This window comes from Aureimonas ureilytica (assembly GCF_001475935.1).
In the GTDB taxonomy this organism is placed as follows: domain Bacteria; phylum Pseudomonadota; class Alphaproteobacteria; order Rhizobiales; family Rhizobiaceae; genus Aureimonas; species Aureimonas ureilytica_A.
This window is the reverse complement of sequence record NZ_LDQA01000008.1, coordinates 57398-114115: the sequence shown is the minus strand read 5'-3', so window position 1 is coordinate 114115 and position 56718 is coordinate 57398. Positions and strand designations below refer to the sequence as shown.

Annotated in this window: 53 protein-coding genes (2 of these 53 only partly in view); 31 read left to right on the top strand and 22 right to left on the bottom strand. The window is 67.0% G+C overall.

Annotated elements, in window-relative coordinates; genetic code table 11:
* The 7 genes from NS365_RS02805 to NS365_RS02775 all read left to right on the top strand — a co-directional run.
* A protein-coding gene (locus NS365_RS02805; protein WP_244498337.1) for a type II secretion system F family protein crosses the window boundary here: on the top strand, positions 1-920 show its 3' portion. Its footprint begins 295 nt before the window's first position; the window shows 920 of its 1215 coding nt (coding positions 296-1215); the start codon falls outside the window, past its left edge; it ends in the stop codon at positions 918-920.
* On the top strand, positions 917-1369 hold the full coding sequence (locus NS365_RS02800) for a GspH/FimT family pseudopilin (RefSeq protein WP_058598757.1): 453 nt from the start codon (positions 917-919) through the stop codon (positions 1367-1369). The genes NS365_RS02805 and NS365_RS02800 overlap by 4 nt, the downstream gene beginning before the upstream one ends.
* Complete coding sequence (locus NS365_RS02795; RefSeq protein ID WP_058598756.1) at positions 1366-1791, top strand: PulJ/GspJ family protein; 426 nt, start codon at positions 1366-1368, stop codon at positions 1789-1791. Before NS365_RS02800 ends, NS365_RS02795 begins: the two co-directional genes overlap by 4 nt.
* Complete coding sequence (locus tag NS365_RS02790) at positions 1781-2443, top strand: hypothetical protein (RefSeq protein WP_058598755.1); 663 nt, start codon at positions 1781-1783, stop codon at positions 2441-2443. Before NS365_RS02795 ends, NS365_RS02790 begins: the two co-directional genes overlap by 11 nt.
* Before the next feature lie 120 nt (positions 2444-2563).
* Positions 2564-3337: a secretin N-terminal domain-containing protein gene (locus NS365_RS02785; protein WP_193753367.1), complete on the top strand. Its 774-nt coding sequence runs from the start codon at positions 2564-2566 to the stop codon at positions 3335-3337.
* Positions 3338-4705, top strand: coding sequence for a type II secretion system protein GspD (locus NS365_RS02780; protein WP_058598753.1), 1368 nt, complete (start codon positions 3338-3340; stop codon positions 4703-4705). It abuts the gene before it with no gap.
* A 14-nt stretch (positions 4706-4719) separates the two neighbouring features.
* Positions 4720-5832: a type II secretion system protein GspK gene (locus NS365_RS02775; protein WP_153003626.1), complete on the top strand. Its 1113-nt coding sequence runs from the start codon at positions 4720-4722 to the stop codon at positions 5830-5832.
* On the opposite strand, the gene NS365_RS02770 is transcribed toward NS365_RS02775, so the two are convergent.
* The 4 genes from NS365_RS02770 to NS365_RS02755 all read right to left on the bottom strand — a co-directional run bounded on the left by NS365_RS02770 (position 5822) and on the right by NS365_RS02755 (position 8102).
* Positions 5822-6283 carry a prepilin peptidase gene (locus NS365_RS02770; RefSeq protein ID WP_058598751.1) on the bottom strand — a complete coding sequence of 154 codons (462 nt, stop codon included), beginning with the start codon at positions 6281-6283 and terminating at the stop codon, positions 5822-5824. The genes NS365_RS02775 and NS365_RS02770 overlap by 11 nt on opposite strands.
* A gap of 90 nt (positions 6284-6373) precedes the next feature.
* Positions 6374-6775 (bottom strand): type II toxin-antitoxin system VapC family toxin, encoded by a 402-nt coding sequence (locus NS365_RS02765; RefSeq protein ID WP_058598750.1) that lies wholly within the window; start codon positions 6773-6775, stop codon positions 6374-6376.
* Positions 6772-7005, bottom strand: a complete 234-nt coding sequence (locus NS365_RS02760) for a type II toxin-antitoxin system Phd/YefM family antitoxin (RefSeq protein ID WP_058598749.1) — start codon at positions 7003-7005, stop codon at positions 6772-6774. The genes NS365_RS02765 and NS365_RS02760 overlap by 4 nt, the downstream gene beginning before the upstream one ends.
* 68 nt (positions 7006-7073) lie before the next feature.
* Positions 7074-8102, bottom strand: a complete 1029-nt coding sequence (locus NS365_RS02755) for a LacI family DNA-binding transcriptional regulator (protein ID WP_058598748.1) — start codon at positions 8100-8102, stop codon at positions 7074-7076.
* A 198-nt stretch (positions 8103-8300) separates the two neighbouring features.
* Between NS365_RS02755 and NS365_RS02750 the strand changes: the two genes are divergently transcribed.
* The 5 genes from NS365_RS02750 to NS365_RS02730 all read left to right on the top strand — a co-directional run bounded on the left by NS365_RS02750 (position 8301) and on the right by NS365_RS02730 (position 14170).
* Positions 8301-9203 (top strand): carbohydrate ABC transporter permease, encoded by a 903-nt coding sequence (locus tag NS365_RS02750; protein ID WP_244498336.1) that lies wholly within the window; start codon positions 8301-8303, stop codon positions 9201-9203.
* A 10-nt stretch (positions 9204-9213) separates the two neighbouring features.
* Positions 9214-10086 (top strand): carbohydrate ABC transporter permease, encoded by an 873-nt coding sequence (locus tag NS365_RS02745; protein ID WP_058598746.1) that lies wholly within the window; start codon positions 9214-9216, stop codon positions 10084-10086.
* Positions 10087-10136: 50 nt separating this feature from the next.
* On the top strand, positions 10137-11453 hold the full coding sequence (locus NS365_RS02740) for an ABC transporter substrate-binding protein (RefSeq protein WP_058598745.1): 1317 nt from the start codon (positions 10137-10139) through the stop codon (positions 11451-11453).
* 185 nt (positions 11454-11638) lie between these two features.
* Positions 11639-12988 carry an alpha-glucosidase/alpha-galactosidase gene (locus NS365_RS02735; RefSeq protein ID WP_058598744.1) on the top strand — a complete coding sequence of 450 codons (1350 nt, stop codon included), beginning with the start codon at positions 11639-11641 and terminating at the stop codon, positions 12986-12988.
* Positions 12989-13075: 87 nt separating this feature from the next.
* A complete protein-coding gene (locus NS365_RS02730; RefSeq protein WP_058598743.1) occupies positions 13076-14170 on the top strand; it encodes an ABC transporter ATP-binding protein in 1095 nt (364 codons plus the stop codon).
* Between the two features lie 24 nt (positions 14171-14194).
* Here NS365_RS02730 and NS365_RS02725 read toward each other — a convergent pair whose 3' ends face one another.
* Positions 14195-15148: an AraC family transcriptional regulator gene (locus tag NS365_RS02725; protein ID WP_058598742.1), complete on the bottom strand. Its 954-nt coding sequence runs from the start codon at positions 15146-15148 to the stop codon at positions 14195-14197.
* A gap of 258 nt (positions 15149-15406) precedes the next feature.
* Here NS365_RS02725 and NS365_RS02720 point away from each other — a divergent pair, with 258 nt between their 5' ends.
* Complete coding sequence (locus NS365_RS02720) at positions 15407-16225, top strand: alpha/beta fold hydrolase (protein WP_058598741.1); 819 nt, start codon at positions 15407-15409, stop codon at positions 16223-16225.
* 219 nt (positions 16226-16444) lie between these two features.
* Here the strand turns inward: NS365_RS02720 and NS365_RS24000 are convergent, their stop codons facing one another.
* The 5 genes from NS365_RS24000 to NS365_RS02700 all read right to left on the bottom strand — a co-directional run bounded on the left by NS365_RS24000 (position 16445) and on the right by NS365_RS02700 (position 21437).
* Positions 16445-16588 (bottom strand): DUF1127 domain-containing protein, encoded by a 144-nt coding sequence (locus NS365_RS24000; RefSeq protein ID WP_153003625.1) that lies wholly within the window; start codon positions 16586-16588, stop codon positions 16445-16447.
* A 230-nt stretch (positions 16589-16818) separates the two neighbouring features.
* Complete coding sequence (locus tag NS365_RS02715; protein ID WP_058598740.1) at positions 16819-18276, bottom strand: aldehyde dehydrogenase family protein; 1458 nt, start codon at positions 18274-18276, stop codon at positions 16819-16821.
* Entirely contained in the window at positions 18273-19547 is a 1275-nt protein-coding gene (locus tag NS365_RS02710) for an NAD(P)/FAD-dependent oxidoreductase (RefSeq protein ID WP_058598739.1), read from the bottom strand. The genes NS365_RS02715 and NS365_RS02710 overlap by 4 nt, the downstream gene beginning before the upstream one ends.
* Positions 19548-19616: 69 nt before the next feature.
* A complete protein-coding gene (locus tag NS365_RS02705; protein WP_058598738.1) occupies positions 19617-20486 on the bottom strand; it encodes a GNAT family N-acetyltransferase in 870 nt (289 codons plus the stop codon).
* 60 nt (positions 20487-20546) lie between these two features.
* The gene (locus NS365_RS02700; protein WP_058598737.1) at positions 20547-21437 is read right to left on the bottom strand and encodes a GNAT family N-acetyltransferase; all 891 of its coding nucleotides are present in this window, start codon (positions 21435-21437) and stop codon (positions 20547-20549) included.
* Between the two features lie 243 nt (positions 21438-21680).
* On the opposite strand from NS365_RS02700, the gene argE reads away from it, so the two are divergent.
* The 5 genes from argE to NS365_RS02675 all read left to right on the top strand — a co-directional run bounded on the left by argE (position 21681) and on the right by NS365_RS02675 (position 26712).
* Entirely contained in the window at positions 21681-22802 is a 1122-nt protein-coding gene (argE, locus tag NS365_RS02695; RefSeq protein ID WP_058598736.1) for an acetylornithine deacetylase, read from the top strand.
* Entirely contained in the window at positions 22799-23734 is a 936-nt protein-coding gene (locus NS365_RS02690) for a 2-hydroxyacid dehydrogenase (RefSeq protein WP_058598735.1), read from the top strand. Before argE ends, NS365_RS02690 begins: the two co-directional genes overlap by 4 nt.
* Before the next feature lie 37 nt (positions 23735-23771).
* A complete protein-coding gene (locus tag NS365_RS02685) occupies positions 23772-24128 on the top strand; it encodes a cupin domain-containing protein (RefSeq protein ID WP_058598734.1) in 357 nt (118 codons plus the stop codon).
* Between the two features lie 70 nt (positions 24129-24198).
* A complete protein-coding gene (locus NS365_RS02680; RefSeq protein WP_058598733.1) occupies positions 24199-25245 on the top strand; it encodes a tartrate dehydrogenase in 1047 nt (348 codons plus the stop codon).
* 12 nt (positions 25246-25257) lie between these two features.
* The gene (locus NS365_RS02675) at positions 25258-26712 is read left to right on the top strand and encodes an NAD-dependent succinate-semialdehyde dehydrogenase (RefSeq protein ID WP_058598810.1); all 1455 of its coding nucleotides are present in this window, start codon (positions 25258-25260) and stop codon (positions 26710-26712) included.
* 177 nt (positions 26713-26889) lie between these two features.
* Here the strand turns inward: NS365_RS02675 and NS365_RS02670 are convergent, their stop codons facing one another.
* Entirely contained in the window at positions 26890-27558 is a 669-nt protein-coding gene (locus NS365_RS02670) for a haloacid dehalogenase type II (protein WP_058598732.1), read from the bottom strand.
* 369 nt (positions 27559-27927) lie between these two features.
* Here NS365_RS02670 and NS365_RS02665 point away from each other — a divergent pair, with 369 nt between their 5' ends.
* The 5 genes from NS365_RS02665 (at position 27928) to NS365_RS02645 (ending at position 34834) form a co-directional block, all read left to right on the top strand.
* Entirely contained in the window at positions 27928-29304 is a 1377-nt protein-coding gene (locus NS365_RS02665) for an aspartate aminotransferase family protein (RefSeq protein ID WP_058598731.1), read from the top strand.
* Positions 29305-29672: 368 nt separating this feature from the next.
* The gene (locus tag NS365_RS02660) at positions 29673-31283 is read left to right on the top strand and encodes an ABC transporter substrate-binding protein (RefSeq protein ID WP_058598730.1); all 1611 of its coding nucleotides are present in this window, start codon (positions 29673-29675) and stop codon (positions 31281-31283) included.
* A 76-nt stretch (positions 31284-31359) separates the two neighbouring features.
* The gene (locus tag NS365_RS02655; RefSeq protein ID WP_058598729.1) at positions 31360-32316 is read left to right on the top strand and encodes an ABC transporter permease; all 957 of its coding nucleotides are present in this window, start codon (positions 31360-31362) and stop codon (positions 32314-32316) included.
* Entirely contained in the window at positions 32313-33176 is an 864-nt protein-coding gene (locus tag NS365_RS02650) for an ABC transporter permease (protein ID WP_058598728.1), read from the top strand. Before NS365_RS02655 ends, NS365_RS02650 begins: the two co-directional genes overlap by 4 nt.
* Positions 33173-34834 carry an ABC transporter ATP-binding protein gene (locus NS365_RS02645; RefSeq protein ID WP_058598727.1) on the top strand — a complete coding sequence of 554 codons (1662 nt, stop codon included), beginning with the start codon at positions 33173-33175 and terminating at the stop codon, positions 34832-34834. Before NS365_RS02650 ends, NS365_RS02645 begins: the two co-directional genes overlap by 4 nt.
* A gap of 25 nt (positions 34835-34859) precedes the next feature.
* On the opposite strand, the gene NS365_RS02640 is transcribed toward NS365_RS02645, so the two are convergent.
* Complete coding sequence (locus NS365_RS02640) at positions 34860-35336, bottom strand: Lrp/AsnC family transcriptional regulator (RefSeq protein ID WP_058598726.1); 477 nt, start codon at positions 35334-35336, stop codon at positions 34860-34862.
* Positions 35337-35537: 201 nt separating this feature from the next.
* Between NS365_RS02640 and NS365_RS02635 the strand changes: the two genes are divergently transcribed.
* Together NS365_RS02635 and NS365_RS02630 are read left to right on the top strand one after the other, a co-directional pair.
* On the top strand, positions 35538-36863 hold the full coding sequence (locus NS365_RS02635) for an NAD(P)/FAD-dependent oxidoreductase (RefSeq protein WP_058598725.1): 1326 nt from the start codon (positions 35538-35540) through the stop codon (positions 36861-36863).
* Between the two features lie 123 nt (positions 36864-36986).
* Positions 36987-37394, top strand: coding sequence for a (R)-mandelonitrile lyase (locus NS365_RS02630; RefSeq protein WP_058598724.1), 408 nt, complete (start codon positions 36987-36989; stop codon positions 37392-37394).
* 193 nt (positions 37395-37587) lie between these two features.
* Here the strand turns inward: NS365_RS02630 and NS365_RS02625 are convergent, their stop codons facing one another.
* Both NS365_RS02625 and NS365_RS02620 read right to left on the bottom strand, forming a co-directional pair.
* A complete protein-coding gene (locus tag NS365_RS02625; protein ID WP_058598723.1) occupies positions 37588-37944 on the bottom strand; it encodes a VOC family protein in 357 nt (118 codons plus the stop codon).
* A gap of 42 nt (positions 37945-37986) precedes the next feature.
* Complete coding sequence (locus tag NS365_RS02620) at positions 37987-38976, bottom strand: GAF domain-containing protein (RefSeq protein ID WP_244498335.1); 990 nt, start codon at positions 38974-38976, stop codon at positions 37987-37989.
* Positions 38977-39251: 275 nt separating this feature from the next.
* Between NS365_RS02620 and adh the strand changes: the two genes are divergently transcribed.
* Together adh and adhP are read left to right on the top strand one after the other, a co-directional pair.
* Positions 39252-40763 (top strand): aldehyde dehydrogenase, encoded by a 1512-nt coding sequence (gene adh, locus NS365_RS02615; protein ID WP_058598721.1) that lies wholly within the window; start codon positions 39252-39254, stop codon positions 40761-40763.
* Positions 40764-40854: 91 nt separating this feature from the next.
* Complete coding sequence (gene adhP, locus NS365_RS02610; RefSeq protein ID WP_058598720.1) at positions 40855-41886, top strand: alcohol dehydrogenase AdhP; 1032 nt, start codon at positions 40855-40857, stop codon at positions 41884-41886.
* Positions 41887-41919: 33 nt separating this feature from the next.
* Here the strand turns inward: adhP and NS365_RS02605 are convergent, their stop codons facing one another.
* From NS365_RS02605 to NS365_RS02570, 8 genes are all read right to left on the bottom strand, one after another.
* The gene (locus NS365_RS02605; protein WP_058598719.1) at positions 41920-42945 is read right to left on the bottom strand and encodes a hydroxyacid dehydrogenase; all 1026 of its coding nucleotides are present in this window, start codon (positions 42943-42945) and stop codon (positions 41920-41922) included.
* A 122-nt stretch (positions 42946-43067) separates the two neighbouring features.
* On the bottom strand, positions 43068-44861 hold the full coding sequence (locus NS365_RS02600) for an ABC transporter ATP-binding protein (protein WP_058598718.1): 1794 nt from the start codon (positions 44859-44861) through the stop codon (positions 43068-43070).
* Positions 44862-44865: 4 nt separating this feature from the next.
* Positions 44866-45726 (bottom strand): ABC transporter permease, encoded by an 861-nt coding sequence (locus NS365_RS02595; RefSeq protein ID WP_058598717.1) that lies wholly within the window; start codon positions 45724-45726, stop codon positions 44866-44868.
* Positions 45723-46664: an ABC transporter permease gene (locus NS365_RS02590; RefSeq protein ID WP_058598809.1), complete on the bottom strand. Its 942-nt coding sequence runs from the start codon at positions 46662-46664 to the stop codon at positions 45723-45725. Before NS365_RS02590 ends, NS365_RS02595 begins: the two co-directional genes overlap by 4 nt.
* Before the next feature lie 36 nt (positions 46665-46700).
* Positions 46701-48221: an ABC transporter substrate-binding protein gene (locus NS365_RS02585; RefSeq protein WP_058598716.1), complete on the bottom strand. Its 1521-nt coding sequence runs from the start codon at positions 48219-48221 to the stop codon at positions 46701-46703.
* 44 nt (positions 48222-48265) lie between these two features.
* Complete coding sequence (locus tag NS365_RS02580; protein WP_058598715.1) at positions 48266-49747, bottom strand: M81 family metallopeptidase; 1482 nt, start codon at positions 49745-49747, stop codon at positions 48266-48268.
* Between the two features lie 3 nt (positions 49748-49750).
* A complete protein-coding gene (locus tag NS365_RS02575) occupies positions 49751-50533 on the bottom strand; it encodes an IclR family transcriptional regulator (RefSeq protein WP_058598714.1) in 783 nt (260 codons plus the stop codon).
* A 10-nt stretch (positions 50534-50543) separates the two neighbouring features.
* Positions 50544-50927 (bottom strand): RidA family protein, encoded by a 384-nt coding sequence (locus NS365_RS02570; protein WP_058598713.1) that lies wholly within the window; start codon positions 50925-50927, stop codon positions 50544-50546.
* A gap of 115 nt (positions 50928-51042) precedes the next feature.
* Between NS365_RS02570 and NS365_RS02565 the strand changes: the two genes are divergently transcribed.
* The 4 genes from NS365_RS02565 to NS365_RS02550 form a co-directional block, all read left to right on the top strand.
* A complete protein-coding gene (locus NS365_RS02565; protein WP_058598712.1) occupies positions 51043-52113 on the top strand; it encodes an alanine racemase in 1071 nt (356 codons plus the stop codon).
* A gap of 100 nt (positions 52114-52213) precedes the next feature.
* Positions 52214-52990: a phosphodiester glycosidase family protein gene (locus tag NS365_RS02560; protein ID WP_058598711.1), complete on the top strand. Its 777-nt coding sequence runs from the start codon at positions 52214-52216 to the stop codon at positions 52988-52990.
* A gap of 138 nt (positions 52991-53128) precedes the next feature.
* The gene (locus tag NS365_RS02555) at positions 53129-54733 is read left to right on the top strand and encodes an efflux RND transporter periplasmic adaptor subunit (protein WP_082684369.1); all 1605 of its coding nucleotides are present in this window, start codon (positions 53129-53131) and stop codon (positions 54731-54733) included.
* A protein-coding gene (locus tag NS365_RS02550) for an efflux RND transporter permease subunit (RefSeq protein ID WP_058598710.1) crosses the window boundary here: on the top strand, positions 54730-56718 show its 5' portion. The gene runs 1107 nt beyond the window's last position; 1989 of the gene's 3096 nt are visible here — the first part of the coding sequence; it begins with the start codon at positions 54730-54732; its stop codon lies off the right edge, out of view. The genes NS365_RS02555 and NS365_RS02550 overlap by 4 nt, the downstream gene beginning before the upstream one ends.

Genomic DNA, 56718 nt, shown 5'->3' with positions numbered 1-56718 from the left:
TGCGCCCGACGCTGGACAAGGTGCTCGCCGACGTTCTGTCCGGCATCTCGCTGTCGCGCGTCTTTGCCCGCCATCCCAAGATCTTCCCGCGCGAGGTCGTGGAGGTGACGGCGGCGGGCGAGCTGACCGGCACGCTGGGCAAGGTGCTGGCCGATCTCGCCGTATCGCTGACCCGCGCCGAGGATATCCGGCGGACCGTGGTTTCGGCGCTGATCTACCCTTCGCTGCTCTTCGTGATGGCGCTCGGCATCGTCGGCCTTGTGGTCGGGGTGCTCGTGCCCTCGCTGGAGCCCTTGTTCGATCAGCCCGGCGTCGAGACGCCCGGCGTCATCGCGCTGACGCGCAATCTGGAAGCGCTCGTGACCGAACATGGGCTGGCGCTGGCGCTGGGGCTCGGCGGGGCTCTGGCCGGCCTCGTCGCGCTGTGGCGTCGGCCGGGCTTTGCGGACTGGCGCGAGGGCGCGCTCCTGCGCGCGCCGCTGATCGGCCCCGTCCTCATCGGCATCGAGGCGGGGCGTCTGTGCCGCACGCTCGGCACGCTTCTGGGGGCCGAAGTGGGCCTGCCGGCGGCCATTGCCGCAACGCGCCCGGTGGCGCGCCGACTCGTCTTCCGCCGCGCGCTGGAGGACGCCGCACGGCGCATCCCGGAGGGCGCGCGCCTCGCCGCCGCCCTCTCGAAGCTTGAGCCCGTCTCCCCTCTGACGCTCCAGATGATCGCGGTCGGCGAAGAGGTGAACCGCGTGCCCGACATGCTGATCCGCGCCGCGGAACTGCACGAGGAAGCCGTCGAAACCCGCATCGGCCGGCTCTTCGCCGTGATGACGCCCGTCATCACCGGGTGTCTCGGCCTGTTCGTCGGCGGCCTGATCCTGTCGATCATGAGCGCGATCTTTTCCGTCAACGATCTCGCGATCCGATGAACGCGCGCGGCAGCGATGCGGGCTTCACGCTGGTCGAGATGCTGGTGGTGCTCGCCATCATGGCGCTTGTCGCCGCCGGCTCGTCCTACGCTTTGGCCGGCAACCGCCCGGCGCGCATGGTGGCGGCGACGGAGGATCGGCTGGTGGCCGATCTCCAGAGCACGCGGCTCGACGCCATGCGCTCGGGCCGGATGCGCAGCCTAGCCTTCGATGGCGCGGCGCGGCTCTGGCGGCGCGAGGGCGCTCAGCCTTTTCCGCTGCCGGACGGGATCACGCTGCAACTCACCACCGCGCGCGAGGCCGGGCGCGCCGGCACGGGCGAGGCGACCATCGCCTTCCTGCCGGACGGACGCTCGACGGGGGGCAAGGTCGAGATCGCCGGGGCGGGCCTGCGGCGCATGGTGGAGGTGAACTGGCTGACGGGCGCTGTGCAAAGGGCCGCGCGGTGAGCGACGCGCCTTCGCAGACAAAGGACGAAACCGCCGGAGACGCCGGCTTCGCACTGGCGGAAGCGCTGGTCGCCTTCGCGATCCTGTCGCTGATCACGCTTGCGATGATGCGCGCCTTTTCCGGCACGACCCTCGCCTGGGGCGCCAGTGCGGCGCACGAGGCGCAGCTCGACATCGCCGCTCGGCTGATGGAGGAAGCCCGTGCCGCCGACCCCGCAACGCCCGGTCGACGCGAGGGCACGGAAGGACGCTGGGTCTGGTGGACGGAGCTTACGCCCGTCCGGAGCGCCGGCCTGCCCCCGCCGCCCGGTGCGCCGCGGCTGTTCCGCTTCTCGGTCGGCGTCGGGCCGAAGGGCGAGCGCCACGCTCCACCTTCCCTCCTCTCGACCCTGATCCTCACGCGAGATGGCGATGGCCGCTGACGAGGGCATGGAGCGCGGCGACGCCGGCACGAGTGTGGTCGAGCTTCTGGTCGGGCTCGCGCTCCTGTCGCTGATCGCCCTCTTCATCGGGCAGGGTGTCGGGACGATCACGCGCATGGCCCCGCTCGCCACGCGTATCGACCGGAGCGCGGAACTGACGGCCGTACGTGAGCATCTTCGGCGCACGCTCAGCGAAACGGTGGCCGATCTCAGGCTCGTCGGCGGCGCGCCTTTTCGCGGCCAAGCCGAGACGCTGGCGTTCCTGGCGCCCGCCGATCCGCTTCTGGAAGTGGGCGGGCTGAACGAGATCACACTGGCGCTGGAGCCCGGCGCGCAGGGCGGGCTGGATCTCGTGGAGCGCCGAGCCATCGCCTCGGGAGACTTGTCGCGCGCGGCCAGCCGCACGGTCCTGATCCCCGATGTCGCCTCTCTCCGCTTCGCCTATGGCGAGCCGGGCCCGGATGGGGTCCCGCTCTGGCGCGCGGCGTGGCAGCGGGACGGCGCGCCGCCGGCTTTGGTGCGCATCGACATCGGGCTGAAAGCCGGCGATCGCCGCAGCGTCCCGACGCTCGTCGTTCGCCCGATGGCGACGGCGCTGCCGCCGGACAAGCGCGCCAATCGTCAGCCGCTCGACGCCGCACCGCGCCCGTGACGCAGCGGCAGGACCCCGACAGGTTCGATCCATTTTGAATGGTTAATGGTCGGCTAACCTATCGCTTAGCGCGTCCGCCGGCTTCTCCAAGGGCCGGTCGGCGCTCCTGGAATGATCGACATGGCACTATGGGCGCGGATCGGAACTGGGGGACGGGGCAGCACTCTGCGGCGTTCCGGCCTGACGCTTCTCGCCCTGACGCAGCTCCTCTCCGCATGCACCACCGCCACCGCGCCCGGCACGCGCACCACCGAGGTGCGCAGTGGGCTGGAGGCAACGCGCTCGCTCGGCAAGCCGCGCGCCAGCCGGCGCGAAGGCATTTTCGGCTCGTCCTTCCGCCGCGCGCCCTCCGAGGTGGTTCTCTCGGGCGGCACGGCAGGCGGCCCGGCCTCGCCGCGCCTTTATACCCAGTCCGGCGACAAGGTGACGTTGAACCTCGTGGACGTGCCGATCCGCACGGCCGCCAATGCCATCTTCGTGGAAATCCTGGGCGGGACCTTCGCCATGGGCGACAATGTGTCGGGCACGGTGACGCTGCAAACCGCGCGGCCCGTTTCGAAACAGGCGCTTGTGGATAGTTTCCAGTCCGTGCTCGCCGCCAAGGGCCTCGCGATCGCCAAGCAGGGCGACACCTATTCCATCACGTCGGACACCGACGCCATTCACACCGGCAGCGTCGGCATGTCCCGGCCGGGCGATCTTCAGGTCGGCACGGGCGCGCGCATCGTGCCGCTCAAATTCGTCTCCGCGCTCGAAATGGAGCGCATCCTGAAGCCCATTTCGCCCAATGGCGTGATGCGCGCGGATGCGACCCGCAACATTCTGATCCTGAACGGCACCAACGACCAGATCCGCTCCATGCAGGACGCGATCGAACTGTTCGACGTGGACTGAATGCGCAATCAATCCGCCGCGATCTTCCCGCTGTCCGGCGGCGGCGATCCGAACGCCATCGCCAAGCAACTCGACGCCGTCTACGGCGGCGCGGAAGGACCGGCCCAGGGCACCGTTCGCTTCGTGCCGAGCCGCGAGTTGAACTCGATCCTGGTGATCGCGGCCAACCGGCGGCTTCTCGACCGGGCGCGCGATTACGTCGCCAAGTTCGACTACGTGGCCTCGGCCAACGGCCAGCAGACCTTCGTCTACAAGGTCGAGAACCGACCGGCCAAGGAACTCGCGACCATCGTTCAAGGCATGTTGTCGGGCATCGAGTCCTCCGGCGTCGCCAGCGGCATGACGGCGCTGCGCTCCAGCGTCGGGCTTCGCGATTCCGACACCGGCAGCGACGGGGCGGCGGCCGGCGCCATCAGCGGAATCGCGGCAGCCGACACGCCCGCCTTCGGCGCGGCCAAGATGGCGGTGGTGGCCGACGAGCCCAACAACGCGCTGATCGTGGTGGCCACCAAGGCGCAATACGACCGGCTCCTGCCGATCCTGACCTCGTCCGACCGCATGGCCAATCAGGTGCTGATCGAAGCCGTGATCGCGGAAGTGACGCTGAACGATCAGCTGAAATTCGGCCTGCGCTGGTTCTTCGAGCATGGGGGCGGCGGCAAGGTGAAGCTGTCGGACGCCGCCAGCGGCGCGGTCGCGGCCATCGCGCCGGGCTTCTCCTACATGCTGGCTCAGGCGAATTTCCAGGTCGTGATCAACGCGCTCGCCGCCGTCACGAACGTCAAGGTCATATCCTCGCCGACGCTGACCGTTCTCGACAACCGCACCGCGCGCCTTCAGATCGGCGATCAGGTGCCGATCGTCACGCAGACGGCGACGGCGACCTCCGCTTCCATCGACGCGCCGATCGTCAACCGCGTCGAGATGAAGGACACGGGCGTGATCCTGTCGGTGACGCCGCGCATCAATTCCAACGGCCATGTCCTCCTCAATATCGAGCAGGAGGTGAGCGATGTCGTGCGCACGACCTCCTCGGGCATCGACTCGCCCACGATCCGCCAGCGCAAGGTCTCGACCACGGTGGCGGTGGACGATGGGCAGAGCATCGCGCTCGGCGGCCTCGTGCAGGACTCGCGCGAAAAGGGCGACGACAAGGTGCCCGTGCTCGGCGACGTGCCGGTGATCGGCGCGGCCTTCCGCAACCGAAGCGACGTGAAGAAGCGCACTGAACTCGTGATCTTCATCCGCCCCCGCGTCATGCGCAATGGCAGCGAGGCCGAGGCTGTGACCCGCGAGTTCCGCGACAATCTCGCCCGGCTCGGGCTGGACGAAGGCCGCCCCAGCACGGTCCAGCGCATCACGCGCTAGAGGCGGCCGTGATCTTGCGGCGTTCCCCACGCTCCCCCGATACGCCGGGTCGCTCGGTGGCGGGGCGCTCGAGGTTTGTCGGTCTCCTCATGGCCTGCCTTTCGCCGCGGCCCGGAACCCGGACGGACGACGCCGAGGCCAGTGATGGTGAAGCCGGATTCGTTCTTCTGTCGGTGCTTCTCGCCGCGCTCCTGTTCGTCGCGGTTGCGGCGAGCTTCGCCTTGCGCGCCCGCATCCTGACCCTGCAAACCGGGAATCTCAGCGAAATGGCGCGCGCACAGGCCGAGATCGATGGCGTCGCGCTCTATGCGGCCGATGCCTTGCGCCCGCCCAAGGTGGCAGCGCCAAGCGAGGCCGATCTCGTCGCTGCCGCGCTCTCGGGCGGGAAGGTGCAAGCCGCGCCCCTCCCCCCGCTGCCGCTGCCCGTCGATGGCATTCCCCTCATCTGCCATCGTCCGCAGGGCGGCACGCTTACCGTGCGGGCGGTGGATCAGGGCGCGCTGATCGATCTCAACGGCGCGTCCGTGCCCATGCTGCGCGAGTTTCTTCAGGCCGCCGGACTGGATAGCGAAACGGCCCGCCGGCTGGCCGACGAGATCGGCGACTTTCGCGACCCCGACGACGCGCCGCAGGAGAACGGGATCGGCGAGCGCGCGCAATATCGACAGGCGGGCCTCGCCTGGGGGCCGGCCAACCGGCCTTTCGTGGATGTGGAGGAGATCGCGCGCCTTCCCTCCGCAATGCCGGCCTTGGTCGCGCGCCTGCGCCCCCTCTTCACCGTCGCCAATCCGCGCGCCGGGCTGGATCTGTCGCAGACACCGGGCGCAACCGCCGGGCTGCTGACGGCGGACGTGCTGAAACAGCCGGCGCTCGCGCGCTGGCAGTTGGCAAGCCCGCGCACCGACTTCATGGTGGAGGCGGCGCTGCAACGCGCCGATGGCAGCGTGGCGGCCGCGCGCCACGCCTTCCTGCGCTTCGAAGGGCCGGATGGCGGCGCGTTGCGGATCGTCAGATGGCTGCGCCCGCCCTATGAGGTCGGCGCGCCGGGGCGGGCTGAGCCATCGGACGATGCCTTCTGCGCCGGGCTGGCAACGGCCCTTCCGGCCGCGGTCGCCGTCAAGCGATAAGCCGGTCGATCAGAAGCACGAGGCCGAGCGCTCCGGCGAGATGCGGGCCGAAGCGAAGGCGCATTCCGCCAGAGACCTGATGTCCCACGAGCTTCAGCACCGCCACCATGCCCAGCGCCGAAAGGCAGGCGAGAAGGAGCACGAGCGGCAGGGCGCCGAGCCCCGTCCAGAGCGTCGCGGCCGCCAGAAACTTGACGTCACCCAGCCCCAGCCCGACGCGCCCGCGCCAAAGCCGGTAGGCGGCGCGCAGAAGGAGAAGAACGAGGCCCACCACAAGGGCGTCGATCAGCCGTTCGGTGGCCAGGCTCGTTCCGATCTCCAGCGCGGCGAAGAGGCCGAGCGCGGAGATCGCGGCGTTGCAGGCGTTCGGAATGCGGCCCGTACGCGCGTCCACCCAGGCGACGGTGCCGAGCAGCGGCACAAGAAGCAGCCAGAACCAACCATCCGCCACGTGTCATCCCCCGATCCCCGCTTCGAAGGCGATGCGGCGCGACTGGCTTCTGGCCGCTCGCGCGCACCGATGCAAGGCGATCAGCGCGCTTCACCAGACGCGGCCGGGCCAGCGCGGCTCGCGTGCCAAGGCGTCGAAGACCGTGTCGGCCGATACGAGCGCCAAACCGGATTGAAGCGCGCTCGCGCCGATCAGCCGATCGAACGGATCGCGATGATCCCACGCGAGGGTGGAGGCGAGGAGCGAGGCCTCGGCCGAGAGCGCCAGAAGCTGCGCGCCCTGCTCGCCGGCCAGATCGATCAGCCGGGGCAAGAAGGGGGCCATCTCCGGCCATTTCCCGAGGCGCACCTTCTGGCCGATCTCGTAAAGGCTGATCGCGCTGACGAAGACGGCCTCAGCCTCCGTCAGGGCCTGCGTGGCCGTATCGCTCAAGCGCGCGTCGCCCGTCAACGACCAGGCCCAGGCGTGGGTGTCCAGGAGGACCGATCTCATGCCTCCCCTTCCCAGAGCGCCAGTTCCTCCGGCGTCATGGGTTCGAAGAAATCCGGCCCCGAGCCCGCCACCTGCCCGCGAAGCAAGCCGATCGTGAAGGGGCGCTGCGGGATCGGCACGATGCGCGCCACCGGCCGCCGCCCACGCGCGATCACCACGTCCTCGCCGTTCAGCGCGGCTTCGATCAGCTTGGACAAATGGGTCTTGGCCGCATGAACGGTCACTTGCATGGCGCGCTCCTTAGTTAACTTAGCTAAGTATAGCGAGGACGCCGTGTGATTTCCATGGCGGACGCGCGTCAGCGCACGGGTCGGGTAGAGCCGCGGATCACGAATTCCGGCTCCAGCCTGACGCGCGGCTCGTCCAGCGCGCGGCGGTTGAGACGGGCGAAGAGCATCTCGGTCGCAATCATGCCCTGGCGCACGCCGTCCGTGCGGATCGTGGTGAGCGAGGGCGTCAGCCAGCGCGCGAAGGGCAGATCGTCGAAGCCGACGATGGACAGATCGCCGGGCACATCGCGGTTCAGCTCGCGCGCGGCGCTGAGCAGGCCGATGGCGATCGTGTCGTTGCCCGCAAAGATCGCGGTGAGGTCGGGGCGGCGGCGCAAGAGCGCCAGCCCGGCCAGATAGCCGCTCTCGGGGCTGAACGCGCCATCCTCGATCGCGTCCTCCTCCAGTGTCAGCCCGTGCTTTCGCAAGCCGGCATCCAGCGCCCGCAGCCGCGCGTCGGCCGCCACGAAGCCGCGCGGGGCGAAGGTGATGGCGCCGATGCGGCGGTGGCCGAGGCCCACCACGTGATCCACCGCCTCGCTCAACACGCCGCGCGTCCCGAAGGTCACGGAGACTTCGGCGGGGTGGCGCACCGAGCCGATGAGGACGAGAGGAAAATCGGTTTCGATCAGCGCGATCAAGGCTTCGTCGCCAGCGCGGGGATTGACCACGATCAGCCCGTCGATGCGCCGCGACTCCACGAGATTGTCATAGGTTCCGCCTCGGCCGCCGCTTTCCAGCCCTTCCACCAGAACATGGAAGCCGAGTTCGCGATTGGCCTTCTCGATCCCGTAGAGAACGCGAGTGACGAACTGGTCCACCAGAAGGATCGACGGATCGGAAACGACGAGGCCGATCGTCTCGCTCTGGCCGCTGACCAGCATCCGCGCCGCCGAATTGGGCTTGTAGCCAAGCTCGGCCGCCGCCCTCAAGACGCGCTCGCGCGTCTCGGCGGCGATGGTGACGCTGTCCGAGCGGTTCAGCACGAGCGAAACGGTGGCGCGCGAGACCCCGGCACGGCGAGCGACATCATGGCTGGTCAGGCGTTTCGAAGCCATGCGGCGCTCCCTTTCGGCGATGCGGGGTGGTGTGACGGGAGCGCGCCAAGCAGCTTTCCCCCGCCCGAGTTATAGAGGGTCTTCAAGCGGCTTGACAAGGAAACCGCAGCGCAGCTATCCATTGCTAACACGTGTTAGCGTTGATGTATCGTTGAGCTAACACGTGTGACAGTCAGGCTGTGCTGGGAGGCGAGCGTGGTGGACGCGTTGGGAGGCATGTCGCGGGCGCGGCGTCGACGCAAGGAAACCCTGACGGGCGTCCTGTTCGTCGCTCCCGCCTTTCTGGGCTTTCTTCTGTTCTATCTCCTGCCGACCATCCGCGCCGTTCAGATCAGCCTGACCGACTGGAACATGATGCGGGCGCCGAAATTCATCGGCCTCGGCAATTACGCCAAGCTTATGAGCGACGCGAATTTCTGGCATTCGGCGGGCGTCACGCTGGCCTATGTCCTCACCAACATCCCGATCCAGACCGCGCTCGGGCTGCTTCTGGCCGTCCTGTCGGATCGTCTGGCGCGCGCCGTCTGGCTGCGCGCCGTGATCATCGCGCCCTATCTCATCTCCAATGTCGTCGCCGCGCTGATCTGGCTCCTGATGCTGGACCCGATCCTCGGCCTCGTGAACGCTTTCCTGGATGTGGTCGGCATCGGACGGCAGGGCTTTCTCGCCTCGCCCGATCAGGCGATGGTCTCGATCGCGGGCATCTCGACCTGGCGGCACACGGGCCTCACCGCGCTTCTCTTCTATGCCGGGCTTCAGGCGATCCCGCGCCATCTCTACGAAGCGGCCAAGCTCGAAGGGGCGGGCGAGTGGACCATGTTCCGGCGCATCACCCTGCCGCTGCTGCGGCCCGTGCTCGCCTTCGTTTTGGTGACGAGCCTCATCGGATCGTTTCAGGTCTTCGACGTGGTGGCCGTCACCACGGCGGGCGGCCCGTCCAATTCGACCCGCGTCCTCCTCTGGTACATCTACGAGAACGCCTTCCGCTTCAACAGGATGGGCTACGCCTCGGCGATCTCGGTCGTGCTCTTCGCGGTGCTGATCCTCGTCACGCTTCTTCAGATGCGCGTTCTGCGCGCCGACCGCTCGGATCTGGACTGAGGGGGCGGTCATGAGGAAGCTCACACCCCAGGCCGCGCTCGGCTATTTCGTTCTCGCGCTCTTCGTCTTCATCTCTCTGCTGCCGCTCTGGATGGCGCTGAAACTGGCGCTGACCAACCCGGCCGATGTCTATACCAGCGCCGACAGTCTCCTGCCGGGCCGGTTCACCTTCGGCAACTTCCTGCGCGTGATGGGCCTGCCCTCGGATATCGAGTTGGCCGCCTTCCGCGCCTCGCCGATCGACTTCACGCTCGCGCTGCGCAACAGCCTGATCTACACGGCGCTCACCGTGTCGGGGCAGATCTTCTTTTCGGCCATGGCGGGCTATGCCTTCGCGCGGATGAGGTTTCCCGGCCGCGACGCGCTGTTCTTCGCCTTTCTGGCCGCGACCATGATCCCGAGCATGGTGCTCTTCATCCCGAATTTCATTCTGGTGAAGCAGCTCGGCCTATTGAATACATTCGCCGGGCTCGCAGCGCCGACCATCCTGATGACGCCCTTCGCGGTCTTCTTCCTGCGCCAGTTCTTCCTGTCGGCGCCCAAGGAACTGGACGAGGCGGCGCGGCTGGAAGGGGCCTCGCAGTTCCAGATCTTCTGGCGCATCGCCCTGCCGATCCAGAAAGGGCCGATCGCGACGCTCGCGATCCTGCTCTCGGTCAATTCCTGGAACGAGTTCTTCTGGCCCTTTCTGGTCGGGCGCGATCCCAGCGTTCGCGTCATGGCCGTCGCCCTGTCGGATTTCATGAGCCAGACGGGCCAGGGCAACCCGGATTGGAGCGGGCTAATGGCCGCCATCGCGCTCTCGATCCTGCCGATCATCGCGCTTCTCGTCGTCTTCGGACGCCAGATCGTGGAGTCGCTCCAGACGAGCGGCATGAAGTAACCGCGCCGCTCGAGGCGCGGAACACGCAGTCAAAAGGGGAGGATACACGCATGAACCGCTTCTGGACCGGCGCACTCGCCGCCGCCACCGCGCTGACCCTGATCGGCGCGCCCAACGCACGTGCCGCCGACGTCACCCTGACCTACGCCATGTGGGACGCCAACCAAGCCCCGATCTACGGAAAATGCGCCGCGAAGTTCGAGGCAGCCCATCCCGGCATCAAGATCAATATTCAGCAGGACAGCTGGAACAATTACTGGACGACGCTCTCCACCGGCTTCGTGTCGGGCACCGCGCCGGATGTCTTCGTCAACCATGTCAGCCGCTTTCCCGAGTTCCTGTCGAACGGCGTCATGATGGACCTGACCGATCGCATCGCGGCCGACAAGCTGGACATGAAGGCCTATATGGCCGGCCTCGCCGAGACCTGGAACAAGGACGGCCAGCAATGGGGCCTGCCCAAGGACTGGGACACGATCGCCCTCGTCTACAACAAAAAGATGGTGGCCGATGCCGGCCTGAAGCCCGAAGACCTCCAGAATCTCGACTGGAACCCCAAGGACGGTGGCTCGCTCCAGAAGGTCATCGCGCATCTGGCGATCGATCAGGCCGGCAAGCGTGGCGACGAGGCGGGCTTCGACAAGTCCAAGGTCGCGACCTATGGCTGGGCCACGACCACAGCGGACGGCTACGGCCAGAACCAGTGGAGCTTCCTCGCCGCCTCCGACGGCTTCCGGCCGATCGACCAGTCCTGGGGCACCCATTACAATTATGACAGCCCGGCGCTCGCCCAGACGCTCACCTGGTTGCGCGATCTCGCCTTGCAGAAGGGCGTCAGCCTCAGCCAGGAGCAGACCGGCAAACTGAACGCCACCGCCATCTTCGCCGCCAACAAGGCCGCGATCGTGCCCGATGGTTCCTGGAACATCGCCGCCTATCGCGACGCCAAGGGCACCGATGTCGGCTTCGCGCCTCTGCCCAGGGGGCCGGACGGGCGCAAGTCCATGTTCAATGGCTTGGCCGACAGCATCTATGCCGGCACCAAGCACCCGGACGAAGCCTGGGAATGGGTGAAATATCTCGGCGGCTCGGAATGCCAGACGATCGTGGGCGAGGCCGGCGTCGTCTTCCCCGCGCGCCCCGAAGGCACCAAGGCGGCCGAGGCCGCGCATAAGGCCAAGGGGCTCGACGTCTCGGCCTTCGTGGAGGTCGCAACGCCCCAGACGACCTTCCCCTTCCCGATCTCCGAACACGGCTCGGAAATCTTCGCCATTCTGACGGCGGCGGTCGAGAACGTGCTGCTTGGCCGCGGCGATCCGGCGACCGTCCTGAAGGACGCCAATGCGCAGGTGAACGGCCTGTTCTGACGGACAGAGCCGGGGCGCTGCCCCAGCGCCTGTTGCCTTCCGGCCCGGCGACAAAGCGGGCCGGCTGATCTCCCGTTTTGGGCCGGCGCTCCCACCGGCTCGGAGCCGGGCGGGACACGCTCCCGCGCCCGCTCGGCTCCCTTCTCCTTTCCTCCTCCGCGACCCAAGAATTTCAAGGACACGCCATGCGACGCCCCAAGATCACGTTCATCGGAGCCGGCTCCACGGTCTTCATGAAGAACATCATCGGCGATGTCTTGCACCGCCCGGCCTTCAAGGACGCGATCATCGCGCTGATGGACGTGAACGCCGAACGCCTGGCCGAGAGCGAGATCGTCGCGGGCAAGCTGGTGAGGGCGCTCGGCGCGAGCGCCACGATCGAAACCCATAGCGACCGCCGCCAGTCGCTGGAGAAGGCCGACTTCGTGGTTGTCGCCTTCCAGATCGGCGGCTACGAGCCCTGCACGGTCACCGACTTCGAAATCCCCAAACAGTTCGGTCTGCGCCAGACCATCGCCGACACGCTGGGCGTCGGCGGTATCATGCGGGGCCTTCGCACCGTGCCCCATCTCTGGGCCATCTGCACCGATATGATGGAGGTCTGCCCCGAGGCGATCCTTCTGCAATATGTCAACCCGATGGCGATCAACACCTGGGCGATCGCGGAGAAATTCCCCGCCATCCGGCAGGTCGGGCTTTGCCATTCCGTGCAGCACACGGCGGCCGAGCTGGCGCGCGATCTCGACATTCCCGTCTCCGAGCTGCGCTATCGCGCCGCCGGCATCAACCACATGGCCTTCTATCTGAAGTTCGAGCGCAAGCTGCCGGACGGCTCGTTCCGCGATCTCTATCCCGATCTTCTGGAGGGCTACCGCGCGGGCCGAATCCCGAAGCCCTCCAGCTGGAACGCGCGCTGCCCGAACAAGGTGCGCTACGACATGTTCACGCGGCTGGGTTATTTCGTCACCGAAAGCTCCGAGCATTTCGCCGAGTACACGCCCTGGTTCATCAAGGAAGGGCGCGAGGACCTGATCCGGAAATACGAGATTCCGCTGGACGAATACCCCAAGCGCTGCGTCGAGCAGATCGCCCGCTGGAAGGGCGAGTCGGCCGCTCTCACCGGCTCCGACACGATCGAGGTGAAGGAGAGCCATGAATATGCCTCCTCCATCATGAACTCGGTCTGGACCGGCGAGCCCTCGGTCATCTACGGAAACTTGCGCAACAATGGCTGCATCACCTCGCTGCCTGACAATTGCGCCGCCGAAGTGCCCTGCCTCGTGGACGCCAACGGTATTCAGCCGACCTATATCGGCGAATTGCCGGTGCAGCTCACCGCCCTCATGCGCACCAATATCAACGTGCAGGAGCTGACGGTGAAGGCGCTGATGACGGAGAACCGTCAGCACATCTACCACGCGGCCATGATGGACCCGCACACCGGCGCAGAACTCGACCTCGATCAGATCTGGAGCCTCGTGGACAAGCTGACATCGGCCCATGGCGAGTGGCTGCCCGAATGGGCGCGCGCCTGACACCAGCGGTATGAGCGACCCGGCGGCCTCGCAGCGGGCCACCGGGCGGTGACGAAAGCGGCCCCTGCCAGCGAGGCGATAGACCCCATGTCCTTTCTCAAGATCGAACAGGTCCGCAAGCGCTTCGGCGCGGTGGAAACCATCAAGGGCGTGTCCTTCGAGGCGGCGAAGGGCGAGTTCGTGGTGTTCGTCGGCCCGTCCGGCTGCGGCAAGTCCACGCTCCTACGCATGATCTCGGGGCTGGAGGAAACGAGCGACGGGCGCATCCTCATCGACGGCGAAGACCTGACCCATGCCGACCCGGCCGAGCGGCATGTCGCCATGGTGTTCCAGTCCTACGCGCTGTTTCCGCATATGAGCGTCTACGACAACATCGCGTTCGGTATGCAGATCAACAAGGTGCCCAAGGCCGAAATCCAGGCGCGCGTCATGGAGGCCGCGCGCATTCTGCAGATCGAGCCGCTTCTCGCCCGTCGCCCCAAGCAGCTGTCGGGCGGCCAGCGCCAGCGCGTCGCGATCGGCCGCGCCATCGTGAGGAAGCCCAAGCTCTTCCTGTTCGATGAGCCACTTTCCAATCTCGACGCCGAGCTGCGCACGCAGATGCGCGTCGAGATCGCCAAGCTCCATCGCGAGATCGGCGCGACCATGATCTATGTCACGCATGATCAGGTCGAGGCCATGACGCTCGCCGACCGCATCGTGGTTCTGCGCAACGGCGAGGTCGAGCAGGTCGGCTCGCCCACCGAGCTTTACGACAACCCCGCCAATCTCTTCGTCGCCGGTTTCATCGGCAATCCGCGCATGAGCTTTCTGGATGGGGTGGTGGAATCCGTCTCAGGCGGTGCGGCGCGCATCGCCTCCCCTGCCTTTGCAGAGCCGCAGACGATCTCCGGTCCCTTCGTCCGCACGCTGGTGCCCGGAGAGAGCGTCACGCTCGGCCTTCGCCCCGAGGCCTTGCATATCGACGCCGGCGCGCCGGTGCTGACGGCCAAGGTCGAGATCACCGAAAATCTCGGCGGCTCGACCCTGATCCATGCTCGCACGAGCGATGGGCGCGCGCTGACCCTGGCGACGCCCGACCGCGCGGCCGCCCGCGAAGGCAGCCTTCTTCCCCTCGCCTTCGCCGCCGCACCTCATCTGTTCGGTGCGGACGGCAAACGCCTGTCGGCCCCTATCGGCTGACGATCGAGCGAGGAGTTCTATGCGTCAGGCGGCAGCGCCGATCGTCCGGCTGTGATGACGCCAGTCGCGCGGGGTGCAGCCGTAGATGCGGCGGAAGGCACGGTTGAAATTGCAGACCTGATCGAAGCCGACCGACAGGGCGATTTCGCTGATCAGCCTGACGTCGCCGGAATCGGCGAGGGCAGCGGTCGCCATTTGCAGGCGTACGCGCGTGACATAGGCCGAGATGCCCTCGCCATCCGAAAAGGCGCGGTAGAGCGTGGCGCGGGAGACCTTCGACATGGCCGCAATGCGCGCGACGTCGAGATCGGCCTCGCGAAAACGCTGCTGGATGATCCAGCGGACCTCGGTGCGCAAACGCGACAGATGGGCTTCCTCGCTGAGCGAAACCGTGCCCGTCGAGTTCAGAAGCGATAGGAAAGCGCCCGTCAGCCCGTCCCCCAGATGGGCGCCGGTTTCGTCACTGGCGTCGGGAAGCTGCTGGAGAAGCGAGGTGACCTGCCGCACGACGGGCGCGGCGTCTTTGCCCGTCATGACAAGCCCGTGCAGGCCGTCGATATGAGGGACGAGGCGCTGAATGTCCTTCCGGTTGAACACCAGCGTGACGTAATGGGCATTGGTCGAGTTATGCGTGTAGGGGGCGCTGAGATCGCCGAACAGAACAGAGTTGGGACCGGCCTTGTAGGAGCCGACCGCCGTCTCGCCGTGGACCCGACCCGCCAGACTGACCCCCAAGCTGATGCCATCCATCCCATCCGACCGGATCAGTTGCGATGTCCGCGTGTAGGTCTGGCCCGTCATCCGTGCCTCTTGCAGAACCATGCTGCCGAGTTGGTAGGACCGGATATGGGAATAGAACTCGCCTGATGGCTTGTCGGTCCGCATCATCTTGGCCATGGACGGCCAAGCCCGCTCGCGCCACGCCTCGTAACGCTCCTTGAGGGCCACACCCTGGGTGGTGAACGTCTGGAACCGCATGGAGTCTCTGGCACCGCACTGTCGCGCCCTCGAAAAGGCAAAGCTCTTTCACCTGCCACCGCTCGGCGCGACACTCAAGCCTCTTGGGTATCACAAGCGCGCCGTTTCGCCGCGCAATCTGAACGGTTGAAGTGCGCCGAACCTCCATCCGGCTGACCGATAGCGCGGGGTCGCTCGAAACGGCGTGCTTGTTGGCCGGGAACAGGTTGGGGTTGATGCGTGTTGGACTGGCATCATCGATGTTAAGGAGGTCCTGAAATGGCCTATATCGAAGCCAAGGACGGCACACAGCTTCACGTGAAGGACATGGGCCAGGGTCGCCCGGTCGTGCTGATCCACGGCTGGCCGCTGACCGGCGACATGTTCGAGTATCAGACCGTCGCGCTCTTGGAAGCGGGCTTTCGGGTCATCACCTATGACCGGCGCGGCTTCGGCCAGTCGGGCCATCCCGCCACCGGCTATACCTACGACGTCTTCGCCGACGATCTTGCCGCCGTTCTGGACGGGCTCGATCTGAAGGATGTCTCACTGGTCGGCTTCTCCATGGGCGGAGGCGAAATCGCGCGCTATCTGAGCCGCCACGGCGCGTCGCGCATTTCCAGGGCGGTTCTGGTCGCCTCGGTCGCCGGCTATCTCCTGAAGGATGAGAGCAATCCGGACGGCGTGGACGCCAGCGTCTTCGAGGACATGAAGGCCCAGATCCGAAAGGATCGCTTCGCCTTCCTCCACAGCTTTTCCAAGAGCTTCTACGGCGTCGGGCTTCTGTCCCATCCCGTCAGCCAGGGCGTTCTCGACTGGTCCTTCGTGCTCGGCGTGATGGCCAGCCCCAAGGCGACGATCGACTGCGTGGACGCTTTCGGCAAGACCGACTTCCGCCCCGATTTCAAGGCCTTCACCATTCCGACGCTGGTGATCCACGGCACGGGCGACAACACGGTGCCGATCGACCCGACGGGCCGGGCCGCCGCCAAGGCCATTTCGGGCGCGCGTCTGGTGGAATACGAGGGCGAGCCGCACGGGCTTTTCGCCACCGTGCCGGATCGGCTGAACAAGGATCTGCTGGACTTCCTGCGCTAAGCGCAGATCCCAGGTCGGATCGAGGCGGGTCGCTCGCGGCCCGCCTCTTTGCGTTTGGGCTTCGACCTCGCGCCCCAACCGCGTGGCGCCGAAACGAAAAACGCCCTTGCCGGGGGAGGACCGGCAAGGGCGTCAGGGGTAAGCCGAAAGGTGGGAGGAACCGTTCGGCTTGAACGCCGGGGCCGGGGGAGGACCGGCCAGGGCGAAACTGAAAAAGTCTTAGCGGGCCGTGCGCCGCTTGCTCGACGGAAGGTCGGAGCGCGAAAGGCCGATCTCCGACAGCTCGCGAGCGATGAAGCCGTTCCGTTCGCGAGCCGTGAGGCGGAACTGGGGGCGATCTTCGAAGAGGCGAGCGAGTGTCACGGTCTGGTCCTTGTCTGCCCGGCCTCGTCTGGCTGGCGGCCGGCTCGACGTTGTTGTCTGTTGATCCCTATCTAACCCAGCCGAGCCATGACGAGGAGCGCAAAGCTGGAAAGGGAGGAATGCGTTGGCGCGATAGCGAAGGCTCGCAGATCAGCCATGCCGGCAGCGCATGGCGGGAGGACGAAGCTCATCATGTGAGCCAAGGCGGACCGAAGCCCGCCCCGCCCGTCTCAGGCATAATATCCGAGCACGGATTTCGTCTCGAGATATTCTTCCATCCCCTCGCGCCCATACTCGCGGCCGTTGCCGGAGCGCTTGTAGCCGCCGAAGGGCGCGTTCGGGTCCCAGGCCGGCGCGTTCAGATGAACCTGACCGGCACGGATTTGCCCCGCCACGTCGCGGACCTGATCCATGTCGGTGCCGTGCACATGCGCGCCGAGCCCGTAGATCGTGTCGTTGGCGATCTCGATCGCCTCCTCCACGCTGTCATAGGGCAGGATGGCGAGAACCGGCCCGAAGATTTCCTCGCGCGCGATGGCCATGTCGCTGCGAACCTCGGAGAAGATGGTCGGGCGCGCGAACAAGCCGGCATCTATCCCGTCGGGCCGTCCCGCTCCGCCGATAACGAGCTTGGCGCCCTCCGCGATGCCGGTCTCGATCATGGTCTGGATGCGCTCGTATTGCGCACGGTTGGCGATCGGGCCATGGGTGGTCGCCTCGCCCAGGGGATCGCCCACCACGAATTCCGCCGCCGTCCTGGCCGCCAGCGCTTCGACCTCGGCCAGCCGCGCGCGCGGCACGATCATGCGCGTCGGCGCGCTGCAGGATTGCCCGAGATTGCGCATGGCGGAGGCGACGCCGAGCGGAATGCAGCGCTCCAGATCGGCGTCGGGCAGCACGATATTGGGCGACTTGCCGCCGAGTTCCTGCGCCACGCGCTTGACGGTGGGCGCCGCGGCCTGCGCCACCAGAACGCCGGCGCGGGTCGAGCCGGTGATCGACACCATGTCGACCTCCGGGTGCGAGGCCATAGCTTCGCCCACCACAGGCCCGCTGCCGTTGACGAGGTTGAACACGCCCGCCGGGCAGCCGGCGTCGTGCATGATCTCGGCAAACAGAAGCGCGCTCAAGGGCGACAGCTCGCTCGGCTTCAACACCACCGTGCAGCCGGCGGCGAGCGCCGGGCCGACCTTGGCCGTGATCTGGTAGAGCGGCCAGTTCCAGGGGGTGATCAGCGCGCAGACGCCGATCGCCTCCCTCAGGATCGCGGTCGTGCCGCGCGGCGCGACGAAGGGGAAGCTCTCCAGATTGTCCCGGGCCACCCGGAGATGCTCAGCGGCGAGCGGCACCTGCGCCGCGCGAGCATAGTTGATCGCCGCGCCCATTTCGGTGCGAAGCGCCTGCGCGATCAGCTCGGCCCGTTCCAGAACGAGCGCATGAACGCGCGAGAGAAGCGCGGCGCGCTCGGCCGGACTCGTGCGGGACCACGGGCGAAAAGCGCGGCGCGCGGCGAGGGTCGCGCGCTCGACATCCGCCTCGTTGCCCATCGCGATCTCGGCCACCACCGCTTCGCTCGCCGGGTTCACGACGGCGAAGCGCTCGCGCCCCTCCGGCTCGCGCCACGCGCCGTCGATATAGAAGCGAAGAAGATGACCGGCCTCGCTGAGATGGCGAACGGGGTCGATCATTGGAAGCGGTCCTTCATGCGATAATAAGCGCCGACGATCGGCAGGAACCAGGGCTTGCCGAAATGACCGGGAATGGCCGGCCAGTCGAAGTCCTTCCAGGGATTCAGATGGGCCTGCCCGTCCATGACATCGGCCATGATCGTGCCCATCAGCGTCGACATCTGCGTGCCGTGGCCGCTATAGCCCATGGAATAATAGATGCCGTCGCGCTCGCCCGCGCGGGGCAGCCGGTCGCGCGTCATGTCCACCATGCCGCCCCAGCAATAGTCGATGCGCGTGTCGCTGAGTTCGGGGAAGACGTCGTTCAGCGCCGCGCGCAGGATCGCGCCGCTCTTCTCGTCCGAGGCCGGATTCGACACGGCAAAGCGCGCGCGCCCGCCGAAGAGCAGCCGGTTGTCGGGGGTCGGGCGGAAATAGTTGACGAGGTTCTTGGTATCGACAGCATTGCGGCGGCGCGGCGTCAGCTTATGCAGAAGGTCCTGCGGCAGCGGCTCGGTCGCGATCAGGAACGCGCCCACCGGCACCACGCGCCGGCGTACCCAGCCGATGGGGCCAACCTGCGAGATGCCGCTGGCGAGGAGCACCTGTTTGGCCGTGAACTTTCCCTTGGGCGTTTCAACAGCGTGGCCGCCGCTCACGCGCTTCAGACCCATCATCGGCGTGCGCTCATGGATGGCGACGCCGCGCCGCGCGGCGGCTTCCGCCAGGCCCCTGATATAGCGACCCATATGCATGGCCGCGCTCTTGCCGTAGACGAGGCCGCCGTAATAGCGCTCGGTTCCGACCTCGGAGGCGAGGTCGGCGGGGCTCACCATGTGGGTTTCGGGATCGACATGGGCGGCCAGCAGGGCCTGCGCGCGAGCCAGCTTGTCGTAATGCTCGGGCTTGGCGGCGAGCTTCAGCTTGCCGACGCGCGCGAACTGGCAGTCGATGCCCTCTTCGCTCACGAGGCGCTCGACCGTATCGACGCCCGCATCGAAGGCCTTGTAAAGTTGATCGGCCTTTTCACGGCCGAGCTTCTCCGACATGGTGGCGTAGTCCTGCGCAAAGCCGTTGTTGCACATGCCGCCATTTCGACCCGACGCGCCATGGCCGATCGTCTCGGCTTCAAGCAGGATGACACGCGCGCCCTTCTTGGCGAGCGTCAGCGCCGCCGTCAGGCCCGTGAAGCCGCCGCCGATCACGGCGACATCGTAGCTGCCCTCGATCGGACCCTGGGCGCCGCCGGTGAAGGGCGGGGCCGTGTCCAGCCAATAGGATGTGAGCTTCATCTCGGCTCCGTGTTCTCGCAAAAGCGCGGGGTTCGCGCAAAAAGGCGGGCGGCGAAGGCGCTCCGACTCTCAGTTGATGGATTGGTTGGACAGGGCGAAAAGCCGCGCTGGACCGCTGGGCGAAAGCTCGCCGCGCACCATGACGAGCGCGTCGCTCACCTGCGGCAGGCCGATCTCCGCCAGCCATGGTGCCAAACCCGATTTCACCGACGTGTCCATGCGCACGAAGGCCCCTTCGAGGCGCGACAGGGCCGCCGTGGTCAGAAGCCGCGCGTCATCCACATCGGCGGCAATCACCGGGCCGATCACATGGCCGCGCCCGAACAGGCGCGAGACCGCGTATCCGGCGGGCTCTCCGCCGCGCAAGAGCACGAACACCTCGCCGACCTCCGCCAGCCGGCGCAGCAGCGGCCCGCGCTGGAAGCCGGTGGCCTCCTCGTCGAGCCGCACCAGCGCGTCCATATCCTCGGCCCGCATGGGCCGCACGAGGTCTTCGGACGGGGCGTCGTGGCGGCCGGGAAGGCGGCCCTGATGCTGGCGGATCTCGTCCACCGGCACGAAGCCGCGGCGCTCGTAGAGCGCGCGCCCTTCGGGCGTGGCGTTGAGAAGAATGGTGCGCGAGCCCGCCGCTTCGAGAAGCGTGTTCATCAGGCGCGAACCGTAGCCCCGGCCCTGCGCGGCGTTGGAGACGATGATCATCCCGGCCGTCGCTCCGGTCTCGCCGAACGGAAACAGGATGGCGGTGCCGACGACCTCATCGCCCCGTTCCAGAACGAAGCCCTGGCCGACCGTCAGCGCAAAGGCCCAGTCCTCGTAGCGAAAGGGCCAGACCAGATCCTGCGACAGTTTCAGCGCGCCGGGCAGATGCGCCTCGGTGAAGGGCACGAGTGCAACATCGTCCGGCTTGTCGCTGGCGGTCTGGTGAAGGGCATGGCTCATGATGGGATGGCTTCTCGATCGAATGGGATCTTGGGGGCGTGGGCGTTGGGCAAGCCGCGCTCAGCTCAAGGCGTGGCCGGCGAGCCCGTAGGTGCCGGGCGAGCCTGATGTGACGGGCGGCAGCGCGCCGCCATGCGTCAGGGTTCGCACCGTATCGAACTGGACCAGGCCCGCCTTGGAGAGAAACTCCCGCAGCGGACCGGCCGGCTGGCGTGTGTCCAGCCGCACGAAGGCGCCGCCCATCCCTTTCAGGAGTTCGGCGACGAGGGCGCGCGCGTCCTCATCGCTCGTTGCCACCAGCGGCCCGATGACATGCCCGCGCCCGAAGGGTCGGCGCATGGCAAAGCCGACAAGTTGCCCGTCGCGGCGAATGCCGCAGGCCTCGGCCGTCTGCGCAAAGAGCGTCAGAAGCTCGGGGCGCGGCGCGCCAAAGGCGGCGGCGTCCAGCGCCGCGATCTCGTAGATGTCGCCGAGCGGCAGCGGCTCGACACCGCGCGTCAGAGACGGATCGACCTCGAAGCCCTCGGGTACGAAGCCCTGGCACTGATAGACGGTGCCCTGCGGCTCGAAGCCCAGCGAGACATAGAGCGGATAGGCGGCGCGGGTGGAGTTGAGCAAGAGCCGGCGCGTGCCGCATTCGGCCAGAATGCGCTCCATAATCCAGCGCCCACCGCCATGCGTCTGGAGGCGCGGCGAGGTGATCACCATGCCGATGGTCGCGCAGCTCTCGCCATGCGGAAACCACATGCCCGAGCTAAACACGCGGCCGATCTCGTCCAGCGCCACGATGCCATGGCCGAGCGCGCGCAGGACATCCCAGTCGGCCGGACGGTGCGGCCATCGCACGCCCACCGACAGCTCGTGCAGGCGCCCGACATCGACCGTGGCAATGTCCTGACCGGCCAGTTCGTAGGCGTCGAGCCGGATGGTCCGGGGCGTCGTCTGGGGCATCGTCACAGCTCTCGATCCTCCGATCGGACTTCGCTGGCGAAGACGGCAGCGCGCAGCGCCACGAGCGGGACGGCGGTCCCGTCCCTATAAGTCCAGCGTTCGATCCAAAGTGCTCCCGCCGGGACCGAAGTTTGCACTGCATCCCCGCGCCTTTTCAGAACTTTCGGCTGAACCTTCCCGATTTACGGCAGGAACGCCGGGTCGATTTCTTTACCTTGAGCTGACATCCAGCGGAGACAGGCCATGGTCGAGGATATTCTGGCGAAACTCGTCGCCTTCCCTTCCGTGGTCGGCACGCCCAACGCCGCGATCGTCGGCTGGATCGCCGATTATTGCCGCTCGCACGGCGCGCGGGTCGAAATCCTGCCGGGCCCCGAGGGCGACCGCGCCAATCTCTTCGCCACGATCGGCCCGGCTGACGCGAGAGGCTATGTGCTCTCGGGTCACACGGATGTCGTGCCGGCCAGCGAGGCGGGCTGGACCGCCGATCCGTTCACGCTGCGCGCCGAGGGCGAGCGTCTCTACGGGCGCGGCACGACGGATATGAAGGGCTATCTGGCCTGCGCCCTCGCCGCCCTGCCGGGCCTCGCCCGGCGCGATCTCAAGCATCCCGTGCACCTGGCCTTTTCCTATGACGAGGAAGCGGGCTGCCGCGGCGTGCCGCACATGATCGCGGAACTGCCGAAGCTCTGCGCGGCGCCGCTCGGCGTGCTTGTGGGCGAGCCGAGCGGCCTTCAGGCGGTTCTGGCGCACAAGGGCAAGGCGGCTGCGCGCATGGAGGTGTTCGGGCGCTCGGGCCATTCCTCCCGCCCCGATCAGGGCCGCAACGCGATCCACGCCATGGCGGAGGTTCTGTCCAGCGCCATCGCCCATGCGCGCGCTCTGGAAGCCGGCCCCTTCGACACGCGCTTCGAGCCCGCCTATTCCTCGCTGCAGATCGGCACGATCTCCGGCGGGCGCGCGCTCAACGTCATTCCCGATCATTGCGTGGCCGAAATCGAGCTGCGCGCCATCGCCGGCCAATCGCCCCGCGCGCTGCTGGAGCCTGTGCGCGCGGCGCTGGAGGCGCTGAAGACGCAAGGCTTCGAAACGCGCTGGGACGAGCTGTCGGCCTATCCCGCGCTGGCGCTCTCGCCCGAAAGCGACCTCGCCGCGCTGATGACGGATCTCACCAAGCTGACGCCGCAGCCCGCCGTCAGCTACGGAACGGAAGCCGGCCTGTTCCAGGATGCGGGGATGGACGCCATCATCTGCGGCCCCGGCGACATCGCCCGCGCCCATCGCCCGGACGAGTTCATCACACGCGGCGAGTTGCAAGCCTGCCTCGCCCTGATCGAGGCGCTGGGCAACAGGCTGGCGGCATGAGCGCTGCCCCCGTGTTTCTGTGCAATTCCACGGCCGAGCGCGCCACGGTCTTTCGCGAGGCCTTCGCACGGGCGCTGCCCGAGATCGGCTTCGAGCAGGACGCGGCCGCCGCCAGCACCGACGACGTGCGCTATCTCCTGACCTGGACCATCCCGCAAGGATTGGAGCGCTTTCGCAATCTGGAGGTCGTCTTTTCGGTCGGCGCGGGCGTGGACCAGTTCGACACGGGCCGATTGCCGGATCATGTGCAGGTCGTGCGCATGGTCGAGGACGGCATCATTCGCATGATGCAGGAATATGTGACGCTGGCCGTCCTGACCCTGCATCGCGACTGGCCGAGCTATCGCGCCCAGCAGGCGCGCTCGCTCTGGCGCGCCCTGCCGACCCGGCGGGCGGGCGAGCGGCGCATCGGCTTTCTCGGCCTTGGAATGCTGGCGCAGGCGGCGATGGAGCGCCTCCAGCCCTTCGGCTTTCGCCTCGCCGGCTGGAGCCGTTCGCCGCGCCTGATCAAGGGCGTGGAATGCTTCCACGGCGCGAATCAGTTGCCGGAGTTTCTGGCGCGTACGGACATTCTCGTCTGCCTTCTGCCGCTGACGGACGAGACGCGCGGCATCCTCGATGCCGCGCTGTTCGCGCAGCTTCCCGAAGGCGCGGCGCTGATCCATGCCGGGCGCGGGCCGCAGCTCGATGCCGACGCGCTTCTGGAGGCGCTCGACAGCGAGCATCTTTCGGCCGCCATTCTGGACGTGACAGAGCCCGAGCCGCTGCCGCCCAGCCATCCGCTCTGGCGCCATCCCAAAGTGATCCTCACACCCCATGTCGCCAGCGTCACACAGGCCGAAACGGCGGCCGAAGCCGTGATCGCCAATATTTGCCGCCACCGTGCGGGCGAGCCGATGGTCGGCCTTGTCGACCGCGCGCGCGGCTACTGAGCCCACCCTTTCCCATTTCGCACCTTAGGAGACCACCATGTCGCTTCTCGTCACGATCGATCCCAACCCGACCTTCACGCCCAAGCCCGCGCTGCCGTTGCCCGAGCGCCTGATCTCCGGCGCGCCCGAGTTCAAGACCTGGGCGCAGGACGATTCCAACGGCGAGAAGGTGAAGACCGGCGTCTGGGAAGCCACCCCGGGCGAGACCCATTCGATCAAGGGCACGACCTTCGAGTTCTGCCACATCCTGTCCGGCCATGTGGAGATCGAGGAGACGGGCGGCGAGACCAAGACCTACAAGGCGGGCGACAGCTTCGTCATGAAGCCCGGCTTCGTCGGCGTCTGGCGCACGATCGAGACCGTGCGCAAGATCTACGTCTGCGTTTACGAGTAATTCGACCAGGGGCGAGGCTTCGGCCCTCGCCCCGTCTCCCCTGCCGACCGCACTCCCCAGGACCCTCGCCATGAAGACTCATTCTATCGCGCTCGTTCCGGGCGACGGCATCGGCCCCGCCGTGATCGACGCGGCCTGGGCGGTGCTCGAACGCGCCGCTTCGAAGCATGGCTTCGCGCTGACCTCGACCCGTTTTCCCTGGTCCTGCGCCTTTTATCGCGAGACCGGCGCGATGATGCCCACTGATGGCATCGAGACGCTGCGCGGCTTCGACGCGGTGTTTCTGGGCGCGGTCGGCTGGCCGGCGGAGGTCCCCGATTCCGTGTCGCTGCACGGACTGCTTCTGCCGATCCGAAAGGCGTTCACGCAATACGCCAATATCCGCCCGCATCGCCTTCTGCCGGGCGTCGAAGGCCCGCTGCGCGCGGAAGGCTTCGACATTCTCTGCATTCGAGAAAACACCGAAGGCGAATATTCGGGCGCGGGCGGCCGCGTGCATGTCGGCACGCCCGACGAGGTGGCGGTGGAGACGGCGGTCTTCACCCGGCGCGGCGTCGAGCGCATCCTGCGCTTCGGCTTCGAACAGGCGCGCCAGCGTCGCGGCAAGCTCGCCTCCGTCACCAAGAGCAACGCTCAGAAGCACACGATGGTCTTCTGGGACGAGATGACCCAACTTATCGCGGCCGACTATCCCGATGTCGAGGTGACGCCCTATCATATCGACGCAATGGCGGCGCGCATGGTCATGGCCCCCGAAACGCTCGATGTCGTCGTCGCCTCCAACCTCTTCGGCGACATCCTCACCGATCTGGGCGCCGCGATCCAGGGCGGGCTCGGCTTCGCGGCCTCCGCCAATATCAACCCGGATCGCACCGCGCCCTCCATGTTCGAGCCGGTTCATGGCTCCGCGCCCGACATCGCCCACTTGAGTATTGCCAATCCGATCGCCACGATCTGGTCGGGGGCGATGATGCTGGAGCATCTGGGCGAGCAGGCCGCCGCCGCAGACGTGATGCGCGCCGTGGAAGCGGCCACCGCGCAAGGCGTCGGCACCCGCCCCGGCCGCGACCGGACGGAGACGATCACGCAGGCCGTTCTGGCGGCTCTCGCCGCGTAAGGAGACATGGACATGGCATTGAACGACACCACACTTCTGCGCTTCCAGGGCCTGATCGACGGGGCTTGGCAGGATGCGAGGAGCGGCGCGACGGTGGAGGTCATGGACCCCGCCAAGAACGAGGCCATCGGCACCGTGCCCGACATGGGCGAGGCCGAGACGCGCGCCGCCATCGAGGCCGCCGAGCGTGCCTTCGGCCCGTGGAAGCGCAAGACCCATGCCGAGCGCGCCGCGCTTCTGGAAAAGTGGTTCGCGCTTATGGTCGAGCACGAGGAGGATCTGGCGCAGATCCTCACCATGGAGCAGGGCAAGCCGCTCGGCGAGGCGCGCGGCGAAATCCGCTATGGCGCGAGCTTCGTCAAATGGTTCGCCGAGGAAGCACGGCGGGTCAGTGGCGCGACGATCCCCTCGCCGACGCCCGACCGGCGCATCCTGGTCCTGAAGGAAGCGGTCGGCGTCTGCGGCATCATCACGCCCTGGAACTTCCCGAACGCGATGATCACGCGCAAGGTCGCGCCCGCGCTCGCCGCCGGCTGCACCGTCGTGATCAAGCCCTCCGAGTTCACGCCCTATTCGGCGCTGGCGCTGGGCGTTCTGGCCGAGCGGGCCGGCATTCCGGCCGGCGTCGTCAACATCGTGACCGGGATGCCGACCGGCATCGGCGGCGAGCTTCTGGCCAACGAGACCGTGCGCAAGATTTCCTTCACGGGCTCGACCCGCGTCGGCGCGCACCTGATGCGCGGCGCGGCCGACTCGATCAAGCGCCTCAGCCTGGAGCTGGGCGGCAACGCGCCTTTCATCGTCTTCGACGACGCGGATCTGGATCTCGCCATCGAGGGCGTCCTGATCTCGAAATTCCGCAATGGCGGCCAGACCTGCGTCTGCGCCAACCGCATCCTCGTCCAGTCCGGCGTCTACGACGCCTTTGCCGGAAAGCTCAGCGAACGCGTGCGCGCCATGAAGGTCGGGCCGGGCACCGAGGACGGCGTGACCATCGGCCCGATGATCAACGCGGCGGCCATCGAGAAGATCGAGCGCCACGTGGCCGACGCCAAGGCCAAGGGCGGCAAGATCCTGGCCGAAAGCACCGACATCGCCGACGGCGCGCAATATGCCCGCCCCGTCCTGATCGGGGAGGCCAATACCGACATGCTGCTGGCGTCGGAAGAAACCTTCGGGCCGGTCGCCCCGCTCTTCCGCTTCGAGCGCGAGGAAGACGCCATCGCCATCGCCAACGGCACGCCCTTCGGCTTGGCGGCCTATTTCTACACCGAGAGCTTGTCACGCGCATGGCGCGTCGGCGAGGCGCTGGAGTTCGGCATGGTCGGCCTCAACACCGGCCTGATCTCCACCGAAGTCGCTCCCTTCGGCGGCGTCAAGCAGTCCGGTCTCGGCCGCGAGGGCTCGCATCTCGGCATCGAGGAATATCTGGAGGTCAAGACCTTCCACATGGGCGGGCTGAAGTAAGCCTACCCGCGCAAGCATCGCCCGAACAACGGCCGCCTCGCGACATCAGCGGGGCGGCCGTTTGCGTTTCAGGCGCCCGCAACCCTCAACGAAAAAGGCGGCCCGAGAGCCGCCTGTCCTTGACCATTCCAAAGTTTGGCCGGAAGCGCCCGAAGGCGCCCCGATCAACCGTCGACCTTAAAGACCGACCACGCCCGCAAGGCCGGAAATGTCCTTGATCTCGGTATAGCCGTAATAGGGGTTCGCCGGCTCGTGGCCGCGATTGACCCAGACCTTGTTCTTGATGCCGAGATCGTGCGCGGTCATCAGGTCGTAGCGGAACGAGGACGAGACATGGAGAATGTCGTCCGGCGTCGCGTTCAGCTGGTCGAACATATACTCGAAGCCCTTCATGCGGGGCTTGTAGGACTGGGCCTGCTCCGCCGTGAAGACGGCGTGGAAGGGCGCGCCGAGCTTCTCGACATTGGACGGGATCTGCGCGTCCATGGCGTTCGACAGGATGACGAGCGGGATTTCCTTGGCGACCTTGGCGAGGCCCTCGGGCACGTCGGCATGGGGACCCCAGGTCGGCACGCGTTCGTAGATGTCGCGCGCGACCGCCGGGTCGAAGGCGATGCCGTTGCGCTTGCAGGTCCGCTCAACGGCGTTGTGCACCACTTCGGCATACGGCTTCCAGTCGCCCAGAACTTCGTCGAGGCGATAGGCCGAGAAGTTCGAGACGAACTGCGCCATCTGCGCTTCGCTGAGCTGCGCGCTGTAATGGTCGCGCGCGGCATCGGCCATCTGGAAGTTGATGAGAGTGCCGTAGCAATCGAAGGTGATGAATTTCGGCCGGAACTGGCTCATGAGGGGCGATCCTTCTCAACCCGTGTCGACACGGCGTGCCGATCGAGCCCCATCATAGAAAGGCCGAATCCCGCTGACGGACCGCAATGGCCCCGGCGATAGCAGATTGTTGTGAAATGCAAGGCGCGCACGGCACGACTTGCTCGGCTCCCGCCCGCCTGGCTCACGCCGGGGAGCATAAGATGCGGAACTCGGCCCATCAAAAGCGCAAATGATCGGTCAGGATAGCTGGACGATACGCCTTGCCGGTCGGTGGGCGCTATGCTGGCCTCCAGAGAGTGAGAGCGCGCCCCGTCCGGGATCGCCCCTTCGCCTTCGCATCCGCGCGCTGGGTTTTGACCGACGCGCCCTGTTGAAACTGGAGACCCCATGCTGAGCAATTCGCTGGTCGAACTGGACCGCGCCCATCTGGTGCACCCCGTCGCCTCCTATCGCGGCCATGAGAAGGCGGGCGTTCGCGTTCTGCGCTCAGGCCAGGGCGCGCGCGTTACCGACGCGAGCGGCCACGAGATGGTGGACGGCTTCGCCGGTCTCTGGTGCGTGAACGCGGGCTACGGGCAGAACAGCATCGTGGAGGCGGCAACGCGCCAGATGCAGGAACTGCCCTATGCCACCGGCTATTTCAGCCTGGGCTCCGAGCCCGCGATCCGGCTGGCGGCGGAACTGGCCGAGCGCGCGCCGGGCGATCTTAACCACGTCTATTTCACGCTGGGCGGCTCGGACGCGGTGGACAGCACGATCCGCTTCATCCGCTATTACTACCATTGCCTGGGCAAGCCGGAGAAGGACCAGTTCATCTCGGTCGCCAACGGCTATCACGGCTCCTCGACGGTCGGCGCGGGCCTGACCGCGCTGCCGCTCTTCCATGCCGGCTTCGGCCTGCCCTTCGACTGGCAGCACAAGATTCCCTCGCACTACAGCTACCGCAACCCGGTCGGCACCGACCCTCAGGCGATCATCTACGCCTCGGTCGGCGCGCTGCGCGCCAAGGTGGCGGAACTCGGCGCCGAGCGCGTCGCGGCCTTCTATGTCGAGCCGATCCAGGGCTCGGGCGGCGTGCTGGTTCCGCCGGACGGCTGGGTCAAGGCGATGCGCGAGACCTGCCGCGAACTCGACATCCTCTTCATCGCCGACGAGGTCATCACCGGCTTCGGGCGCACCGGGCCGCTCTTTGCCTGCACCACCGAGGACGTGGTGCCCGATCTCATGACCACGGCCAAGGGTCTGACCTCGGGCTATGTGCCGATGGGCGCGGTGTTCCTGTCGGACAAGGTCTACAACACGATCGCCGATGGCGCGGGCGCGGCGGCGATCGGTCATGGCTACACCTATTCGGCCCATCCCGTCAGCGCGGCGGTCGGCCTCGAATGCCTCCGTCTCTATGAGAACGGCCTCCTCGACAACGGCGTGCGCGCCGGCCAGCGCCTGATGGCGGGGCTCCATGCCCTGGCCGACCATCCGCTGGTGGGCGAGGTGCGCGGGCGCGGCATGTTGGCCGCAATCGAACTCGTCACCGACAAGGCGAACAAGACGCCGCTTCCCGCCAGCTCCGAGCCGGCACGCCGCATCTTCGACCGCGCCTGGGACAACGGCCTCGTGATCCGCGCCTTCGCCAACGGCATTCTCGGCTACGCCCCGCCGCTCTGCTGCACGGACGACGACATTGACCGCATCGTGGACTGCACCCGCACGACGCTGGACCAGACGCTCGAAGACCCGGACGTGCGCGCGGCGATGAAGGGCTGATCAAGTCTTCGGCACGATGCGGCGCTGCACAAATTTTGTCAGAGCCGGCAATTCGCAATATTGTGCCGTCCGCTTCGCTGGATTCAGCGCAATCCACGATGCGGGCGGGGCACACTGAAGGCAGAGGGAAACCTTAACCAGCGCCGCCCCTCGCGGGACACGGCGCTTCCGATCTGAAGCGGTCCGGCCGGGCCACTCGCGATCGGATCTGGCGGAACGGGCCCACCAGCTGCCGAAGCACGTCCCACCGGACGTCTCGGCACGAGGGCACCCGGCACCGCCGGTTTCGAACCCGAAGGATCAGGGTGAGTGGCCCGGTCCTTCGAACCCACCCGCCGACAGGGCGTCGTCAATTAAGGGGAATTGCAATGCGCGATAAGATGGCCAACTGGACGTCTCGTGACGACGCCATGGTGGAGGACGCCATTCGGCGGGGCGCCAATCGGCGCGAACTCCTCAAGATGATGCTGATGGGCGGCGTGGCGCTCACCGCCGGCACCGCGATCCTCGGCCGGGCCGGCGCAGCCTTCGCCGCGACACCGAACAAGGGCGGCCATCTCAAGGTCGCCGGCTTCTCGGCCTCCACGGCCGATACGCTGGACCCTGCCAAGGCCTCCAACGCGACCGACTATTCGCGGATCTGCGCTCTCTACAATCGCCTGACCTTCATCGACGGCTCCGGCCAGACGGTGATGGAACTCGCCGACAGCATCGAAAGCACGGACGCCAAGGTCTGGACCGTCAAGCTGCGCAAGGGCGTGACCTTCCACGAAGGTCAGAGCCTGACCGCCAAGGACGTCGCCTACTCGCTGATGCGCCATCTCGACCCGGCGGTGGGCTCCAAGGTCAACGCCCTCGCCAAGCAGTTCGAAGGCGTGAAGGCGGTGGACGATCTGACCGCCGAGATCACGCTGGTGGCTCCCAACGCCGACCTGCCGACCATCCTGGCGCTGCATCACTTCATGATCGTGGCCGACGGCACGAGCGACTTCTCGAAGGGCAACGGCACCGGCCCGTTCCTTCTCAAGGAGTTCCAGCCGGGCGTGCGCTCCATCATGACGCGCAACGACAATTACTGGAAGGGCACCGGACCTTACGTCGATACGTTCGAGTTCTTCGCGATCTCTGACGAGTCGGCCCGTCTCAACGCGGTTCTGTCGGGCGACATCCATGTCGGCGCCAACCTGAACCCGCGCTCGATGCGCATCATCGAGGGCAATTCGGCGGTCGCCCCGTTCGTCAGCAAGCTCGGCACCTACACGAACCTGAACATCCGCCTCGACATGGCACCCGGCGACAAGGCGGGCGTGGTCGAAGGCTTCAAATATCTCGTCAACCGCGAGACCATCCAGAAGTCGGTTCTGCGCGGCCTCGCCGAGATCGCCAACGACCAGCCGGTCCCGTCGTGGAACCCCTATTTCAACGCCGAACTGAAGCAGCGCGAGTTCGATCCCGAGCGCGCCAAGTCGCTCTTCCAGAAGGCCGGCGTTCTGGGTCAGGAAATTCACATGGTGGCCTCGGAAGCGGCCAGCAGCTCGCTCGACTACGCAGCCGTCATCCAGCAGGCGGCCGGCAAGATCGGTCTCAACATCGTCATCGACCGCGTTCCCTCGGATGGTTTCTGGTCGAACAACTGGCTGAAGGATGCCGTCGGCTTCGGCAATATCAACGCCCGTCCGACGCCCGACATCATGTTCTCGCTCTTGTACCAGTCGGACGCCGCCTGGAACGAAAGCCGCTTCAAATCGCCCAAGTTCGACGCGATGCTGCTGGAAGCGCGCGGAATGCTGGACCAGGCCAAGCGCAAGGAAATCTACGGCCAGATGCAGGCCATGGTCTCCAACGAGGCCGGTACGGTGATCCCGGCCTTCCAGTCCAATCTCGACGGCGTTTCGCCCAAGCTGAAGGGCCTCGTGGCGAACCCGCTCGGCGGCATGATGGGCTACACCCTGGCCGAACACGTCTGGATCGAAGCCTGAGACTGATCTCTGCCCTCGGAAGCGGCGACGCTCCCGAGGGCCTTCCGTCGTTTCCGCCTCCACGCATGGGCCGCTCATGAATTCTCTCATCCTCCGTATGATCGCGGGACGCGTGGTGGTCGCCCTGGTGACGCTGCTGATCGTCGCCGTCGTCATCTTCTTCGCGACCGCTCTTCTGCCGGGGGATGTGGCCCAGATTCTCTTGGGACAGGCGGCAACGCCCGAGGCGGTGGCGGGCCTGCGCACCGCCATGCATCTCGACCAGCCCGCCGCCGTGCGCTTTCTCCTGTGGCTGCGCAATCTCGTGACCGGCGATCTCGGCACCTCCTATGTGAACAATCTGCCGGTGTCGCAGCTGATCGGCGGGCGTCTCGTCAATTCGCTGAAGCTCGCTGGCATCACGGCCGCCGTCTCGGTTCCGTTCGCTCTGACGATCGGGATCACGGCGGCGATCCTGCGCGGCACGATCGTTGACCGCATCATCTCCTTCTTCACCATCGCGGTGATCTCGGTGCCCGAATTCATGGTCGCGACGCTCGCGGTCATCATCTTCGCGGTCTATCTCGGCTGGCTGCCGGCGCTCTCCATGACCGGCGACATCACCACGATCTCGGGTCTTCTGAAGGCCTTCGCCATGCCCGTGATCACGCTGAGCTTCGTCATCTCGGCGCAGATGATCCGCATGACGCGCGCCGCCGTGATCGAGACCCTCAGCGCGCCCTATGTCGAGATGGCGCTGTTGAAAGGCGCTTCGCCTAGCCGCATCGTCCTGCGCCATGCCCTGCCCAACGCGCTGGGCCCGATCGTCAATGCCGTCGCCCTGTCGCTGTCCTATCTGCTCGGCGGCGTCATCATCGTCGAGACGATCTTCAACTATCCCGGCATCGCCAAGCTGATGTTGGACGCCGTTTCGACACGCGACCTGCCGCTGATCCAGAGCTGTGCGATGATCTTCTGTCTCGCCTATCTGCTTCTGATCACCATCGCGGACCTCGTCGCCATCATCTCCAATCCGAGGCTGCGCAAAGCATGACGGCTCCCCTCTCCAGCCCGCAGACGGTGCGGCGCTCGCGCCTCGGCTACCGGATGAACCTCGTCGGCGTGATCTCCTTTCTGGTGATCCTCGCCTGGGCGCTGGTCGCGATCTTCGCGCCCCTTCTCGCGCCCCATCCCGTGGGCGAGATCGTGGATTTCGACTATTTCGGTCCGGTCTCCTCACAATTCCCGCTCGGCACCGACTATCTCGGCCGCGACGTTCTTTCGCGCATCATCTTCGGCGCGCGCTATACGGTCGGCATTTCGCTGGCGGCCGTCTTCATCGCCTGCTTCTGCGGCATCACGCTCGGCATGACGGCGGCGGTGATCGGCGGGTTCTTCGACAGCGCGCTCAGCCGCCTTCTGGATGCGCTGACCTCGATCCCCAGCAAGATCCTGGCGCTGGTTCTGGTGGCCGCCGTCGGCTCCTCCATCCCGATCCTGATCCTGACGCTCGCCTTCATCTACATTCCCGGCTGCTATCGCTTCGCACGCGCGCTCGCCGTCAATGTCAACGCGATGGACTATGTGGTTGTGGCGCGGGCGCGCGGCGAGCGGCTCGGCTATCTCATCCGCGCCGAGATCCTGCCGGGCATCATCGGGCCGGTGCTCGCCGATTTCGGCCTGCGCTTCGTCTTCATCGTGCTGCTTCTCTCCAGCCTGTCCTTTCTTGGGCTCGGCGTGCAGCCGCCGGACGCCGACTGGGGCGCGCTGGTGAAGGAAAATATCGGTGGCCTGTCCTTCGCCGCGCCTGCCGTGCTCTTTCCTTCCATCGCGATCGCCAGCCTCACGATCAGCGTGAACCTCCTGATCGACAACCTGCCCCAGAAAATCCGCGACCGGAGCGAACAGGCATGAGCCGTCTTGTCGAAGTCCGCGACCTGAAGATCGAGGCACGCACCGATTCCGGGCGCCGGGTGGAGATCATCCGGGGTGTCTCCTTCGACATCGACGAGGGCGAGATCGTCGCGCTGATCGGCGAAAGCGGCTCGGGCAAGACCACGATCGCGCTCGACCTCATGGGCCATACCCGTCCCGGCTGCCGCGTCACCTCGGGAACGGTTCATCTGGACGGCGTGGAGATGGGCGCCCTCTCCGAGCGCCGACGCGCCGAGATGCGCGGCTCGCTCGTGTCCTATGTGCCGCAGAGCGCGGCGGCCGCCTTCAACCCCTCGCACAAGATCATGGATCAGGTGGTCGAAGTCACGCGCATCCACGGCTCGATGCCCGAGGCCGAGGCGCGTCGCAAGGCGGTCGATCTCTTCCGCGCGCTGGCCCTGCCAAACCCCGAGACGATCGGCGAGCGCTATCCGCATCAGGTCTCGGGCGGCCAGTTGCAGCGCCTATCGGCGGCCATGGCCCTGATCGGCGACCCCAAGCTCGTGATCTTCGACGAGCCGACCACCGCGCTCGACGTGACGACGCAGGTCGAGGTTCTGCGAGCCTTCAAATCAGTCATGCGCAAGGGCCGCATCGCGGGCGTCTATGTTTCGCACGATCTCGCCGTCGTCGCTCAGATCGCGGACCGCATCGTCGTGCTGCGCCATGGCGAGATTCAGGAGCAGGGCGCGACCTCGGATATTCTGGAGCGCCCGCAGCATCCCTATACGCAGGAACTTCTGGCGGCTTTCCGGCCGAGCGCCGCGCCGCGCCCGCCGGCCCCCGCAGAGACCGGCGACGCGCCGCTTCTGGTGGCCCGCAACATCACCGCCGGCTACGGCAAGCTCGACGCGGACGGCATTCCGTCCTTGCGGGTCCTGAGCGATGTCAGCATCGAGCTGAAGCGCGGGCGCAATCTCGGCATCGTCGGCGAATCCGGCTGCGGAAAATCGACGCTGGCGCGCGTCATCTCAGGCATTCTGCCGGCCGCCAAGGGCGAGGTGCTCTTCGAGGGTCGCCGTCTCGCGCCCGATCTGCGCCAGCGCACGCGCGAGGAGCTGCGCCAGCTCCAGATCGTGTTCCAGTTCGCCGACACCTCGCTCAACCCCGCCAAATCCATCGGCGAAATCCTGGCCCGTCCCCTGATCTTCTATCATGGGATGAACGGGCGGGCGCGCGAGGCGCGGATCGACCAGTTGCTGGATATGGTGCATCTGCCGCGCGCCCTGCGCCATCGCCGACCCGGCGAATTGTCGGGCGGCCAGAAGCAGCGCATCAATCTGGCCCGCGCGCTGGCCGCCGATGCCAAGGTGATCCTGTGCGACGAGATCACGTCGGCTCTCGACACGGTGGTCGCGGCCGCGATCATCGACCTTCTGAAGGAACTCCAGCGCGAGCTGTCGCTGTCCTATCTCTTCATCAGCCACGATCTGGAAACCGTTCGCGCGATCTGCGACGAGGTGGTGGTGATGTACAAGGGCGAGAATATAGAGCAGCTTCGCCCCGAGATCGACGGCGGCCACCCGACCCATCCCTACACCAAGCTTCTCTTCTCCTCCGTCCCGCAGCTGCGCACCGGCTGGCTGGACGGGCTGGCGCAGGACCCCGAGCTTCTGAAGAGCTTCGCGCAGAGATAAGGAGGATGGGGCGCGCCGCGCCCCGTCACACGCGGAACATCGAATCCAGCGGCAGGTAGGTGCGCACGATCGGCGACTTCAGCACCACGAAGCTGAAATATTTCTCGATGCCGATATCGAGATCGAGCAGACGCTCCATCGTGCTCTGATATTCGCCGATATCGGGCGTCACGAACTTGATCAGATAGTCGTAGCCGCCTGAAATCAGATGACATTCCATCACCGCCTCGACCTTCTCGATGGCGGCGAGGAAGCGGGCGAAGTCGATCTGCCGGTGGTTCTTGAGCGTGATCTCGGTGAAGACGGTCAGCGTCTGGCCCAGCTTCGACACGTCGATCTGCGCGGAATAATTGGTGATATAGCCTTCGCTCTGGAGCTTCTTGACCCGCATCAGGCAGGGGCTCGGCGAAAGATTCACGAGTTCGGCCAGTTCGACATTCGTGATGCGTCCGTTTTTCTGGAGCTCCGAAAGGATCTTCAGGTCGATACGGTCGAGCTTCATGGCGGCCTTGTCTGGTCTTTCGGTCTGGCGCGGACTATCGCCGCTTTCGCCCCCGCTCGCAATCGAATGCGCGCTCGGCCCCTCGGCACAATCGCCTCCCCCGCACTCACCCAACGGCAGGAACTGCCGCAGGACCGGCGCCAAGCAGCGCCGCGGTCGACCCGGCCTTGGCTATGCTGCGGCGCGCGCCAAGGAGAAACCATGTCCCAACCCCTGTTGCGAATCGAGAGCAGTCCCGATCTTCCCGCCGAGGCCGATGTCGTGGTGATCGGCGGCGGCGTGGCCGGCGTATTCTCGGCCTATTACCTCTCGCGGCGCGGCCTCAAAGTCGCGCTGGTCGAGAAGGGTCTGGTCGGCGCGGAACAGTCCAGCCGGAATTGGGGCTGGTGCCGCCAGCAAAACCGCGACGCGCGCGAGCTTCCGATCTCTACCAAGAGCCTCGACCTTTGGGACAAGCTGGCCGAGGAAACCGGCGAGGAAACCGGCTTTCGCCGCTGCGGCCTCTTCTATCTCTCGCAGAACGAGGCGGAACTGGCCGGCTGGGCCAAGTGGGGCGAGTTCGCCCGCACGGTCGGCGTCACCACCTATATGCTGAATGCCGCTCAGGCCGCCGAGCGCGGCCAAGCCACCGGGCGCGGCTGGAAAGGCGGCGTCTTCTCCCCCAGCGACGGCACGGCCGACCCCTCGCGCGCCGTGCCGGTGATCGCGCGCGCCATCATCCGAAACGGTGGCACGGTTCATCAGAATTGCGCGGCGCGTGGGCTGGAACTCTCGGGCGGGCGCGTCAGCGCGGTCGTCACGGAAAAAGGCACGATCCGCACCAAGGTCGCCGTGATGGCGGGCGGAGCCTGGGCCTCCTCCTTCTGCCGCCAGCTCGGCCTGCGCTTTCCTCAAGCCTCGGTGCGCTCGTCCATTCTGGCGGTGTCGCCCGGCGCAAACGATCTGCCCGACACGCTGCACACGGCGGGCGTTTCCGTCACCCGGCGCGGCAATGGCGGCTATACGCTGGCGATCAGCGGCCGCGCCCGCGTCGATCCGACACCGCAGCAGTTCCGTTTCGCGCGCGAGTTCGTGCCCATGTTCGCGCGGCGCTGGCGCAGCCTCGCGCCCGGCGGGGTGGAAGGCTGGCGCAGCGGCCATGAGACGCTGGCCCGTTGGACGCTGGACGAGGTGACGCCGATGGAGCGCGTGCGCATTCTCGATCCCAAGCCGGATCGGGGCCAGATCAGCGAGACCCACAAGCGCGCGCTGGAGCTTCTGCCGGGGCTGCGGCAGACGACGATCACCCATAGCTGGGCCGGCTATATCGATTCCACGCCGGACGGCGTGCCGGCGATCGGCGAGATCGAAGCCGTTCCGGGCTTCATCCTGGCTGCCGGTTTCAGCGGCCATGGCTTCGGCATCGGCCCCGGCGCGGGCCATCTCGTCGCCGATCTCATCACCGGGCAGACGCCCCTCGTCGATCCGCGCCCCTACAACCCGAAGCGCCTCAACGACGCGGCCTGGGGCAAGGTCGCCGAGTTCTAACGGGACCTCGCGTCAGAGCTTTTAGCGCGGCCCCGGCTCCTGGCCTGCCGGCGCGATCCGTGGGAAGATCGGGGTTGAAACGAGCGCACTGCTTGAGGAAGCGCGCCGCTTGGGGAGACGCCTATGGAGATCACGCGCAATGGTTCGACCCCTTCGGGGCGAGGTCCGTCGGACTGGTTCACCGGGTCGGTGCGCGTCGATCCGCTCTTCTCGCCCAATCAGGCGAGGCGCGCGGCGGCGGCCAGCGTGACCTTCGAGCCGGGCGCGCGCACGGCCTGGCACACCCACCCGCTCGGCCAGACGCTGATCGTCACCGCCGGGCTCGGCCTCGCGCAGCGCGAGGGCGGCCCGGTGGAAGAAATCCGGCCGGGCGACGTGGTCTGGTTCGAGCCCGGCGAGAAGCACTGGCACGGCGCGTCGCCCACCACGGGCATGACCCATATCGCCATTCAGGAGCAGAAGGACGGCAAAGTCGTGGACTGGCTGGAGCCGGTGTCCGACGCGGATTATGGAGATTCGACGGCGGGCTGAGACAGCGGCCGGTTTCCCCGGTCGGTGTGAAGTCGGTGAGTACGGGGCGGGCGACAGTCAGTCGCCCTCGACGCGGAAAATTCTTGCCCGCTCCAGAAGCAGCCGTCGCTTCGCCGCCCATGCGAAACCGACCGATAGCCTTGCTGCCGATACCGTCCGCTCGGCGTTCGCATGAGACCGGCGTGCCGGCCCTTCAACCCGGCTGGTGCTGGAGAATGTTCACCAGCCGCGCGAAGGGATCGCGCACGAAGAAGCGCCGGACACCCCAGGGCTCCGTCGCGGGGCCGTATTCGATGGCGATTCCCGCGTGCAGTAGTCGATCGTAGACGGCATCGAGATCGTCCACCTCGATCGAGAGATCGGGGACTGGCGTGCCGGACCCGCCCTCGTGCGCGAAGCTGATTTGCGGCGCGGCGGCTCCCGCCCCGACGAAGGTCACGATCCAGCCGTGATCCATGCCGACCTCCAGCCCCAGAAGCTCGCCGTAGAAGCGTCGGGCCTCGTCCACGCGATCGGTCGCAATGTTGGGGACGATGCGGAGCACACCCATGGTTTCCTCCTCGGTGCTTCCTCCTCGGTAATTCCTCGCCGATCAGACCAGCCCTTGTTTGCGGTAGCGATGGATCGTGCTGCGGTGAAGGCCGAGCTGGCGGGCGGCCTTGCTGACATTACCGCCATGGGCGGAGAGCGCTGCACGGATCGCCGCCACCTCGCGCTCCTCGCGCGTCATGGCCGGGCGCGGCTCCACCGGGCGCGCCACGAGGTCGAGATCGCTCCCACGTGCGGCGGCATGATCCGTATCCCACTGGCCGACCGCATAGGCCCCGGAGGACAGGCGCAGGAGAAGTCCGTCTCTGCTGGGCTCCTCGACGGAGAGGATCGTCTCGAACGAGGCGTCGTCCAACGCGTCCCACGAGAGGCCGGCGAGCGACAGGCCGCGCCGGTTGCCGGCCACGAGGCGTTCTTCGCGAAACACCAGGATGCCCTCCCGGCTGGTTCCGAGCATGGCCGGGTCGCTGTGGAAGCGCAGAAGCCGGCAGTCCTGAAAATGCCGGCGAAACAGGCGATGCTCGATCTGATCCACCGCCAGCCGGATCAGGCCGAGCGCGTGGCCATGGCCGTGGGTGGAGGGGCCGGTGAGGTCGAGCGCGCCGATCAGAGCGCCACGCGGATCGATGATGGGTGTCGCCGCGCAGCTGAGAACGCGGTGATCGGGAAAGAAATGCTCCGAGCCGTTGACCGCGATGGCGCGCCGCTCGGCGAGCGCCGTGCCGATCGCGTTGGTGCCCGTGCTCGCTTCCTTCCAGGAGACGCCGGGGCGCAGCGCCACCTCGGCCGCGCGCGAGGCAAAACCCGCATCGCCGATCGTATCGAGGATCATGCCGTCGCCGTCGGCCAGAACCACGACGCTCATCGTGTCGCGCGCCTCGCCCGCCAGCATTTCCAGCTCCGGGCGACACAAGCGGCGCAGCGCGTCGTGCCGCTGATGCAGGAGGCGAAGCTCCCCTTCCGTCAGCGGCTGAAGCGCGGGCGGGCGCTGTTCGGCCAGCCCCAGATCGCTGCATCGCAACCAAGACCGCAAGACGGGCTGTCGCACCGCAGCACTCGGCAACTGTCCTTCATGGAAGAACGCCTGTCGCGCCGAGATCATGTCATTGGTTTCCATGACGGTTCGACCTCCCCCAACTGTCGCAATCTGCGACACCGGCTTGTTCTACTGTCGCGTGCCGCATCGAATGCTGCACGGACACATCAGAAAGTTCATCACATCCCGGCGCCCCGGTCCATCCACTGCTTGCGACTTCCCGACGCGAGGAGGAACCTCGCCTGGCTCATCGCGAGGAATGAGGAGGTTCCATGACGATCCAGCTACCCATCACCACCCGCTCGGCTCCGTTCAAGAGCCGCTACGGCAACTTCATCGGCGGCCGTTTCGTGGACGCCGCCGATGGGCGGACCTTCGAGAACCGCTCGCCCGTCGACGGGCGTTTGCTCTGCGAAGTGGCGCGCAGCGGGGCCGAAGACATCGAGCGCGCGCTCGACGCCGCCCATGCCGCTGCGGACGCCTGGGGCCGCACCAGCCCGGCCGACCGCTCGCTGCTGCTTCTGCGGATCGCCGACCGGATGGAGGAAAATCTCGAGCTTCTGGCGACCGTCGAGACCTGGGACAATGGCAAGCCGATCCGCGAAACGCGCGCCGCCGACGTGCCGCTCGCCATCGACCATTTCCGCTATTTCGCCGGCTGCCTGCGCTCGCAGGAGGGCGCGCTGTCGGAGATCGACAACGACACGGTCGCCTATCACTATCACGAGCCGCTCGGTGTCGTCGGCCAGATCATTCCGTGGAACTTCCCGCTCCTGATGGCCGTGTGGAAGCTCGCGCCCGCGCTTGCCGCCGGCAATTGCGTGGTGCTGAAACCCGCCGAGCAGACGCCGGCCTCGATCCTGGTGCTGATGGAGCTGATCGCCGATCTCCTGCCGGCGGGCGTCGTCAATGTCGTGAACGGCTATGGCCTGGAAGCGGGCAAGCCGCTGGCGCAGTCCAAGCGTATCGCCAAGATCGCCTTCACCGGCGAGACGTCCACCGGCCGTCTCATCATGCAATATGCCTCCGAGAACCTGATCCCGGTGACGCTGGAGTTGGGCGGCAAGAGCCCCAACATCTTCTTCGGGGATGTCGCGGCCGAGGATGACGACTATTTCGATAAGGCGCTGGAAGGCTTCGCCATGTTCGCGCTGAACCAGGGCGAGGTCTGCACCTGCCCGAGCCGCGCGCTTGTTCATGAATCCATCTACGATCGCTTCATGGAGCGCGCGGTGAAGCGCGTGGAATCCATGATCCAGGGCGATCCGCTGGACGGCGCGACGATGGTGGGCGCGCAGGCCTCCCAAGAGCAGATGGAGAAGATCCTCTCCTATTTCGACATCGGCCGCGAGGAAGGCGCGAAGGTGCTGACCGGCGGCGAGCGCGCCCGCCCGGATGGGCTCGACGGCTATTACGTGAAGCCGACCGTGCTTCAGGGCCACAACCGGATGCGCATCTTCCAGGAGGAAATCTTCGGGCCGGTGGTCTCCGTCACGACGTTCAAGGACGATGCCGAAGCGCTCGCCATCGCCAATGACACGCTCTATGGCCTGGGGGCCGGCGTCTGGACGCGGGACGGCACGCGCGCCTATCGCATGGGCCGCGCCATCAAGGCCGGCCGCGTCTGGACCAATTGCTACCACGCTTATCCCGCCCACGCGGCCTTCGGCGGCTACAAGCAGTCCGGCATCGGGCGCGAGACCCACAAGATGATGCTCGACCACTATCAGCAGACCAAGAACATGCTGGTCAGCTATTCCCCCAAGAAGCTCGGCTTCTTCTGATTCCAGGCTCGAGCCGTCCAGGCCTGCGCCTGGGCGGCTTCGCCGGACCCGTCGTCGATTTCCCAAAAGACCACCATCGGGAGGACCTCACATGGCCAAGACCATGCGTGCCGCTGTTGTGCGCGAATTCGGCAAACCGCTTTCCATCGAGGAGGCCGCGATCCCGGAGCCCGGCCCGGGCTTCATCCAGGTCGCGATCCAGGCTTCGGGCGTATGCCACACCGACCTGCACGCCGCCGAGGGCGACTGGCCGGTCAAGCCCAACCCGCCCTTCGTGCCCGGCCATGAGGGCGTCGGCTATGTCTCGGCAGTGGGCGCGGGCGTGCGCAACGTCAAGGAAGGGGACAGGGTGGGCGTGCCCTGGCTCTACTCGGCCTGCGGCGGTTGCCGGCATTGTCTGGGCGGCTGGGAAACCCTGTGCGAAAGCCAGGAGAACACCGGCTATTCCGTCAATGGCGGGTTTGCCGATTATGTGATCGCCAACCCGAACTATGTCGGCCATCTGCCCAAGGACATCTCCTTCGTGGACATCGCGCCGGTGCTCTGCGCGGGCGTCACGGTCTATAAGGGCCTCAAGATGACAGACACCAAGCCGGGAGACTGGGTGGCGATCTCGGGCATCGGCGGCCTCGGCCATATGGCCGTGCAATATGCCAAGGCCATGGGCCTCAACGTCGCGGCCGTCGATGTGGACGACGCCAAGCTCGACCTTGCCCGCAGGCTCGGCGCGACGCTGACGGTGAACGCCCGCAACGAGGACCCCGCCACCGTCATCAAGCGGGAGACGGGCGGCGGCGTTCAGGGCGCACTGGTGACGGCGGTCAGCGAAAAGGCGTTCGAGCAGGCGGTCGGCCTCATGGCGCGGGGCGGCACGCTGGCGCTGAACGGCCTGCCGCCGGGCGACTTCCCGCTCAATATTTTCGGCCTCGTCCTCAACGGCATCACCGTGCGCGGCTCGATCGTCGGCACGCGGCTCGACCTTCAGGAGTCGCTGGACTTCGCGGCCGAAGGCAAGGTCAAGGCGACCGTTTCCACCGCCGGCCTCGAACAGGTCAATGATGTGTTCGACCGGATGAAGAAAGGCCAGATCGAGGGCCGCATCGTCCTCGATCTCGCCGCGTGACATCGGGCGAGCCGGCCCGGCTTCAAGCCGGGATCAGGACACGTCCACCGGCTTCGAGCGCAGCCGGTTCGCCGTCGCCGGGTCGGCGCGCCGGCAGAGCTGCGGCGGCAGGCCGCGCATGATGAGTTCGGCGTCGGCCACGGCCATGGCGCCGATCTCGTAGAAGGCGTCCCGCGTGCCGCCGGTGCGGTGCGCCGAGAGGATGAGGCCGGACAGTTGGCGCACCGGATCGTCCGCTGGCACCGGCTCCACCGGAAAGACATCGGTCGCGGCGCGAATATGCCCGGAGCGCACGGCGTCCAGCATGGCCGGAAAATCCACCACGGCGGCGCGGCTCATCAGAAGAAAGGCCGCGCCCTTCGGCATCCGCGCGAACTCGCGCGCGCCGATGAAGCCTTCGTTCTCTGCCGTCACGCTGGCGAAGACGAAGACGACTTGCGAAGTTTCCAGTAGCTCGTCCAGCCCGGCGGGGCGGCAGTCCAGCCGCTCGATCGCGGCCGCCGGCAGCCAGGGGTCGAAAACGCGCACCTCGTTTTTGAAAGGGCGGATCAGCTCGCGCAGCGAGCGGCCGAGATCGCCGAGGCCGATAATGCCGACCGGCGCGCCGGCAAAACGGAACGTCTCCTCGTTGCCGGCCAGCCCATAGGCTTCCTCGCCGGCGCGAAAGGCGCGGTCGGCCGCCGTGATGCCGCGCGCCAGATCCAGCGCCAGCCCGAGCGCGGCTTCGGCCACCGGCGCGGCGAAGGCCGAAGCCGGCGTCAGCACGGGAATGCCGCGCTCGTTGCAGGCCTGATAGTCGATATTGGGCAGGAAATTCGTCTCGACATTGACGATGGCGCGAAGGCGCGGCGCGCGGTCCAGCCGCTCGCGCGGCATGGCCGTCTGGCCGAAGATCAGAACCGTGTCGGGCAGAAGCGCATCGACCTCGGCGTCGGGCATCGGCCTGTCCTCCGACAGGACGACCTCGCCCAAAGCCTCCAGCCGGGCGCGCACGTCCGGCGTCATGATGAGGTCCAGCGTGCGCGGCAGCGGATCGACGAGAATGATGTTGCGGCTCAAAACGGCGGTCTCCCTGAGTGGCGCGCATCTTCGCCGCTTCGCTGCGCGATCTCTACGCTATGTCCGGCGTGATGCAGGCGAGGCGAAGCCTTGCACACAGGTTTCTGCGCGCCCGCCCGCCCCTACGCTATCCGCTGCACGAAATGCCCCGGCGCGACTTCGTCATAGATGCGCGGCGGCGCGACATAATCCAGCGGTCTGAGCGGGCTCTTCAGCTCTTCGGACAGTTTGGGCGGCAGCGAGCCGCGTCTGGCGGGGTCGGGTAGCGGCACCGCTTCGATCAGGCGTTTCGTATAGGGATGACCCGGCGCGCCAAACACCGAGGCGCGCGGGCCGATCTCCACGATCTCGCCGAGATACATCACCGCGACGCGGTGGCTGATGCGCTCCACCACGGCCATGTCATGCGAGATGAAGAGATAGGCGAGGCCCATCGACTCCTGAAGATCGAGCATCAGATTGGCGACCTGCGCCTTCACCGAGACATCCAACGCCGAGACCGCCTCGTCGGCGACGATGAGCTTGGGCGAGAGCGCCAGGGCGCGGGCGATCGAGATGCGCTGGCGCTGGCCGCCGGAGAATTCGTGCGGATAGCGCGAGGCGACCGAGGGCGACAGGCCGACCTTGTCCAGCAACTCGGCCGCGCGCTCGCGCGCCGCCGCCCTGTTCATCAGCCCGTGCGAGAGAATGGGCTCGGCAATCGCCGCGCCAATCGTGATGCGCGGGTTGAGCGAGGCGAACGGGTCCTGAAAGATCATCTGCGCGGTGCGGCGCATCTGGCGCAGGCCCGCGCGCCCGGCCGAAAGAACGTCCTCGCCGTCGATGCGCACCGCGCCCTCGCTCGGCTTCACGAGCCCGAGAATGGTGCGCCCCGTGGTGGACTTGCCGCAGCCGGACTCGCCGACCAGCGCCAGCGTTTCGCCGGGCCGAATGGCGAAGGACACGTTCTCGACCGCATGGATGCGCCCGTTCGGCAGGTCGAAGCGCGTCGAAAGGCCGGCGACATCCAGAACCGGAGCCTGCGTGCTATCGGGCACGCTCGCCGGCGCGCCATCGTCGGCAAGGCCGGCCGCGGCATCGACCCTCGGGAAACGCTTGGGCGCGGGCGAAGCGCCCATCGTGCCAAGGCGCGGGATCGCGGCCAGAAGCGCCTTCGTATAGGGCTCGCGCGGGGCGGCAAAGATCGCATCCGTGCGCCCCTCTTCCACCATGTCGCCGCGCAGCATCACGACGGTTCGGTCCGCCACTTCGGCCACAACGCCCATGTCGTGCGTGATGAAGAGAACGGCCATGTTCTCCTCGCGCTGCAATTCGCGAATAATGTGCAGAATTTCGGCCTGGATGGTGACGTCGAGCGCGGTGGTCGGCTCGTCCGCGATCAGGAGCTTGGGCCGGCAGGCAAGGGCCATGGCGATCATCACGCGCTGGCGCATCCCGCCTGAGAAGCGATGCGGATATTCGTTGAGGCGCGAGCGCGCGGCGGGAATGCGCACGCGCTCCATCATGCGCAGCGCCTCGGCCTCGGCCTGCGCCCACGAGAGGTCGCGGTGCAGCACCAGCGCTTCGGCCAACTGGTTGCCGACCGTGAAGACCGGGTTCAACGAGGTCATCGGCTCCTGAAAGATCATGCCGATACGCCCGCCGCGCACCGCGCGCATCTCCTTCTCTGAGAGCGTCAGGAGATCGCGCCCTTCGAGGCGCACGTGGCCGCTCACCCGCGACGTGGCGGGCGGCAGGAGGCGCATGGCCGAGAGCGCCGTCACGCTCTTGCCAGAGCCGGATTCGCCGACGATGGCAACGGTTTCGCCGGCATCGACCGTGAAGGAAATGTCGCGGATCACCGCGCGCCATTCCCCTCCGGCGCGAAAGGCGGTGGTCAGCTTTTCGACGGACAGGACGGGGCTCGCCTCGCTCATCGGATCAAGCCTCCTTGGCCAGACGCGGATCGACGAGATCGCGCAAGCCATCGCCCACGAGTTGCAGCGACAGAACCGCGAAGACGATGGCAAGGCCGGGAAACAGCATGAGCCAGGGCGCCTTGTTCATGTATTCGCGGCCCGAGGCCAGCATGGTGCCCCAGGTCGGCATGTCGGAGGACGCGCCGACGCCGAGGAACGAGAGACTGGCTTCCGCCAGCATCGCGGCGGCGAAGATGAAGGTCGCCTGCACCAGAATGGGCGAGGCGAGGTTCAGAAGGACATGCCGCAAGAGGATCTGCCAGGTCGGCAGGCCGAGCGCCACGGCGGCTTCGATATAGGGCAGCTCGCGCAGGACCAGCGTCGAGCCGCGCACGATGCGGGCCAGACGCGGCGCATAGGTGATCCCCAGCGCCAGCACGACATTGACCAGCGAAGGCCCGAGCGCGGCGACCAGCGCGATGGCGAGGAGAATGTCGGGAAAGGACATCATCGCGTCGAGAAGGCGCGAGATCGGCGCGTCGAGCGGGCGGAAATAGCCCGCGATCAGGCCGAGAAAGACGCCGAGAACGGTGGCGATCGCCACGACCCCCAGCGACACGCCGAGCGAGACGCGGCCGGCATAGATGGCGCGGGAGAAGATGTCGCGGCCGAACTCATCCGTGCCGAAGAGATGCGCTCCCGACGGCGGCTGGAGCCGGCTGACGATGGAAAGCTTGTTGGGCGCATAGGGCGCGACGAGGGGCGCGAAGGCGGCGAGCACCACCACCAGCGTCAGGATCACGACGCCGATGAGAATGGCGCGGTTGCCCACGAAGCGGCGCAGGCCCTTGGCAAAGGGGGACGAGAAGGCGAGAAGCGTCACGTGCGCACCCTCGGATCGACCGCGAGATAGAGCATGTCCACCGCGAAATTGATGAGAACGTAGATCGCCGCGACGACGAGCAGCGCGCCCTGAATCACCGGATAATCGCGCCGCAGCACCGCCTGCACCACGAGATTGCCGACGCCCGGCAGGCCGAACACGGTTTCCGTCACCACCGCGCCGGCGACGAGCAGGGCGATCGACAGGCCGATCACGGTGATGATCGGGATCAGCGCGTTCTTCAGCGCGTGTTTGAGCACGACGCGCCCCGGCCCCGCCCCCTTGGCGCGCGCGGTGCGCACGTAATCTTCGCCCAGGACATCGAGCATGGCGGCGCGGGTGAAGCGGGTGATCAGAGCGGAATTGACGACGCCGAGCGCCACCGCCGGCAGGACGAGATGGTGCAGACGCTCCAGAAAGGGCGTCCCCGGCCCGCCATAGCCGGAGGCCGGAAACCAGCCGAGCGACACGGCGAAGGTCTGGATCAGGATCAGGCCGAGCCAGAAGCTCGGCACGCTCGCCGCGATCATCGTGACGCCGACGACGATCTGGTCGAAGGCCGTTCCGCGTTTGACCGCCGAGAGAATGCCGACCGGCAGAGCGATGGCGACCGCTATCAGGATCGAGAAGAGCGTGAGGAAGAAGGTCGGCTCGGCGCGCGCGGCGAGCGCTGTCGTCACCGGCTGGCCGAGAAAAATCGACTGGCCGAGATCGCCGCGCGCCACGTCGAAGACGAAACGTCCATATTGTTCGAGGAGGGGCGCATTCAGCCCCAGCCTCTCGCGCAGGGCGGCGATGTCCTCCGGCGTCGCGTCCGAACCCAGCATCACGGCGGCGGGATCGCCGGGCGTCACCCGGACGATCACGAAGACGACGGTGACGACCAGCGCCAGCACCACCACCATGCCGCCCGCCCGTTTCAGAAGCGCTGAGAGCACCCGGGACATCGCGTTTCTCCTATCCTCTTTGAAAGGTCAGCTCTTGGGCGTGACGTTCCAGAAGCGGGGCCAATAGGCCGCCTGATAGCCCGACACGCCGTTGGCCAAGCCGCCCAGCGCGTTGAAATTGCCGACCTTCACCAGCGGGGCGTCGTCATAGATCGTGGTCTGGATCGTCTTCCAGGCGGCCAGTCGATCGTCGTTCGACACCGCGTTCAGGAAGGCGCCGACGGCTTTCGTCTTGGCGTCGGACGTGTACCAGCCCGGATAGGTGTCGGTGATCGTGTTCAGCGTGGTCGGATCGCCGGGGAAGTTGGAATGGGTGATGAAGATGTCCCACTGGCCCTTGTCGGCGCGTCGGGTGGTCAGCGTTGCCCAGTCCACGACCTGCAGATCGACCTTGAAGCCCGCCGCCTCCAGATAGGCTTTCGCGACTTCGCCGGTCTTGTAGTGGAACTCGTATTGGCGGCTGGTCAGGATGCGGATCGGCTTGCCGTCGTAGCCGGCCTCCTTCATCAGCTTGGCGGCCGCTTCCGGGTCGCCCTCGCCATAGCGCGTCACGCCGTCTTCCGTGTGCCAGAAGAAGCCCTCGGGATAGAACGCGCCGTCGACCGAGAAGAAGCGCTCGTCCGAGAAGGCGGCGAGCATCATGTCGCTCGGGTTCAGCGCGGTCTGCACGGCCTGGCGCAGCGGCTTGGAGGTGAGCGGGCCTTCCGCCATGTTCATGTTCAGCGAGGTCCAGCCGGCATTCTCGAAGATCACCGGCTTGACGTTGGACGCGCCCTCGACGCGCTCATAGGCGCTGACCGGCAGGGCATCGGCATAATCGTACTGGCCCGACAGAAGCCCCTCGACGCGCGTATTGGCATCGGGCACCGGCACGAAGCGCACTTCGCCCGCAATGGCCTCGCGGCGGCCGGCATAGTTGGACGGCTCGCCCTCGGGCGACTTGTAGCCGTCGAAACGCACGAGCTGGGTGTACTGGTCGGGCCGGCGCTCCTGCAGTTTGTAGGGGCCGGTGCCGATGAACTCCTTCAGCTCGCCGCCGAGCTTTTCGGAGGGAAAGATCGGCGCCCAGCCCTGGCTCAGCGTCGCCAGAAGCGGCGAATAGCGCGACTTCAGCTTGATCACCACGGTCTGATCGCCGTCGGCCGCGACGGACTCGATCACCTGCGCGACCTGCCGGCCCTTGGAGTTGATCTCCATCCAGCGCTTGAGCGAGGCGACCACATCGGCGGAATCGAAGGCCGATCCGTCATGGAAGGTCACACCCTGGCGCAGCGGAATGCGATAGGTCAGGCCGTCCTGCGATATCTCGGGCATGGCGGCGGCCAGAAGCGGGCTCGGCTGCCACTTGTCGTCATAGGTATAGAGCGTCTCGAACATGTGCTGGGTGATCGTCAGCACGATGTCGGTCGGCGTCTGCATGGCGTCGAGCGTCGGCGGCTCGCCGATGGTCGCGACGGTCAAGACGCCGTTGCCGGACTGCGCAAGGGCGACACCACTCGTTCCCGCCATGAGGGCGGCGAGGCCGGCGGCAAGAAGCATTTTCGTCATGGCTGGGCTCCTGTCTTGCTGGGTTCGGGGGTCGTCGGGCGCGCTCAGGCGTCGAGGCCGAGCGGATCGGGCACGCGCGGCCAGAGGCCGTGGCTCGCCTTGCGATAGGGCGTGGTGGCGGGATCGGTCGGATAGCTGGTCGGGGCCGCGACATAGAGAATCTCGGAGGCCACCGGCACGAAGCCCGCATGGAAATGGTTGGTGGACTTCACGAGAAGGATGTCCTTCCCCGCAAAATCGACGCCCATATTGGAGAAGATCGTGGGTTCGTAGGTCTGTGTCCGGCTGGTGATCAGCACGATGTCGATCTCGGTCCCGACGATCCGGATCACCGCCGCGCGGCCGAGCGTGACGCGGCTGTTGCGGAAGCTCTGCCAACCCGAGGTTTCGACGCGAAGGACGCGCACCCGCGCATCCAGCGGCTCGCCGCCATGGTGGGAGGACTTGCCGCCGAAGCGCAGCTCGATCTCGGCCCCCTCGCCCGCCGCATGGCAGAAGGACACAGCCACCGGGTCCCAGATCGTGGCGAGCGCCACCCGGTCGATCCCGCGCTCCAGGATGCGGCGCAGGATGGAGGTGGAATCGCCCGCGACGCCGCCACCCGGATTGTCCCAGACATCGGCGATCACGACCGGCTTGTCGGGACGCTCTTTGCGGATGGCGAGCGCGCGGTCGAGGCCGGCTTCCGTGTCCAGCATCGGCATCGCGGCGTCACGGCGCAGCGCGTAGAGTTCGTGGCCGAGCTTCTCGGCCAGACGGTCGCCGGCCTCACGCCTGTCATCGGTCACCACCACGATGCGCGTGCCCATATCCGGCACATCGCCGGCCATGAAACCGTGGATCACCGAGACGGAGAGAACCCCGTCCACGCCTTCCAGCACCTTCAGGCGATCCACGAAGGAACGCATCGGCTCGCGGCTCGTCGGGTAGATCGTGATCATCCGGCAGTCGAAGGTCGAGATGACGGGCTTGATCTCGCCGCGAATGGTGCGCAGCGCGAGGTCCACGACATGCTCGCCGCGCTCTTCGAAATCCGTATGCGGGAATTCGAGGAAGGCCGCCATGAGGTCGAGTTGCGCAACCCGCAACGCGGTCAGATGCGAATGCGGGTCGAACTCGGCCGCGACCACCACATCCTCGCCGACGAGCGCGCGCACGCGGGACAGGAAATCGCCTTCGGGGTCGTCATAGCCCTGCGCCACCATCGCGCCATGCAGGCCGAGCACCACGCCGTCCACCGGAAGCGCGGCCTGAAGCTCGGCCAGGATCGTATCGCGCAGCGTCTCGTAGGTCTGGCGCTGGATCAGGCCGGCGGGCTCGGCCCAGCAGGACGTGCCCTCGATCACGGTGAAGCCTTCCGCCCGGCCGCGCCGCCGGAGGATCGGCACCGGCGAGGAGCAGAGCGTCGGGGTGTCGGGATGCTCGCCCGGCCCCGCGTAGAAGGCGGCCTTGAAGGAATCCAGATCGGTCGGCACCGGCGAAAACGTGTTGGTTTCCGTGGCGAGCGAGGCGGTGAAGATGCGCATGATCTATCGACTCTCGGCGAAATGGGGGGCGAGCGCGCGGGCCGCGCCCTTGAGACTGTCCAGATAGGCGGCATGGTTGCGGCGCGCGTCCTCGCGCGGGGCGACGATGCAGAGCGTGGCTGTGGCCTTGCCGTCCGGCTGACGAACCGGCACGGCGAAGCAATGGGTGTAGCTGTCGAGCGCGCTGTCGAAGGTGAAATGGTTTGCGGCGCGCGCCCCTTCGACCTCGGCCAGGAAGCGCTCGGCGTCGATCGGGACGCCGTTCGGCAGGATGAAATCGCCCTCGGCCAGAAAGGCCAGGATCTCGTCGCGCGAGAGATGATCCACCAGAAGGCGGCCCGACGCCGTCCAGGTCAGCGGTACGCGCTCGCCGATATCGGTGGAGATGCGGAACGGGCGCGAGCCCTCGCGCTGCGCGCCGACATAGTAGCGATTGCCGTCCAGCCGGCAGAACTGCGCGGTTTCGCCCGTCTCGTCCACGATGCGCTTGAGCGCGCCATTGACCGCGACTTGACGGCCGGACACGGCGGAATAGGCCGAGCCCAAGAGATAAAGCTTCTCGCCGAGGAAGAGCCGCCCGTCCTCGGCGTTTTCGAGAAAGCCGCGCTTGAGAAGCAGCGCGGTCAGCTCATAGACGGAGGAGCGCGGCGCGCCCAGTAGGGCCGCGATCTCACCCGCCCGCAGGGGCCGGCGGGCGCTAGCGAGCGCGTCGAGAATATCGAGCGCGCGATCCAGCCCGCGCGAGCGCGCTCCGGTCTTGGCCTCGTCCTCCGCGAGCTTGTCCACCGGCTTCGTCCTACTTCTTCTTGTAGGCGATGCAGTCGATCTCGACCTTGCAATCCACCATCATGGAGGACTGAACGCAGGCGCGGGCCGGCGGGTGGTCCTTGAAATACTGGGCGTAGACGCCGTTGAAGCTCCAGAAGTCGCGGGGGTCGTCCAGCCAGACGCCGACCCGCACGACATCCTCCAGCCCGTATCCGGCCTCGGACAGGATGGCGATGACGTTCGCCATGGTCTTGTGGGTCTGCTCGACGATGCCGCCCGGCACGATCTCGCCGTTCTCCATGGCGACCTGCCCCGAGACGTAAAGCCAGCCATCGGCTTCCACCGCCCGCGCGAAAGGCAGCGGCTGTCCGCCCGCGCCCTTGCCGCCGCCGCCATAGCGAGTGAGGCTCATCAGTTCTGTTCCCTTATTTGTCCATTATATCGGACATCAGTCTGAAATTTCGGATTGACCCATAGGGTGACATGGGGCACGACTTGTCAATCGGCTTTCCCCGGGAGACTTTCACATGACCGTGTCGCCGCTCGACGCCCTCGAAACGCCTGCCGTCGTCGTGGATCTCGCGATTGCGCGGGCCAATGTCGCCCGCTTCCAGGCCCATGCCGATGCAGCCGGCCTCGCGGCGCGCCCGCACATCAAGACGCACAAGCTGCCGCAGCTCGCCCGCCTTCAGATCGAGCAGGGCGCGGTCGGCATCACCTGCCAGAAGGTGAGCGAGGCGGAGGCGATGGTCGCGGGCGATCCGTCCATTCGCGATGTGCTGATCACCTACAACATCGTCGGCGCGGCCAAGGTCGCCCGCCTGCGCGCACTGGCTGGGCGCGTGCGCGTCGCCGTGGTGGCCGACAGCGAGTCGGTGGTGTCGGGTCTCTCGGCCGGCTTCGCGGATGCGGCCGAGCCGCTTGATGTGCTGGTGGAATGCGACACGGGCGGTCAGCGCTGCGGCGTCGCCTCGCCGGAAGCCGCGCGCGATCTGGCCCGGCGGATCGCCGCCTCTCCGGGCCTCGTTTTCGAGGGGTTGATGACCTACCCCGCCGCCGGCAAGGCGGGCGAAGCGGCCGAGTTCCTGCGCGCCGCGAAAGCGCTGATCGAAGCCGAAGGCATGACGGTGGCGCGCGTCACCTCCGGCGGCTCGCCCGACATCTGGCAGGCGCGCACCGATGGCGTCCTCACCGAGTACCGGCCGGGCACCTATGTCTACAACGACCGTTCGCTGGTGGCGCGCGGCGTCGCGACCCTGGACGATTGCGCGCTGACGGTGCTCGCGACCGTGGTGTCGGTGCCGACCTCCAACCGGGCGATCATCGATGCGGGCTCCAAGGTTCTGACATCCGATCTTCTCGGCCTGACCGGGCACGGCGCGGTGCTCGGCCGGCCCGATCTGGCGATCGACCAATTGTCGGAAGAGCATGGCCGCGTGGTCTCGGACGGGCCGATCGGGCTCGCGGTCGGCGATCGCCTGCGGATCGTCCCCAACCATGTCTGCGTCGTCACCAACATGGTGGATGCGGTTCATGTCAAACTGGAGGATGGCCGGATCGAAAGCTGGCCGGTCGCCGCGCGCGGCAAGGTCGTCTGACGGGCCACACGGCCAGCGCCCATTTGCCCGGCAGGCGGGATTTCGCTAGCGCTGCATCGACGGCCGCATCGCGCGGCCGACGATGCGGAAAGGCAGACCCATGAGAACGATCCGGGCAAGGGTTCAGGCTGTCGGGCTGGCTTTCGCGGCGCTTCTGTTCCTCGGCCATGCCGCAAGAGCCGAACCCTGCCAGCGGGAGAGTTTCGAGGGGCGGGACGCCATCGTCTGCACCATCGATCCCGCGACATCAGACCTGCGCCTGTTCTGGCGGGACGCGTCGGGGGCGCCCTATGGTCGCTTCGACGCTCTGGCGCGCGCGCTGGAAGCGAAGGGCCAAAAGCTCGCCTTCGCCATCAATGCCGGCATGTACGACACCGACTATGCGCCGGTCGGCCTCCATATGGAGGACGGCGCGGAACTGCATCCCGCCGACACGGTCACGATGGATCGCCCGCCGGGCGAAGTCCCGAATTTCTACAAGCAGCCCAACGGTGTCTTTTATCTCAGCAAGGCCGGCGCGGGTATTCTGCCGACAGCGGAGTTTCTGAAGACACGGCCGGAGGCGCGCTTCGCCACCCAATCCGGGCCGATGCTGGTGATCGAGGGCCGGTTGCACCCGGCCTTCATCCCGAACTCGGATTCGCGGACGCGGCGCAGCGGGGTCGGCGTCTGCGAGAAGGGTGAGGTTCGCTTCGCGATCAGCGAGACGGACGTCAATTTCGACGAATTCGCGCGCCTGTTCCGCGACCACCTCGCCTGCCCCAACGCCTTGTTTCTCGACGGCGGTCGCGGCTCGGGTCTCTATGCGCCCGCCCTCGGGCGAAACGACGTTTCGGGGCATGGCGGATACGGCCCCATTCTCGGGCTGGTCGAGTAAGTGGGCTTCCCCCCGAAGCCCGTCCCTTCCTATCCAAGATTTAATGCGAGGGCGCGGCTCCCGCCGGATGTCCCGTCACCTTCCTCTGTTTAGGAGGAGGCATCGCGAGTCTGCGCGTGGGGTTGGGGCGGTGCTGCCATGGGCGCAGGCGGAAAGTTCGTTGTTGTCGCAGGTCTGATCGCGGCCGGCGTGGGGGCCTATGCGGAGCGCGCGTTCTGGCTGCCGCAGGCCATGGCGCTCCTGCCGGCGCAGTTTGGCGGCCATGGGCAAGGTCCGAACGCAGAGGTCTTGCGCGACCGCTCCGTGCCGGTGGTCGCCGCGCCCGTCACGCGGGCCGACGTGCCGGTCTATGTCACCGGCGTCGGAACGGCCAAGCCGCTGAACTCCGTGACCGTGCGCGCGCAGGTCTCCGGCAAGCTCACCGAGATCGACTTCCGCGAGGGTCAGGACCTGAAGAAGGGCGACCCGATCGCCCGGTTGGACGACGCGCTCTACAAGGCCCAGCGCGATCAGGCGCTCGCCAAGAAGGCACAGGATCAGGCCGTTCTGGTCAATGCCGAGCTGGAATTGCAGCGCGACGAGAGGCTGGTGCATTCGGGCGCGATGACCGAGCAGCTCCTGGGCAACCAGCGCGCGCTGGTGGAGCAGAACCGCGCGCAGGTCGCCGCCGACGCGGCCGCCGTCGAGGCGGCGGAAGCGCAACTCTCCTACACCGTGATCAGCGCGCCGATCGACGGGCGCACCGGGCTTCGCGGCGTCGATGTCGGCAATCTCGTTTCCAGCGGGGATGCGAGCGGCATCGTCACGCTGTCGCAGATCCAGCCGATCGCCGTCGTCTTCTCCGTGCCGCAGCAGGACCTGGCCCGCGTCAACATCGCGCGCGCCGCCGCGCCGCTCGGCGTCGAGGCCCTGTCGGGCGAAGGCCAAGTGGTGGCCGAGGGCGAACTCACCGTGGTGGACAATCAGGTGGACCCGACCACCGGCACGGTGCGCCTCAAGGCCGAGTTTCCCAACAACACGCTGGCGCTCTGGCCAGGAGCCTTCGTGGATACGAGGCTGCTGGTGGAAACCCAGCGAAACGTTCTGACCGTGCCGAGCGCCGCCGTGCAGCACGGGCCGGCGGGGGCCTATGCCTATGTCGTGTCGGACGGCGCAAAGGTTCATCTGCGCCCCCTCACGATCGGGTTTCAGGACGACAAGCGCGCTGTCGTCACGGGGGGAGTGGAGGAGGGCGAAAGCGTCGTCACCTCCGGCTTCTCGCGCCTTCAAGACGGGGCGAGCGTGAAAGTGTCCTCGCCCGAAGAGGCCGACCCCGCCAAGCTCGCCGTGCCAATGACCGAGGGTGGTTCGAAGGGCGGCAAGCACCACAAGGGCAAGCATGGCGCGAAGCCGGCAGCTGCGCCGGCTCATTCCGGCGGAGCCGAACCTGCCGCGCCCCAGACCTCCGAACGGAGCGCGCCGGCAACGGATGGCGGCGAGGAGGCAAAGCCGGCCGATACCACCCCCGCAGGACCGGGGACGGTGGAGAACCAGCCCGCCGAAAACCGGCGCGCGGCCGCTGAGGGCCGGGAACAAACCACTTCGACCCAGAGCGATCCAAGCATTGTGTCTGCCGTCGAAGCGCCGGACGCAGACCCTGCATCGCAGGGACGAGCACCGGCCACGACGTCCGGCGCGAGCCCGACCCGCTCCGCCGACCTGAAGGAGTCCGCCCCCGGCTCCCAGGCCGCGCCCGCGCCATGAGCCTGTCCACGCCCTTCATCCAGCGGCCGATCGCCACGACGCTTCTGGCCATCGCCGTCCTGATCGCGGGCTGTCTCGGCTTCGCCTCGCTGCCCGTCGCGCCCCTGCCGCAGGTGGAGTTTCCGACGATCCGCGTGACGACGCAGCTGCCGGGCGCGGACCCCGACACGATGGCCGCGCTCGTCACCGCGCCGCTGGAGCGCCCGCTCGGGCAGATTCCTGCGCTGGCCGCCATGACCTCCTCCAGCGCCTTCGGCATCAGCCAGATCACGCTTCAGTTTCAGCTCGGCCGCGACATCGACGGCGCGGCGCAGGATGTGCAGGCCGCGATCAACACGGCGGCCGGCGGCTTGCCGCGCACGCTGCCCTACCCGCCGACCTATGCGAAGGTGAACCCGGCGGCGACGCCGATCATGACGCTGGCGCTCCATTCCGACACCTACCCCTTGCGCGATCTCAGCGACTTCGCCGACACGGTGATGGGCCAGCGCCTTGCCGAAGTGTCGGGTGTCGGCGACGTGCGGATTCAGGGCGGGGTGAAGCCGGCGATCCGGGTGCAGGCGGACCTTTCGCGCCTCGCTTCCTATGGGCTGGCGCTGGAAGACCTGCGCACGGCGATTTCCAACGCCAATGTTTCAGGCGCGAAGGGCGTGGTGGACGGGGCCAGCCAGTCCTTTTCACTCTCGGCCAACGATCAGATTCACGACGCCGCGACCTATCGCGCCATCACCATTGCCACGCGCAACGGCGCGCCGGTGCATCTCAGCGATGTGGCCGACGTGGTGGAAGGGTTGGAGAACAGCCGCGTCGGGGCCTTCTACCAGGGCCGCCCGGCCGTGGTGGTGGACATCATGCGCCAGCCCGGCGCGAACGTCATCGAAACCGTCGCCGAGATCGAGCACACGCTGCCGCGCCTTCGCGCCTCGCTCCCCGCCGGGGCCTCGCTGGATGTTGTGAGCGACCGCACGGATACGATCCGAGCCTCGATCCGGGATGTGCAATGGACGCTGGCGCTCAGCGTCGCGCTGGTCGTGCTCGTCGTGTTTCTGTTCCTGCGCACGGTCTCGGCCACGCTGATCGCGGGCGTCGCGCTGCCCTTGTCGCTGATCGCGAGCTTTGCCGTCATGTGGGCCTGCGGCTTCAGCCTCGACAATCTGTCGCTGATGGCGCTCACCATCGGCACGGGCTTCGTGGTGGACGACGCCATCGTCATGATCGAGAACATCGCCCGGCATATCGAAGAGGGCGAGAAGCCAATGGCGGCGGCGCTCAAAGGCGCGGGCGAGATCGGCTTCACCATCGTCTCGCTCACCGCCTCCTTGATCGCCGTCTTCATTCCGCTTCTCTTCATGAGCGGGCTGGTCGGGCGCATGTTCCGCGAATTCGCGCTGACGCTCACCATCGCCGTCGTGGTCTCGGCCCTCGTCTCGCTGACGCTGACGCCCATGATGTGCGCGCGCATTCTGCGGGCGCCCCAACATACGTCCAGCGGCCTCACCGGGTTTCTCGACCGCGCCATGGATGGGCTGAACGAAGCCTATCGACGCTCGGTGACGATCGCCGTCCGCCATCCCGCGCTCATGCTCCTTCTGACCGCTGCAACGCTGGCACTCACCGTCGTCCTCTATGTCACGATCCCCAAGGGCTTCCTGCCCGATCAGGACACGGGCCTTGTGAGCGCCGTCGTGGAGGCCGAGCCCACCACCTCCTTCGAGGCCATGCGGGGGATCGAGGCCGATGTCGGCGCGCGGCTGCGGGCCGATCCGGCGGTGGAAAGCGTCACCGCCTCGATCGGCACCAGCGCGGCCAATCTCACGATGAACCGGGCCGTTTATTCCCTTGTGCTCAAGCCCCGCGACGAGCGGAGGGACGGCGCAGAGGCCGTGATCGCACGCCTGCGCCAAAGCCTGTCGGACCTGCCCGGAATCGGCGCGACGTTCCAGAGCCAGCGCGACATCGCGATTTCGACGCGCGCCAGCCGGGGC

What these genes read in the sequence shown, in the direction of transcription:
- NS365_RS02650 (WP_058598728.1), top strand. Translation starts at nt 32,313, where the DNA reads ATGACGGCTCCCCTCTCCAGCCCGCAGACGGTGCGGCGCTCGCGCCTC.
- NS365_RS02640 (WP_058598726.1), bottom strand. Translation starts at nt 35,336, where the DNA reads ATGAAGCTCGACCGTATCGACCTGAAGATCCTTTCGGAGCTCCAGAAA.
- NS365_RS02675 (WP_058598810.1), top strand. Translation starts at nt 25,258, where the DNA reads ATGGCATTGAACGACACCACACTTCTGCGCTTCCAGGGCCTGATCGAC.
- NS365_RS02565 (WP_058598712.1), top strand. Translation starts at nt 51,043, where the DNA reads ATGACCGTGTCGCCGCTCGACGCCCTCGAAACGCCTGCCGTCGTCGTG.
- NS365_RS02735 (WP_058598744.1), top strand. Translation starts at nt 11,639, where the DNA reads ATGCGACGCCCCAAGATCACGTTCATCGGAGCCGGCTCCACGGTCTTC.
- NS365_RS02655 (WP_058598729.1), top strand. Translation starts at nt 31,360, where the DNA reads ATGAATTCTCTCATCCTCCGTATGATCGCGGGACGCGTGGTGGTCGCC.
- NS365_RS02685 (WP_058598734.1), top strand. Translation starts at nt 23,772, where the DNA reads ATGTCGCTTCTCGTCACGATCGATCCCAACCCGACCTTCACGCCCAAG.
- NS365_RS02740 (WP_058598745.1), top strand. Translation starts at nt 10,137, where the DNA reads ATGAACCGCTTCTGGACCGGCGCACTCGCCGCCGCCACCGCGCTGACC.
- NS365_RS02570 (WP_058598713.1), bottom strand. Translation starts at nt 50,927, where the DNA reads ATGAGCCTCACTCGCTATGGCGGCGGCGGCAAGGGCGCGGGCGGACAG.
- NS365_RS02625 (WP_058598723.1), bottom strand. Translation starts at nt 37,944, where the DNA reads ATGGGTGTGCTCCGCATCGTCCCCAACATTGCGACCGATCGCGTGGAC.
- NS365_RS02635 (WP_058598725.1), top strand. Translation starts at nt 35,538, where the DNA reads ATGTCCCAACCCCTGTTGCGAATCGAGAGCAGTCCCGATCTTCCCGCC.
- NS365_RS02745 (WP_058598746.1), top strand. Translation starts at nt 9,214, where the DNA reads ATGAGGAAGCTCACACCCCAGGCCGCGCTCGGCTATTTCGTTCTCGCG.
- NS365_RS02715 (WP_058598740.1), bottom strand. Translation starts at nt 18,276, where the DNA reads ATGATCGACCCCGTTCGCCATCTCAGCGAGGCCGGTCATCTTCTTCGC.
- NS365_RS02760 (WP_058598749.1), bottom strand. Translation starts at nt 7,005, where the DNA reads ATGCAAGTGACCGTTCATGCGGCCAAGACCCATTTGTCCAAGCTGATC.
- NS365_RS02585 (WP_058598716.1), bottom strand. Translation starts at nt 48,221, where the DNA reads ATGACGAAAATGCTTCTTGCCGCCGGCCTCGCCGCCCTCATGGCGGGA.
- NS365_RS02780 (WP_058598753.1), top strand. Translation starts at nt 3,338, where the DNA reads ATGCGCAATCAATCCGCCGCGATCTTCCCGCTGTCCGGCGGCGGCGAT.
- NS365_RS02720 (WP_058598741.1), top strand. Translation starts at nt 15,407, where the DNA reads ATGGCCTATATCGAAGCCAAGGACGGCACACAGCTTCACGTGAAGGAC.
- NS365_RS02785 (WP_193753367.1), top strand. Translation starts at nt 2,564, where the DNA reads ATGGCACTATGGGCGCGGATCGGAACTGGGGGACGGGGCAGCACTCTG.
- adh (WP_058598721.1), top strand. Translation starts at nt 39,252, where the DNA reads ATGACGATCCAGCTACCCATCACCACCCGCTCGGCTCCGTTCAAGAGC.
- NS365_RS02725 (WP_058598742.1), bottom strand. Translation starts at nt 15,148, where the DNA reads ATGCGGTTCCAGACGTTCACCACCCAGGGTGTGGCCCTCAAGGAGCGT.
- adhP (WP_058598720.1), top strand. Translation starts at nt 40,855, where the DNA reads ATGGCCAAGACCATGCGTGCCGCTGTTGTGCGCGAATTCGGCAAACCG.
- NS365_RS02600 (WP_058598718.1), bottom strand. Translation starts at nt 44,861, where the DNA reads ATGAGCGAGGCGAGCCCCGTCCTGTCCGTCGAAAAGCTGACCACCGCC.
- NS365_RS02630 (WP_058598724.1), top strand. Translation starts at nt 36,987, where the DNA reads ATGGAGATCACGCGCAATGGTTCGACCCCTTCGGGGCGAGGTCCGTCG.
- NS365_RS02690 (WP_058598735.1), top strand. Translation starts at nt 22,799, where the DNA reads ATGAGCGCTGCCCCCGTGTTTCTGTGCAATTCCACGGCCGAGCGCGCC.
- NS365_RS02660 (WP_058598730.1), top strand. Translation starts at nt 29,673, where the DNA reads ATGCGCGATAAGATGGCCAACTGGACGTCTCGTGACGACGCCATGGTG.
- NS365_RS02755 (WP_058598748.1), bottom strand. Translation starts at nt 8,102, where the DNA reads ATGGCTTCGAAACGCCTGACCAGCCATGATGTCGCTCGCCGTGCCGGG.
- NS365_RS02710 (WP_058598739.1), bottom strand. Translation starts at nt 19,547, where the DNA reads ATGAAGCTCACATCCTATTGGCTGGACACGGCCCCGCCCTTCACCGGC.
- NS365_RS02800 (WP_058598757.1), top strand. Translation starts at nt 917, where the DNA reads ATGAACGCGCGCGGCAGCGATGCGGGCTTCACGCTGGTCGAGATGCTG.
- NS365_RS02790 (WP_058598755.1), top strand. Translation starts at nt 1,781, where the DNA reads ATGGCCGCTGACGAGGGCATGGAGCGCGGCGACGCCGGCACGAGTGTG.
- NS365_RS02765 (WP_058598750.1), bottom strand. Translation starts at nt 6,775, where the DNA reads ATGAGATCGGTCCTCCTGGACACCCACGCCTGGGCCTGGTCGTTGACG.
- NS365_RS02730 (WP_058598743.1), top strand. Translation starts at nt 13,076, where the DNA reads ATGTCCTTTCTCAAGATCGAACAGGTCCGCAAGCGCTTCGGCGCGGTG.
- argE (WP_058598736.1), top strand. Translation starts at nt 21,681, where the DNA reads ATGGTCGAGGATATTCTGGCGAAACTCGTCGCCTTCCCTTCCGTGGTC.
- NS365_RS02700 (WP_058598737.1), bottom strand. Translation starts at nt 21,437, where the DNA reads ATGCCCCAGACGACGCCCCGGACCATCCGGCTCGACGCCTACGAACTG.
- NS365_RS02645 (WP_058598727.1), top strand. Translation starts at nt 33,173, where the DNA reads ATGAGCCGTCTTGTCGAAGTCCGCGACCTGAAGATCGAGGCACGCACC.
- NS365_RS02705 (WP_058598738.1), bottom strand. Translation starts at nt 20,486, where the DNA reads ATGAGCCATGCCCTTCACCAGACCGCCAGCGACAAGCCGGACGATGTT.
- NS365_RS02580 (WP_058598715.1), bottom strand. Translation starts at nt 49,747, where the DNA reads ATGCGCATCTTCACCGCCTCGCTCGCCACGGAAACCAACACGTTTTCG.
- NS365_RS02665 (WP_058598731.1), top strand. Translation starts at nt 27,928, where the DNA reads ATGCTGAGCAATTCGCTGGTCGAACTGGACCGCGCCCATCTGGTGCAC.
- NS365_RS02680 (WP_058598733.1), top strand. Translation starts at nt 24,199, where the DNA reads ATGAAGACTCATTCTATCGCGCTCGTTCCGGGCGACGGCATCGGCCCC.
- NS365_RS02670 (WP_058598732.1), bottom strand. Translation starts at nt 27,558, where the DNA reads ATGAGCCAGTTCCGGCCGAAATTCATCACCTTCGATTGCTACGGCACT.
- NS365_RS02560 (WP_058598711.1), top strand. Translation starts at nt 52,214, where the DNA reads ATGAGAACGATCCGGGCAAGGGTTCAGGCTGTCGGGCTGGCTTTCGCG.
- NS365_RS02555 (WP_082684369.1), top strand. Translation starts at nt 53,129, where the DNA reads ATGGGCGCAGGCGGAAAGTTCGTTGTTGTCGCAGGTCTGATCGCGGCC.